This window comes from Psychrosphaera sp. (assembly GCF_982872775.1).
In genome coordinates this window covers 1-57,671 of sequence record NZ_CEYNSH010000018.1, presented here as the reverse complement: position 1 = coordinate 57,671, position 57,671 = coordinate 1, and the positions used below count along the sequence as shown (strand labels likewise).

Genomic DNA, 57,671 nt, shown 5'->3' with positions numbered 1-57,671 from the left:
TCCACCAACCGCTTCTAGGGATGGCTCACTGTATGTTATTCACTACCAGGAAAACGTATATTTGATGGACCGTTACACAGGCGAAAAACGAAAAGTTGAATTTCCGTCAGATCACTTCGTAAACAACGCTGTGATCGGTCCAGATAACAGGAAATTATTCGCTGTAATTACGGTTGAAAAACGAGTTCAGCTTTGGCAATACGATTTAATCACTGGTACGTACGAAAAAATTGAGTCAAAAGAGCCTCGCCAGTTATTAACCGCGCCTGATGGCCATGTCTATTACACTTCATTCAACTCATTAGTAGGAGTAACTAAGCCACTCACTATCGAACTGCCGATAAGCTTAAATATTTATCAAAATATGATGAGTATCACTAATGAACATTTCTATGTGTATTTTTCATCAACCAATACTGTATATCGTATTAATTTAAATGATAGTGAGATGACGGAAATTGAAGTACCAATGAAGTTATCGGGAATCTCAGTCAGTGCTGATGACACAAAGATTGCCGCGACCACCGCAATCGATCACAACACACAAGTTAAGCGAACGCAGTGGCAAGAGGTCAGTGCGATTCCAGCCAATAATTAACCCAAAAAAAAGCTTTCGTAGCGAAATACGAAAGCTTTTTATTTTAAGTTGGGCGTAATCTTGGGAAAAGGCCTGCCCTTCAGCTAAATTAGGAGTTTTCTTGCGTTTTATAGCTTGTTATAAGCTTTGTGACCAAAGCCTACTAACTTGCCGTTTTTGAAGATTAATGGCGTACACTCATCTTTTGTCGTTTGGCTGTCAGAATGCACGTGCTTTGTGCGATAAAACAATACTTGAACCGTTTCACCATTGTCTTCAAACGCTTCGTTTAAGTCAGGTGTGCCCATCGTATTTTTAACACTGTTATAGCTATCACCTAGTTCAAGTGTGGCAATCTTTTCTTTATTGATTCGTTGCTCTTTTTTCCAGTCGCTTGATGAAGACCAGTTATCAGGATCAACTTCATCGCTGTTGACGATGATGCAGCCCGTTAGAGAAAAAGATAGTGGGATAATTAATAGAGCAGCTTTTAAAGTTGATTTCATTGTTAGTTTCCTTTTAATTCCATGTTTTCGTACAGGGTATTTGTTATTATCAGTAAAATACTGAACTGCCTTGTACTATACAAATATAGTTCCAACTTTTAAACCATTGATTTTTAAAGAGATTTAAAAACATTGTTATTCATTCATTAGCGGTTGAGACTAATCAATTAGTAAAATTCGCTAACACCTTAGTCAATATAACCACTGAGACAGTTTGGAAATTATAAAGAAATTCAGATAATTGGAGTATCCGCGATGAACACAAATGAGATTTTAATCATTTGTAGAACACTCGAACTAGAGGGTAAAACACCCAGCGTGGCACTAGTGAAAGCCCGCATGCAAGGACCTAAAATACTGCCAGTCATTGTCAGTGGTATTAAGCAGTATCAAAGCATGCCTGCTGAAGCTAAAACGCGTTTGGATGAACACGCGTCTAGTGATACCTGCAGCAAAGCCCTTAAAACACCGCTAGCCGACTCAGATACGCAAACCTTAATGGAAGAAGTCACCCAATTAAAAACAGAAACAAAAGCGTTGAAAGCTGAGCTCAGCGACGTCAAAGCCGAGCTCAAATCGATTAGAGAAGAGCTGAAGGTGCTTCACAGTTTTCTTAAAGAAGATTGATTATTGAGCCTCTGCCGGCTTGGCTGAGCGAATAAATTCACTTAGGCTGTTGGCAATCACTTCGTGAGGTTCTTTACCGACATACTCTAAACAGACATTACCTGTTTCATTGTCGACGACTAAATTAAGATCGTCTTCGTCAGTGACCGCAAAGAACAGTGTTGGTGATTGTTTTAATTTATCTTTCATCAATAAATGACCAATTAAATTTTGTTGTAAGCGGTCAAAGTCGTCTTCTGACCATGCCTGCAAAAACTGAAACGGTCCTTTGTCGTGAATAGCATTGACACCATCAGCAAAGTACATAGAAAAATATTCGGTATATTCTTTATTTAATTGAACCCCTAGCGCCTCTTCTACGTTATCAAAAGCAAACGTTTTATCGCTGTGTTCGTTTATCAACACTGGCTTCCAGTATACTTTTCCGGCCACCTCAAATTCGCACGGTGAAGGCCAGTCTGAGTCAGGTTCAATTTTTGGATAACCCGTTTTTTCTGCGGTTTCTAACCAGCTATTAATAAATTGAGTCCAAGCGGCATGTAAATCAGTGTTTTTCGACATTAACGTTTCACTTTTAATCGTTGCCAATTACAATATACGGCAATTAGTTAGTAAGAATCTAAATAAAGAATCTCAAGAATGACTGCAAATTATAACGACTCTGGTGCACTCGACAACCTAACCTTAGGAAAAACCACTGAGTACGCCACACAATATCAACCCGAATTACTACAAGCGGTGCCTCGTAGCCTAAACCGCGATGATTTAAATTTAGGCGAGACACTCCCGTTTAAGGGGACTGACTTATGGACAGGTTATGAAGTAAGTTGGCTCAACGCCAAAGGAAAGCCTGTCGTGGCTATCGCCGAATTTCGTATTCCTGTTACTAGCCCTAATTTGGTTGAAAGCAAATCGTTTAAGTTATACTTAAACAGCTTCAACCAAACGCGATTTAACGACTGGCAAGAAGTATCTCATGCCATGACCACTGACTTGAGCGAATGTGCAGGAGAAACTGTTACCGTCGACTTATTTAAAGTAACTGAAGTCGAACACTTTCAAGTAACCTCTTTACCTGGAACAAATATTGACGATATCGATATCGACGTTGATCACTACGACTTTGACGCGTCTTTATTAAAGTCAATTGATGACGGAAAAGTAACAACAGAGACTCTTAACAGTCATTTGTTAAAGTCGAACTGCTTAATCACTAATCAGCCAGACTGGGCCAGTGTTGTTATTGAATATGAAGGTAAGGCAATCGATCACGAATCGTTACTTCGTTACCTTATTTCATTTAGAATGCACAACGAGTTTCATGAGCAATGTGTAGAGCGTATTTTTACTGACATCATGAAGGTATGCCAGCCGACAAAGTTAAGTGTCTACGCTCGATACACACGACGTGGCGGCTTAGACATAAATCCATACCGTTCGACTCACCACGACACAATCCCGTATCAAATGCGGTTAAACAGACAATAGGAAAAATATGACATTCCCAAATGATGAAACGGGTCAGATTTTAAAGGAAATGGCCGAAGCCGGTTTTGATTTTGAACCAGAATATGTCGTCGACTTTTACGCCCTTTTCCATAGTGAAGACGACGCTGATACCGTGGCAAAAATTTTCATGGCTCGAATCGATAATGATGAGCCTTTTGTTAAAGTTGAAACTCGTAACTACGACCACGGTGGCGAGGCCGCTGATGCCATTGAACTGCAAGTATCAAAAGTCATGAAGGTTGAGTATCAAGCTATTGTAGACTTTGAACTTGAATACAAACGCATTGCCGAGAAGCACAAAGGTTATTCTGATGGCTGGGGTGTGTTTATGGGTGATGATGACGCGCCAGAGGAAGAAGATACCTACATCGAATAGCCAACCGCTATCGATTTAGGTGCAGGCCTTAACACACGAAAAATCACAAGCCAAAACACAAACGAAAAGACCGCTAATTAGCGGTCTTTTTTATACTCAAAGCTCACTGCTCCTGCATTAGAACAATAAGTTAACTCCGAAGAATTTCATCGCCACTGTGTTAACGAAAATGATCGCTAAGATAATCGGAATGAAGGTTGATAACGCAAAGTCAGCATACTTGAGTAACCACTGGTGTTTACCCGGCGCTGCACCTTCTAGTAATTCATTTTTGAAGTTCGCCTTTTTCCAACGCGTAATGACAAATACACAAATCAGTAAACCATTTAGCGGTAGAATTGTGTCGTAGAAAACGTCATAAATAACATCAAATAGTGACTTATCAGCGCCCGCATAACTGACAAACTTGGTAAAGAAGTCAGACATACCAAATGACATTGACGCAAAGACACTTAGTAATAAAACCATCACTGCTAGTGTTGATAGTGACTTTTTACGAGAAACCCCTTTTGCACCCATAATCGCTGAGTTTGGTACTTCAATAATCGATACCAACGACGTGATTGCCGCAAAAAATACTAATAAGAAAAATAGCGACGCTACTGCACTTGCACCGGCATATCCAATGTCAGCTTGTAACGATAGGAAAATCTTAGGTAACAAGACAAAAATCAATGAAACTGACGAGTCAGACAGGTTAGCGGTATCAACATTAGGGTCGAAGCTAAATATAGCCGGAAGGATTAATAAGCCTGCCACAAATGCTACACCAGTATCTGTTAATGCAACCAGTTTAGACGAGTCAGGAATGTCTTGCTTACTGCTCATATACGAGCCATAAGTAACAAGGATACCCATACCCAAACTTAATGAGAAAAAGGCCTGTGATAAAGCACCACTAATAACACTTGCGGTGATCTTACTCATGTCTGGCAATACGTAGAACGAGACACCTGCCATTGCGTTGTCTAGCGTCAATACATAAATAACAAGTAGGACAAGTAACACAAACAGCGAAGGCATTAAAACCTTAGCAGCCTTTTCTATACCTTCTTTTACGCCACTCATTAAGATGAAGCCGGTAATCGCTGCAACGATAGCCATATAGACAAATAATGATTTGCCAGTGATAAATTCACCAAAGGTATTTGGATCAGCTAGCAACTCGAGGTCACCTGTCACGGCCCCAAATAAATAACCAAAAATCCAAACCGTGATAACTAGATAAAAGACACCAATCATAAATGGTGTGATAACGCCGATCCAACCGGCTAACTTCCATTTACCGTCGTTGTCAGACAGCTTTGTGTATGCGCCTAACGGGTCTTTTTTGGTGTGTCGACCGACGGCCATTTCAGCCATCATGACAGGAAGACAAATAATGATGACAAATAAGGCATAAATTAATAAAAACGCCCCACCGCCATTTTTAGCTGCTGCTACTGGAAAGCCAACTAAATTCCCTATACCGACAGCCGAACCAGCCGCTGCCAAAATAAATCCAAGTTTTGAAGAAAAATGCTCTCTATCAGCACTCATACCAACTACCTTTATTATAATTATTTTTGTTTTGACGGCTCATGCTATCAAGTAATTTATAAACTGTCTTCCCATTCGACTTGATTTTTATGTCAATTAAAGCAGAATCCGCAAAAAACAATTGCGGCTTCATAAACTACAATTAGATGAAGGCGTTGTAATTAACCACAACGAGATCCCAATATGTATTACATGATCTATTCGGAAGACAAACCTAATTCACTAGAAACACGTTTAGCGACACGTGAAAAACATCTAGCGAGGTTGCAGGAATTAAAACAAAAAGGACGCTTGTTAGTGGCCGGACCTCTCCCTGCAATCGACTCTGAAAATCCTGGTGAAGCAGGTTTTACAGGCTCGTTGGTCATTGCAGAGTTTGAGTCTTTGGAAGAAGCAAAACATTGGGCAAATAAAGACCCATACATCGAAGCTGGTGTTTATGAGCGCTCAACGGTTAAACCGTACAAAAAAGTTTTACCTTAAGCGTATTAATCCGTTAATTTTGAGGAATCGTTTTGAAGCGATATTTTATACAAACATTGACTTTTTCGTTTGTCACAATGCTTGCCCTGGTGGCGTTACCAAGTCAGGCGGATTTCTTTTACAACTCAAAAGAAATTACTGACTGTAAACAAAAACATCAAAACCCGATGGATTATACCTTGTGTTTAGACGCTGCTTTTGTCCAAGTTGAGCGCGAGCTAATGACCTGGGAAACCAATGTTCAAATCAAACTCGAGGAAAACTCGAAAAACGGCAACACTGACTCTTTACGCTTGTTTAAATCAGCGCAAAAGCATTTTGAAAGGTACAAGAAGGCCACTTGCCAATGGCAATATTTGGCAACGTTACCAGATATGACGTCTGCGGTGATTATGGCAAAAGAGTGTCAAATTTATATGATTAAAGACCGTATCGTAAAACTTCAAGAGATCAGTGAGCTAAAGTTTTAATTGGTTTGACACCGAGGTGGTGTAACGACATTGAGCCCGAACAAGCCAAGAAAACGAATCAAACTTAATAAAAACGAAGGCCTAGCCTTCGTTTTTTTTATTTAAGTCCAACATGACGTCTGCTTCAGAACGCAGTTTCTCTTTACTTCTTATATTCGCAAAAGGGTCTGAGCCTTTACTTCTAGATCTATCTAAGTCATCGGACTGTGCTGATGGTCCAGTTTGCGATTGTGTGCTGGTCTTAGTTGGTTGATCTTGTCCTTGCTCATAACCGCTAAAGGCCGATTGGGTGCTCGCGCCATTTTTATTCTTAGAAGCGTTTCTAAACTTAGCCAGAAAACCTAAACCTTTGTGTCCGGTATTCCGCTGAGTTTTATTTGAGAAACCAGTAAATATCAAATAGAAGCAAACGGTCAGGGTAATATAGGCAAGCCACTTAAGTCCAAAGGATAGCCCAACATTCGCTCTGCCCTCACCTGACGCGGTTAAATACTCAAGATAGTCTTGATGGACGAGTGATACCAACAACAAACTCACCAAGTAACCAATTGTGGTTAATAGCTGCCCTTTGTATTTTTTCCATATTGTGATGATAAATGTCCATCGCACCACTTGTTGAAACATGATAATTCTCCGAAATTCCTAAAAGCGACTAACTCCAAAGTGATAAACCAAGTAACGAGGCCAACACTAAAAGCCCTTTTTCCTTATAGCTGCTAAAAATTTTGTCCTCTTCTTCTTTCACCAAAACCTCGAGCTGCACTTCATTAAAGTCTTCTGGAGTTTTCCCTGCCAACATTATTCGTGACTCAGCACGTTTAATCGCCTTTTCACGAACCTTTTTAGCAATTTTCTTTTTTAAATTTAACTCTTTTTTAACGTCCATCTTTATTCCAAACCAAACTCATCAAGCAGCACTGCCTTCAATGAGGCCGGCACACCTTTTATCGTTAATTGATCATTATTCGGATCGTAGTTCACTCTATCACCTAATAAAATACGGTCAAATGAGACAGAAACACCACCACCGCTACCAGACAGCTTAACTAGTTTACGAACGGTCGACTTATCTAACGTAACATTGTCATCAAATGAGTAGTCTTGTTGGCTGATAAAGTCTTTAAACTCGTTATCCGCAGACATGCTTAGCGTATCATTTAGTTCTTCTAAGCGGGCATCCTCTCCAGCGGCCATTTTTTCATTACAATACTCAAATACCTTTTCACGTGTCTCAGCTTTTTCACTGGCGTCGAGTGTTTCTGCCGACATGAATTCATCAATAGCGCCAATTAACTCTTTAGATTGAGTCTTAGCATTGATGGTCTCAGTACAGCCAAGTAAGTCCATAAAAAAGTCATTGACCTGACGACCCGCTCTGCCCTTGATGAATGAAATTGTTTTTAGGTCTTCACTCGAATGCAATAACGAACTAACGTCAATTCTTGCTGCTAATTGAATCTTATTAATGTCCAAATGACGTTCACGCTTGATACCAAACTCTGAATCAACAGAGAAATGTTCAGAAAGATTTACCACTCCGACCATGAAGTAGCGCGTCGCGACGTATTCGTAGTCAATTAATAACAAATAGCCTGTCTCTTCAAACTCGTATTTTTCCAATTCGGCTTGAAACAATCCTAAAGTGTCTTTTGACAGGTGGTCAAACGGGATCTCTTGGTTTAAATAAGTGTGAAGTCGCTGTGAAAATGCCGTGTTTTTTTCTTCGTTAAAAGCTGCGTAGCTTTTACTTGGTTTGGCGTTGTATACATTGTGCAGTTGTTCAACGAACGATTCTGCTTTTGCCAAACTATCGTCCGTCATCACCGCCCACTTTGTTGAAAACTCGGTGTCGGCTTGTTTTTCATAAAATGCGATTGAAAATTGATTTACGGCTAAAGACATGATTTTTCCTGGTTACTTATTATGGTAGTATTGGCACACAGAACCAATTTCAAGAATTACTTATGCCAATCATATCAAAATACTCAAACGAAGAGATTAATAATTTAGTCGAACAACTACTTGATGTCGTCGAAAATAATAAAGTATCAGTTGACCTTGCACTTATTGCCCTAGGAAATACTGTTAGTAATATTATTGACGGCAACGTGAAACCTGAGGTAAAACAACAAATAGCTCAAAGCTTTGCGGATGCATTATTAAATTCAGTCAAAGACGCAAAACACTAAAAGTCGCCTAAAAGGATTAAAACAATAATAAATGGTTATTAAGCTAAAGAGTCAATGGGAAACGGAGCAACCGTTTAATCTATTGTCGTGGGGACACTGGTTTACTTTTGCAAACCTAATCCTGGCGTTATTGTTTTCTTCTTTTTATTTGGTCGATTATTCCATGCCTGATTCCTTATCGGGCTGGTTTTATCTTGCAGTGACTTGGATTGGTCACTTTGCCTTTTTATCTCTCAGTTGTTTTATACTGACTATTTTTCCGGTCATCGTGTTGTTTCCTTACAAACGGCATATTCGTGGTGTGTCGGCCGTGATGGCCTCTATATTTCAACTGTATTTATTTCTAGACGTGTTAGCCTATCGCGGTTTGGGTTATCACTTGTCATCAAGTAGCTTCAAGCAGTTGCGAGAAGTTGAAGATGTGTACTTAGCCATGATGGGCGACTCATACTTCGTCATGGTACTAGGTGTATTCATCTTTATTCTGGCTTATCAGTTTTTGGTCAGTAATCTCACATGGAAGCGCATCCACCAGCTACAGGCTTTTAAGTACAAAAAGGTGTTATCTAGTAGCTTAATTGGTGCATTTTTCTTAAGTCATTTTTTGCATATATGGGGTGATGCGACACTTAATCCGGACATTGCAAAACAAGCATCTATGTTCCCAGCGCATTACCCGTTAACCGCTAAAACACTATTGGCGCGTTACGAGCTTATTGACCTGCAAGAATATCAAGAAAGCAAAGACAAACAGGCGTTTGTCGGTGGCAGCGACTACCAACTCGTGCCCACTAAAGCGGCACAATGTGATCTGACAAACAAGCCCAAACTAAGCGTTATCATTTTGCCAGTAGAAAGTGAGCTTTTAGCCGTTGAATGGTTATCCAAAAACAATGTGCAATTTGAATCATCAAATCAGTTAAATATTCCATCGGACATTAGCTCTTTGTTGTTTAACTTTAAGTCTGGATTACCAGGGCTTTATCAACCGTACTCTGAGCTGGTTTTGATTAATTCGTTTTTTGCAGAGCCACTTGTTAAGGTTCAAATGTTAACGGCTGGCTTTGAAGAACAAATGCTCATCGCTCAGCCGAGTAACAAAAAGGTTTTAGTTTTTGTTGACGAAGCCGTCGAAAACGAGAAAGTGTTTTATAAAACGTCAGCTTTGTTTGTTGGATTTGACAATATTCCTGAGACGGCCTATTCGCCGCAAAATATAGTTGCGACCTATTTATCTGAAGGTATTGGCTGTGACGAATACACGAATGATAATTTGATAGATAAGCCTTTTGATCAAATTGACTCATCCCATATCACAACACACTTTGTAGATGGCTATTTTCAATTTGTTTATAAAGACAACGCACTTTTATTCAAAAACGGTAAACTTGTGAGTAACACGACTTACTCTACCAACAAAACCGTCGATGCTACGGTGGATATTAGTCTAATTGAGGATGCGGTAAGTAACTTAACCAAGCGACGTATTAAGGTATCGAAGTAGAGACGGTGCCGCTCGGTTAACAAAAATCTAGACTGGTAAAACGTCATACCGGCTAATAGATGAATATAGTGAGATAGCAGTCGTTGTCCTCTTCATATTCAATCAGTTTTTTGATGGCCGCTTCAGTAAGCTCTGTGTCTTTTGTTAACATGATGCCACCTTTATTTGTCAACACATCTGCTGACACAATCATTCCTGGCTCTAATTTATTGGTGGCTACACAATAGTCAGCTTCTAATTCATCGATTTCAGGCAAACGCTCTAGAAGAGACAAATAACAGTCAACAATCTTGTAATCATACTGTTTTCCACGTTCTTCTTTCAGGTAAAATTGTGCTCTATCTGGCGATAACTTTTGTTTATGTTTGTGACCGAGTAGCAAATAATCATAATCACTTACGACCTTCAAAATCCGAGCGCCAAACGGGATGTCTTCCTTTTTTAAATTGTCCGGAAATCCAGAGCCGTCGTAGTTTTCATATTGGTGTCGGATGTTTTGGGCAACACTGTGTAAACTTGGTAGCTTTTCTAATATTTTCGCTCCCTCTACCGCATGGCTTTTAAACGCCAGATTTTCTTCGTTGTTTCTTTCTACCTCTATCGTTGCTAACAACTGATCACTAATCGAGACTTTGCCAACCTCGTGTAAAAGCCCCGTCAAATAAATATTTATTGCTTCTGCTCTGCTTAGGCCTAGTTCTTCTGCTAATACCTTACTGTGAGCTGCAACTCGTTTACTATGGCCGTTTTCATGCCCTGCCCTGTCTTCTATAATCAGGCCTATCATATCGAGCAATTGTCTGAAGAACTTTCGTTGTTTGAGGGTCGATTGTTTTAGCCGTGCGGTTTGTTTATTAAGTGCCGCGGTTCGAGCCGCAATTCGCTCCTCTAACTTTGCGTTAGCTTCCGTTAATTTAGTGTTAGCAGCGACTAACTTCCCTGATAATTCTTCATTCTTCCTAATTAATTTAAACCTCGCTAGCGCATTTTTTACTAATACCTTTAGTTCTTCGTTGTCCCACGGCTTACTGACATAACTGAATATTTCACCCTCATTGATAGCGCGTATCGTACTTTCCATATCGGCGTAGCCTGTCAATAAGATTCGGCTTGAGTCCGGCGCAATATCTTTTGCTTGAGCTAAAAACGCAGCACCGTCTAATTGAGGCATTCTCATATCAGATAAAATAATGGCGTACTCTTTCTCTTTGATTGCATCCAATGCGGCCTGACCTTCGGTGAAGAGATCAACGTCATATTCTTTGCGAAACAGGCGTTTCAATGCATTAAGTATTTCTTTTTCATCATCGAGTAACAACATCGCAGGCTTATCAGACATTTCCATCCTCAATTGAGATCTATTTCTTTACATCTATACGTATATATTTGAACTATAGTCTATTTTATAAACACTACTAACAGACAAATTCAATTAAATGACAGCTGAGAGCACCATCGACGCCGAAAACAAAATCAAGGCATTGGAAAAAGCGTTAGAACGTGAGAAAGCCGCCCGCAAAATGGCAGAAGAGCTTTTAGAGCAGCGCTCACGCGAAATTTATGAATCGAACCAATCTTTGCAAACCCAAATGAATGAGGCAAAACTGCAACAGCTACAGTTATCCTTTTTAACAGGTTTGTCAGCCGATATTTGGAATGCAGATTCGGTCAATAGCATAGTACAAGTCTACTTGCGCAGAAGTAGTGAGTTTTTAAATAACGCTCAATGTATGTTTTTCCAATTAAAAAATACAAAAAAAAGCTGGCGACTATCTTCCATTATGGAGTTAGAAAACAAATACCTAAACCCAATCGAGAAAAGCGAAGAAGATATTAAAGCGTTGGTAAAGTCGTTTAATATTAAATTGTTAATGGAAGCCATAGAGGAGGCTGGAGGCGAAAGTTGCCTGCAACCAGTGATTGCCATTACCGATAAGAAAAGTGCCTTTCAGTATATTTATATTGTGCCCATTTTTGATATTAACGAAAATAAAGGTTTTGCGAGCTATCTATACACAGACCACACCCAGATTGACGTTTTAAAGCTACAGACGGTAGAGTCATCACGGTCAATGCTCGCGGTGGCCATTCAGCGTCAATTAGCAACCGTTAACTTAAACAATCGCTTTAAAGAATTGAATAAAACCTATCAAAAGTTGGACGAGGCGCAGAAACAACTCGTTCAATCTGAGCGCATGGCGTCCATAGGTCAACTAGCGGCTGGCGTGGCACACGAAATCAACAACCCGATAGGGTTTATTTTAAGTAATTATCAAACATTGGCCGAATATGTCGAGGTGCTTAATAATATTCTTGAACTCTATCCCAACCTTACCGAACAGGACACTCAGAACAAGCTTAATAAGCTATGGGAAGAAGAGGATGTTGACTACATCAAAGAAGATCTAAAAGAGCTCCTAGACGCCTCTAAAGGCGGATTAAAGCGAGTCCAAGAAATTGTCGCCGGCCTCAAGTCATTTTCACACAGTAACGAGATGACAGAAAAAACTAAATTTAATATCAATGACTGTATAGAGGACTCTATAGCATTGGTTTGGAATGAGCTCAAATACAACTGTGAAATAGAAAAAAGTCTAACGGAAGTACGGCCAATAGAAGGCAACGCAGGTCAAATACAACAAGTTATCGTCAACATGCTGATAAACGCAAAACAAGCAATGCCCGATGGTGGAACCATTACCGTCTCGACAAAACAGCAAGAACAAAAACTTGAGTTACAAATTAGTGACGCTGGCTGCGGGATTTCGGAAGAGAACATAGAGAAGCTGTTTACTCCGTTTTTCACAACCAAGGCCGTCGGTGTTGGAACCGGCCTTGGTTTGTCTATTTCCTATGGTATTTTGCAAGACCACAATGCCGAAATCGACGTTAAGAGTGAATTGGGAAAAGGCACCACTTTTACGATGCACTTTCCAACATGTTCCGAATAACATAAGACAATATGCCACCGTGAGCAAAGTAATCAAACTCATTGGCCGTATCTATCCTTATATCCATTTCGATCTCTTTTTCTTCACCAGACTCTAACCCTTTAACTTTCATGATAAGGCTTTTTTGACCCGCCTTGATTGCCGGAATTGAAAACGTCTCACGGCCTGTGAGGTTATGCACTGCGGCACTTTCACCTGATTTGAACTGTAGCGGCAAAATTCCCATGCCGATTAAATTAGACCGGTGAATGCGCTCATAGCTTTCAGCCATTACCGCTTTTACACCTAACAACGATGGGCCTTTTGCTGCCCAATCTCGACTTGAGCCCGTCCCATATTCTTTACCGGCAATAACCACAGTCGGCGTCCCTTCATCGCGATATTTCATTGCTGCATCAAAGATCGACATAGGCTCTTGCGTCGGCTGATATTGAGTATGACTTCCTTGGGTTCCGGGTGCCAGTTCGTTTTTAAGGCGAACATTTGCAAACGTACCGCGCATCATGACTTCGTGATTTCCGCGTCTTGAGCCATAGGAGTTGAAGTCCTTAACTTGAACCCCCTCAGCTTGCAAATAAGCCGCTGCTGGACTGTCCTCTGCAATAGACCCCGCTGGTGAAATATGGTCAGTGGTAATACTGTCTCCTACCTTTACGAGGCATCGTGCCTCATCAATGGACTCAATTGCATTGGCTCTGGCTGCCATCTCCTCAAAAAACGGTGGATGTTTAATGTAAGTGGACTCTGGCCATTCATAGATTGCTTGCTGTTCGGTCGATAGTGCATTCCATGTTTCGTCACCATTAAAGACATCGGAGTATTTCTCAGTAAATATTTGACGAGAAATAGACTTACCAACCACCTCTTTAATCTCATCTTCACTGGGCCACAAATCTTTTAAGAAAACGTCGTCACCTTTATTATCAACACCTATAGGATCTTTACTGATATCAATATTCATATTTCCAGCCAATGCATAAGCCACAACGAGTGGAGGTGAGGCTAAATAGTTAGCGGCAATGTCTGCGTGGATACGACCTTCAAAGTTTCGGTTACCCGATAGCACCGACGTTACCGAAAGGTTGCCCTCTTTAATTGCGGCTCCGATAGGGTCCGGTAGTGGTCCTGAGTTACCGATACATGTTGTGCACCCATAGCCCACTAAATTAAAGCCAAGTGCTTCCAGGTCATCCATTAATCCAGCATTTTCTAAATATTGTGTCACCACTTGTGAGCCTGGAGCCAATGAAGTTTTAACCCAAGGCTTTGTCACCAACCCGCGTTGAACCGCATTTCTAGCCAATAGTCCGGCTGCCACTAAGACATGAGGGTTAGAGGTATTAGTACAACTTGTGATGGCGGCGATAACAACAGCACCGTCTTTGAGGTTAAATGTCTGATCTTTAAAGTTTGTATTGACGCCTTCTTTTACTGTCGAAGCACCATTGAGAGAAAGGAAGTCACTGTATGCACTGGCCGCATTAGAAAGTGCAATACGGTCCTGTGGACGCTTTGGTCCTGCAATGCTCGGTTCGACCGAACTTAAATCAAATTCGATATTTTCATGATAAACCGCGTCTTTGGTATTTTCGTCATGCCAAATACCAAGGTGCTTAGCGTACTCCTCTACCCTTACGATATCTTCCTTGTCACGACCTGTAAGCTCTAGGTAGTTAGTTGTTTCTTTATCTAATGGAAAAATACCACAGGTCGCACCATATTCTGGCGCCATATTGGCGATTGTCGCTCTATCGGCAAGGGTAAGGTGGGCAAGTCCCGGACCATAAAACTCAACGAACTTGCCAACAACACCGTGTTCGCGTAATCGCTCTGTAATTGTTAATACCAGGTCAGTTGCCGTAACGCCTGGCTTTAACTCGCCTTCTAGCTTAAACCCAACCACCCGAGGAATAAGCATAGTTACAGGCTGACCTAACATGGCAGCTTCTGCTTCGATGCCGCCGACACCCCAACCCAAAATACCTAAGCCATTAATCATTGTTGTGTGTGAGTCGGTCCCTACCAACGTATCTGGATAAGCCCACTGTTCGCCATCAAATTCTGCACCGAACACACACCGAGCTAAATATTCCAAGTTGACTTGATGGACAATACCGCGGCCTGGAGGTACGACTTTAAAGTTATCAAAAGCCGACTGGCCCCATTTTAAAAACTGATAACGTTCTTTGTTTCGCTCCACTTCAATATCGGTGTTTTTCTTGAAAGCATCATCAGTAGCAAAATAATCAACCATTACCGAGTGATCGATAACTAGCTCAACGGGATTAAACGGATTGATTTTATTTGCATCACCACCTAACCGAGACATGGCGTCTCGCATTGCAGCTAAGTCAACGATGGCTGGAACTCCAGTAAAGTCTTGAAGTACCACGCGAGCAGGAACAAATGAAATTTCATGCTCAGTGCCGTCATCGACGTCCCACTTTGCTAAGGCAAGAATGTCTTGTTCATCAACAAAAGATCTGTCTTCGTGGCGAAGGAGGTTTTCTAACAGGATTTTACTTGCGTAAGGAAGCCGTGATAAGTCGCGCTCTTTGGCTAACTTATCAAAACTAATTGCTTGGTAGGTTTGTTTGCCCAGTTGCAGTTTAGAAACTGACTTCCACTGTGTAGACATAGTTCACTCCTGTAAATATATGAAATTTCAAGATTTGACTTGATACATACCTAAGGATAGAAGTGAACTAATTCAAGCTCAAGATTAAATTATGTTTATTCCGCTGGCTCTATTAAGTCCCATTTATTGCCATATAAATCTTCAAAAACAGCGACCGTTCCATAAACTTCATGGCGTGGCGTTTCATTAAACTTTACGCCTTGAGCCAACATATATTCATAATCCCTTTGAAAGTTGTCTGTCTCCAAAAACAACCATACGCGCCCACCAGCTTGGTTTCCGACCGCCTGTTCTTGTTCCTCTGATGAAGCTTGAGCAAGCAGTAGGCTTGTGCCAGTTGAGTTCTGTGGCGCAACCCGTACCCAACGCTTTCCTTCTGGCATTGCTAAGTCTTCTAATAACTCAAACTGACATTTGTTGACATAAAAGTCGATTGCATCGTCATAGTCTGACACGACAAGAGATATTGCACCGATGTTTTGTTTTATCATTAATTCTACTTTTTAATGTTAAGTTTAAAAGTTGCCTACATGGTGTAGGTCAAATCTGGTGAATTCATCATCCCACCAATAAGCTTTTCGATTTTAACTTGCAGTTTATTTTCTTTGTTATTTAACAAGACACCAACACCAGGAGGGTGGACATTTTGTGCGCCTTGAGGGTTAACCCAAATCACTTCACTATCAAACATTTCCGGCTCTAAGGCATCCGGTAAAGTAAGAATGACACTAACCGTCTCTCCTAGTTTTAATGGCATGTTTGACTTAATAAACAAGCCGCCACCATGAACAAAAGGCATGTAACATCTAAATAATTCTTTAACGTCTTCTATTTCCACATTAAGCCGGTTCATCTAACGATTCCCTCTAAATTTTGTAAAAATGCATTTAGCGCCAAGTTTTTATTGTGCCCCTTAACCTGGCGTCGAGCAAAAATAAATTCGCTAATACAATGTTGTGCAGTCCGCGCCGCTTGGGCGTGCCTTTTTAATAATATCTGTCTGGTCCGGCGCTCGATTAGATAGATAAAAAAGTCAATTAACTCATCGTCCTTAAGCGTATTCATCAAGTCTGAACTACTGCACTGACGTTTTAGCCACAAAATAAACCTTTGATAACAATCGTTAAAGACTTCAAGTCTCTCTGAAACAGCCAACGTCGCCAAAAAACTCTCGTTTTGGTCGGCAAACCCTATCAAATAATCGGGTAATTCGGGGTAGGCATCTTTTAACGATGCTTTACTTAGTAGGGGTTGGGTAATTTGCTGACAACGACTTAAAATCGTTGGCATTAATTTCACATAACCTGCGGTGACAAGAATTAGAAAACAGTTATTACTCGGCTCTTCTAACGTTTTTAGCAAAGCATTTGCGGCATTCTCAGTCATGTTTTGTGCGTTTTCAATAACGACAATTTGAACCTGAGCTAATTGTGACTTTTTTGTAAGTTTGTTGCTCACCAGCCTAATTTCATCTATACCAATTGAGCCATTCACATCGGTAATTGTGCTCAAGTCTGGATGCGAGCCGGCTTGGACCAACTGACAATGTTTACAGGTTCCGCACCCTACACCATTGATATAGTCTGGTTGTGAGCACAGCATAAACCGAGTCATTTCGGTTAACTGATGCTGGGTCTTGGTAAAATCCAGCGTTTGAATAACCAGAGCATGGGCTAACTTTTGATCCCGATAGCTGGCTGCAATGAGTTGCCCTAAAGTTTGCAATGACAAGTGTATATCCCTTAATCAAGCCATTTTGATAACAGTTCATCGATTTGCTGTTGGACTTGCTCTAATGATTGTCCGGCATCGACAACTTTAATTTTTTCGTTTTCATTTGCGTGAGACAAATAAACAGAACGAGTACGTTCAAAAAAAGCCAATTCCATCTTTTCTATACGGTCAAGTTCTCCACGTTGTGCGGCTCTTGCGAGTCCGACTTTGGGGTCGATGTCCATTAAGACCGTTAAATCTGGCTCAAATCCTTGAAGAACTGCATTGCGAATCGGCATCAAAAGGCTATTGGGTAACTGACGACCACCACCTTGATACGCTAAAGAAGATAAGTCATGTCGATCACCAATAACCCAGGTTCCTGTCCCTAATGCCGGCTTAATGACGTTTTCAATTAACTGAGCTCGCGCCGCATACATTAATAATAGCTCTGCCTCAGTGGTCAACGGCTCATCCGTCTCAGACTTTACAATCGCACGCATTTTCTCGGCTAATGGCGTTCCACCTGGTTCTCTAGTCGTAATAAAATCAACGCCCCTTGAACGGAGTATTTCTGATATTTGTGCTATCGCTGTCGATTTTCCCGCACCTTCAAGGCCTTCTACGACAATAAACTTACCTAGATTCATTACTTTCCTACTATTTTTTCTTTTGTGCTTTTTGCCACGCTAAATATTTTTTTAGCGCCTTATTGTGCTCGGCTAATGTTTTGCTAAAGGTGTGACCACCTGTGCCTGACGCAACAAAGTACAAAAAGTCTGTTTGTTCTGGCGAAGCGACCGCTTGTAATGAAGCCAAACTAGGGTTGGCTATTGGTGTGGGCGGCAAGCCTTTCATTTTGTATGTATTGTACGGTGTTTTCGTCTTTAAATGCACTCGTTTTATGTCACCATGGTATTCGTGCCAAACTCCATAAATGACCGTAGGGTCTGTTTGTAAACGCATGCGCCTGTCAAACCGATTAAAAAACACCGATGCAATGGTGGCGCGCTCCTCGTGTAAACTGGACTCTTTTTCGACAATAGAAGCCAAAATTAACATTTCATATGGCGTTGTTAAGTGTTTGGTGTATTGACGTGACTTCCAAACTTCGTCTAAACGTTCTGTCTGGATTTTGATCGCTCGGCGCAGTATGTCAGAAGCCTTTGCCCCAGCATTAAAATAATAAGTATCCGGGGCCAATAAGCCTTCAATACTTTGGGTTTCGATATTAAGAAATTGGGCGGCTCTTGTTAAATCGCCAGGGTTGTTTTCTAGCGCTGGTAAATCATAAGTAATCTGCGGATGGTCCTGCAAAGCCGCTAACACTTGATAGGCATTCTGGCCCTCAATTAACGTAAAGCCAAACTGTGCTTCTTTACCTGACTTGAACAGTTCGAAAGATGATTGCAAGGTCATATCAGGCGCTAGCCAATAAGTACCTGATTTGATATCACTAAAGTCGTTCGTTAGCTTGTTGTATGCCTTGATAGAATAGCAATCACTTATCCAGCCTTTAGCTTCAAAATCCTGACAGACGTGACTCAATGATTGCCCTTTTTTAACGGTATAAAGCTGTTTCTCTGCTAAACCAATAGGTTGTTTTAGGCCGTTCTGAACATAAACGACGACACTCAGTATTAGCAGTGTTGTAATAACTAAACAAAGGCTTAGCGCAGCCTTTATGGTAAATCCTTTAATTTTCATTTTGTCCCATTTAATTCACTAAAATGAACTTGGCTTAAAAACATTTTTACTGGTTCAACTTTCAATAATTTGTGATTGATTACAGGGTACTCGTCACTGCCTTCATTAAATGATTTATCTTCTACGTGACTTTTTGGATTTGAGTTGGCGTCTTTACTATCACTACCGTAACTATAAATAGCTTTAATTGGTACTGCACCTGTTATTGCATTTGTTATAAACATCGCTTCACAACAGGCAATTACCTCTTTTATCGACTTTGTAACAATGTTGATTTCTGGTTTTTGTTTTAACAACCATTGCCTAAATACCCCATCAACACCTGATGAAGTTAATACAGGTGTGTACCACTGATCGTTTTCGCACCAGAATACATTTCCTTTGCTAGACTCAATCAAATTACCATTGATATCACCGACAATACCTTCTTGTTGGGGATAGTTGTTCAATTCTAGCTGGATAAGTGACTGCTCAATTCGGTTCGAATGTTTTAATCCTGCTAGCTGCGGGTTGAGACCTAATTTCGTTTGAACTTGTGCTATCTCGATTGCGTCATTCAACGTCGATAGTATTGGCAAGTCAATTTCATTTGCGGTGACAAAAATACTCGGGGCCATTTCACTATTAACACTATAACCGCGAACACTTTCACCACGACTTATTTGAATTTTTATATACCCTGATTGAATTGGCTTACTCATGGTTTGGCATACATAACTTAACTGTTGCCACTCAATGTCAGTAATTTGTAGGCGTTGGTTAGCATTTTTAAGTCGTTGTAAGTGAAGCGACCACCAGACGATTTGACCTCGCTCTATCTTTGCCGTGGTAAAGTGACCGTCGCCAAATTGAAACGCCCGTTGCCTGAACCAAGACTCTGAGACATCTATGGGTTCTAGTTGATGGTTAAAGCAGCAAAATGTCATAAAAAAAGCCCAATCGATTGATTGAGCTTTTGTATCAAATTTTACGGTTAAATTCATCTAAAGACTGAGTTTTTAATTAACTCTTCACAAGATGTGTCTCAAAATGAATCAGGGTAGCTAACCGCTTTTACTTATATCTTTTTGAACAGCAACGTACCGTTCGTACCACCAAAACCAAACGAATTACACAATGCATATTCAAGGTCAACGCTTCGAGCTCCTTCAGCTACGTAATCAAGATCACAACCTTCACTTGGGTTTTCAAGATTAATTGTTGGGTGAACCTTTTGGTCAACCAAGCTCATTACCGTAATTATCGACTCAACCGCACCTGCGGCACCTAATAAGTGCCCTATCATCGACTTGGATGAAGATACAAGTACTGATTGTGCCGCATCTTTAAATACCGTTTTAACCGCTTGTGTTTCGGCTTTGTCACCCGCTGGCGTTGATGTGCCATGAGCATTGATATAACCCACTTCTGAAGGTGAAATACCAGCGTCGTCAAGCGCATTTTGCATTGAACGCGCTGCGCCATTACCATCTTCAGGAGGTGAAGTCATATGATACGCGTCACCACTCATACCAAAACCAACGAGCTCAGCATATATTTTTGCACCGCGAGCTTTGGCGTGTTCGTACTCTTCAACAACCATCATGCCGGCGCCATCACCTAACATAAAGCCATCTCTATCTGCATCCCAAGGACGGCTCGCTTTGCTTGGGTCATCATTTCGTGTTGAGAGTGCACGTGCTGCGCCAAAGCCACCAATGCCTAATTCGGTTGATGCTTTTTCAGCACCACCGGCAACCATCACGTCCGCATCACCATAAGCAATCATACGTGCAGCATGACCAATATTGTGGACACCGGAAGTACAAGCTGTAGTAATTGAAATATTAGGGCCTTTGAGACCATACATAATCGACAAGTGGCCTGCGACCATATTGATAATCGTAGAAGGAACAAAAAACGGAGAGATTTTACGTGGACCTGATGCGACAAGCTTGCCGTGATTTTCTTCAATTAACCCTAAACCGCCAATGCCCGAACCAATCGCGGCACCGATTCGATGTGCGTTTTCTTCGTTTATTTCTAAGTTTGCGTCTTTAATCGCCTGTATCGCAGCTGCGATACCATACTGAATGAACAAGTCCATTTTCTTGGCGTCTTTTTTTGGAATGTATTCAGACAAGTCCAAATCTTTAACCATGGCCGCAAACTTAGTGCCGTAATTGCTTGTGTCAAAATGCGTAATCAGCTCTGCACCGCTTTTCCCAGCTAATAAATTACTCCACGTACTGGTAACATCGTTCCCTAAAGGCGACAACATCCCCATGCCCGTTACAACAACCCTACGTTTTGTCACTTCTTATCTCCGATTAACTAAATACCATCAAGTTAGCTTTTATACCCAATTGAATGCCAATGTGGGGGCTCAACAATATCTTGTACGAATAAAAAAGGGCAGCTAATGCTGCCCGTCTTTATTATTTGGTTCTTATTCAGCGTGAGCTTTGATGTAATCAACCGCTGATTGAACTGTTGTGATCTTTTCAGCTTCTTCATCTGGAATTTCTGTGTCAAACTCTTCTTCAAGAGCCATAACTAACTCAACAGTGTCAAGAGAATCTGCACCAAGATCATCTACGAAAGAAGCTTCTGATTTTACTTCTTCTTCTTTTACGCCTAGTTGTTCAACAACGATCTTAGCTACGCGATCTTCTATGCTCATGTTTTTTTCCTTTTCATTTATAAGTAATTTTTATCTTGTGACGTAGTGTAAATTCAGACTACGACGGGTTCAAGTTATTATTTGCAATCTGGCTGTGGTCGAACCTCAGTTCGATTTTCGAGCCAAATGGCAACAAATTAAATACGATTTCGGTGTTTATACGGTATACATGCCGCCATTTACGTGAATCGTTTCGCCAGTGATATAACTGGCTTCTTTACTCGCTAAAAACGCCACTGTTGAGGCAATTTCATCTGGCTCACCAAGACGTTCTGCAGGAACTTGATCCGCGATCGCTTTGCGCTGGTTATCGTCCAATGCTTTGGTCATGTCTGTATCGATAAAGCCTGGCGCAACAACATTTACGGTAATACCACGAGAAGCGATCTCTTTTGCAAGTGACTTAGAAAAACCAATAACACCTGCTTTTGCTGCCGCGTAATTCGCTTGACCTGGATTACCCATAGTGCCAACCACTGAGCCGATGTTGATAATTCGACCGTAACGTTTTTTCATCATAGGTCGCATTACGGCTTTACTCAACTTAAAAATAGAACTTAAGTTAGTATCAATGATATCTTGCCATTCGTCATCTTTCATGCGCATTAGGAGATTATCACGTGTAATACCTGCATTATTGACTAAGATGTCAACATCACCAAAATCCTCTTTAATAGACTTTAATGTTGCTGTAATTGAATCAGTGTCAGTAACATTAAGTGCATAACCTTTACCGCTTTCACCTAAATATTCACTGATGTTACCAGCGCCATTTTCAGAGGTTGCGGTACCCGCAACCGTTGCTCCTAGAGCCACCATTTTTTCTGCAATTGCTTTACCGATGCCACGTGAAGCACCAGTAACCAAAACGACTTTGCCCTCTAAACTGAACAGAGACATATCAGTTCCTTTTTTATTTTTGTAATGTTGCAGACAACGACTCAACGTCATTTGCTGCACTGTATGAAATGGATTTATCGATTCTTTTACCTAGACCAGTTAATACTTTGCCAGGACCACATTCGATAACTTCTGTAACACCTAATTTTGCAAATTCCATAATTGTCTCTGTCCAACGAACAGGACTATACAATTGCTTAACGAGTGCTTCTTTAATACTTTCTGGTGCCTGAGGTTGAGCGACATCAACATTATTAACAACCGCTATTACAGGAGTGTTAAATGTCAAAGAGGCTAAATCTGCAGCTAGCTTGTCTGCTGCAGGCTTCATTAATGCACAATGCGAAGGTACTGAAACTGGTAGTGGCAATGCGCGCTTAGCACCCGCCTCTTTGGCCAAGACCATCGCGCGTTCTACTGCGGCCTTCTCACCAGCAATAACGATTTGACCTGGTGAATTAAAATTAACTGGAGAAACAACAGCACCCTCTGCCGCGTCATCACAAGCTTTTTTAACAAGTTCATCGTCTAAACCAATAATAGCAGCCATCGCACCCGTACCGGCTGGTACCGCTTCTTGCATATATTGACCGCGTTTTTGAACCAGCTGAACACCATCAGCCAATGACATAACTTCAGCACAAACTAATGCAGAATATTCACCAAGGCTGTGGCCAGCTAACATAGATGGACGTTCGCCTCCTTTAGCTAGATATTCACGCCATATCGCTACTGAAGCAGTAAGGAGTGCTGGTTGTGTGTATTCTGTTTGGTTAAGCTTACCTTCAGAGTCTTCTGAAACTAATGCCCACATATCGTAACCTAACGCGTCAGACGCCTCAGAAAATGTGTTTTTAACGACTTCTGAAGATTCATATAGATCGGCAACCATGCCTACAGCTTGTGAGCCCTGACCAGGGAAAACAATTGCTCTTGTCATTTTATATTCTCAACGTTTTTGAATAATTAATTAGATATTAATACTTTATCAGTGCAGAAGACCATGTAAAGCCCGCACCAAAAGCATTAAACAATAGGGTTTGACCTCGTTGAATACGACCATCTCTTATGCCTTCATCTAATGCCGTCGGCACCGTTGCAGCAGATGTGTTACCGTATTTGTCTAGGTTGATAATCACTTGGTCTAAGCTCATATCGAGTTTTTTAGCGACCGCAGAAATGATTCTTAGGTTGGCTTGATGAGGAATCAGCCAGTCAATATCTGATTTTTCGACTTGATTGTGACGTAACGTTGTTTCGACTACTTCAGATAACTTAGTTACGGCTACTTTAAAGACTTGATTACCTTCCATGTGTCCCCATGCTTCATATACTGACGCTTCGTTGCCACGCACTGGCATTTCGGCCTTCAGTAATTCAGACGCATTGCCATCAGCATGAATATGGGTTGATAAAATACCCGGCTCTTCACTAGCTTCTATAATTACAGCCCCAGCGCCATCACCGAATAAAACGATGGTTTTACGATCTTGTGGGTCCATTAAGTGTGATAAACAGTCGGCACCAATAACCAGCGCACGCTTTGCTGACCCAGCTTTGATATAGGTATCAGCAATACTCAATGCATAACAAAACCCAGAACACGCCGCCGCAACGTCAAATGCCGGTACACCACTTGGAATACCTAAATCACGTTGGACTTCACAGCCTGCACTCGGAAAAGCGCGAGCGTGACTCGTTGTACCCACAATCACCAAGTCAATGTCGGTTGCGTCAATACCAGCAGCCTCTAACGCTTTCTGGGCTGCTTTGGTCGACATACTCGACACGGTATCAGAGCTATCCATAATGCGACGCTCTTTAATACCCGTACGTTCAGTGATCCACTCATCACTCGTCTCAACCATTTTTTCTAAATCTTTGTTGGTTCGTACCTGCGACGGGAAATAACTACCAGTACCGATAATTCTTGAAAACATGCAACCTCTCTGTGAGTCTCAATGACTAAAAATCCATTAGTCGTCATCATTTAGCATTGCTTCAACTTTGTCCTTTATTTTTTCTGGAACTTTGCGTTGCGACTCTTTCATCGCTTCTTTTATAGCACTATAAAACGCGTTAGCTGAGGCATTGCCATGACTTTTGACAACAATTCCGCGCAATCCTACCAGACTCGCGCCGTTGTAGTGGTCGGGGTTCATCTTAGAAAATAGTTTTTTGATACCTGGCAAGAGGATGCTAATCATGATTTTGCTCAAAAATGAGTTTTCACTCATCGCTCGCAATTTTGAAATGATAAGTTTTGCTACACCTTCAATGGTTTTTAATGCAACGTTTCCAACAAAGCCGTCACAAACGATAACATCTGCTTTTCCTGCAAATATGTCGTTACCTTCAGCAAATCCTACATAATTGATGTGTTCACAACGCATTAACTTTTCAGCGGTGTGTTTTAAATGTTCTGCACCTTTTATATCTTCTTCACCCACATTGAGAAGTGCCACGCGAGGCTCTTCAATGCCCTCTACTTCTTTTGCCATTACCGCGCCCATTACTGCAAACTGGAATAAGGTATCAGAACAATGATGAATATTGGCCCCTAAATCCAACAACAATACTTTGTCGTCTTCATAGGTCGGCAAGCTAGAAATCAAAGCGGGACGTTTAATAGCCGGTAACGTTTTTAGAACATAACGCGCCATTGCTAGTAGTGCTCCGGTATTACCTGCGGAGACACAAGCATCGGCTTTTTTGTCTTTAACTAGCTCAAGTGCTTTGCGCATTGAAGATTGCGGCTTTCTGCGCAATGCGAGATCAGGACGTTCGTCTTGATTTACCACTTGTTCAGAGTGAACAACATGCAGCCTCGGGTGCCCTAATGCGTTTTGCTTTTTAAGAGATGTATGGATACTTTGTGAATGACCACAAAGATAAAGGTGTAGATAGGGGAAGTTTTCCACAGCTTTTATCGCTGCAGGAATAGTAGATCGGGGGCCATAATCGCCCCCCATCATATCAAGCGCGATGTGGATATCACGCATAATTAAGTAATAGCCTTAAAGCTTACTTAATCTTACGGCCTTTGTAGAAGCCGTCTGCAGTCATGTGGTGACGACGGTGAGTTTCACCAGTCGTTTGATCTACAGATAAATTTTCGATAGTTAATGCATCATGTGAACGACGCATGCCACGTCTAGCACGTGACTTCTTACTTTTTTGAACTGCCATTGCCGTCTCCTAGGTTTTAAGTTTTTTTAATACATCGAACGGATTAGGTTTTTCCTGCTCCGTTGCTTCTGGCGCTAACTCACCAAAGGTCATGTCTTTTTCGGTTAAAGAACAATCTTCTGGTTCATGCATCGCTACAATAGGCAGCGCCAACATTAATTCGTCTTCAACTAAATGAACTAAGTTTATCTCACCAAATTCATTTAATTCAATCTCTTCATATGCTTCAGGTATAGGTTCTTCACTTTCCTCGGCAGCGTCACGAATTGGGGTATAGATGAATTCAGATTTAATATCTTGCTTCAAACCATTCCCACAGCGCTGACAAGTTAGCTCCAAACTAGCTGTTGCAGTGCCCTGAATTACAACTAAATTCTGTGAATCAACGCCACATTCAATAGATACATTCACATGATCATTTAACAACTCTGCCACTTCATTGAGACGTGACAACTCACCATTGACGATAACACCGTCATAGGTCATTCGTTTTAACGCAGCTTTCGCTGGCGCGATCGAGAGAGGAATTTTTACCTTTTGCATAGGGCGCGCATAATATAGGGAAGGTCACTTTTAGTCAAAAGAAAATCGGTAATATCCTTTAAATTTTGTAAATTAAAGCGATAAAATAGCGCTTCACAACAAAAGTTGTAGGCATTTTAACCAATTCTTGATCTTTTCGTGATCTTTTTATCAATATTTAAAACAGGTACTTAGTGGCAATATGGAAAATTACAAAGACAACCGAACCCTTGTACTTGGTTCAACTTCGCCCTTTCGCAAAGCGATACTAGAAAAACTAGGCATTGATTTCATTACAGATAAACCTGAGGTCGATGAAACTCCATTGCCAAATGAGGAACCTGAAGCATTAGTTGCACGTTTAGCTGAAGACAAAGCCAAAGCAGTTGCCAAGCGCCACTCTTCTTCATTAATAATTGGTTCTGACCAGGTGGCCGTTTTTGATGGACAAATATTAGGAAAACCACACACCCACGAAAATGCGGTTGCACAACTTACAGCGTTCTCAGGTCAAACAGTAACGTTTTTAACTGGTTTAAGTGTGATTGATACACATTCTGACCAAACGCACACTTTAGTCGAACCGTTCAAGGTAAAGTTTAAGACTCTCAGTCAATCAGACATCGAAAACTACTTATTAGCGGAAAAACCTTACAATTGCGCAGGTAGCTTTAAAAGTGAAGCTTTAGGTATTTGCCTGTTTGAAAAACTAGAAGGTGACGATCCAAACACTCTCATTGGGTTACCATTGATTAAACTCGTGTCTATCTTAGATAAACTTGGCTATTCCGTGTTAGAGCAACAAGGTGGTTAAAGAGCACGACGTGATTAAACTGCAACAACGTGATTAATTAATTTAAATACACGACTTATACTAATTTTGGCAGGGCATGTGCTCTGTCAGTGTTTCCATTGCCAAATTCCTGAATATGGTCTGTTGCTCTGGTGACGCTTGCAAGCCACTTTGTGTTTTTAATGAGTCCAACGGCTGTCCTGTAATGACTGGATAAAAGACCATCGCTGTCAGTTCCATTCCTACGCTGTTTGCATGATTGCCATCCGCACTGTGTAATTTTATCTCAGGATGATTGCTTATTACTTTGTCCCAAGTAAGCCCGACTGGAGCTAAGCAACTGCTTTGTAGAGACACGATTTCTTCGTGCAACTGATGAATGTAGCGCCCTTCTTGGTTGTTATTCTTTTGAGGGTGCTCTGGAAATAGAATTGGAGTTATACCTAATTGTTTTGCTTTCGCAATCCACTGCTGAGTATGTCTAGTTGGATAAATAACGGTTCCTGATTGAGAGTACTTTTGGCCCTGCAGGATAACGTGAGTCCAGTTTTGCTTTAAGAGTTCTTTATCTCTATTGTCTTTGCTTTTAGGGTTGTCTAAAAACCCACCTCCAAATGTATGTGCAACGACATCCACATTTGGGTCACTATTTGATATTAATTGCTGCAGCACAGTATCAAGACCTGCAACGTGACTATTACCAAAAAGTAATATCCGGTATTGTTTTTTATTTTGATTATCAGGAATAGCGAGGTTTTGACTTAAATCGGCCTGCAATGACACCGGAGGTGCAGCTTGTTCAGATTGTGATGTGCCTTCACTCGAACACCCGGTCATCACTGTCGTTAGGGCTAGTAGCAGGCATACTTCCCAAATTTTCTTTTGTATACTAGTCATCATCGCCAACCCTTCTTTCTATCCCTATGATTATAAAGTGATGTAAAAATACACAATATAATCATAGGCATATCTACAAGCTTTGACTTGGTTATTCAGCGGCGTTAATCGCCTGTTCACCTAGTTTTTGAAGACACGACTCTAGCTCAGGTTGTAATGGCGCTTCAAAACGCATCGTCGTTTCCGATAGCGGATGGAAAAACGAGATCTCTCTTGCGTGCAAAAACAGACGATTTAGCCCGGTATGCTTTAGCGTCTTATCGAACTCACGGTCACCGTATTTGTCATCAAATGCGATTCCGTGTCCCTGACAAGCAGTATGAACCCTAATTTGGTGAGTACGTCCGGTCTGCGGGCGCGCTTCCACTAAGCTACACCCTTCAAAGTTGGATAATACCGAAAACAGGGTACATGACTTTTTACCTTCGTCTCGATCTACGATTACTATACGCTCGCCTGACTTAGTGTTTATCTTTTTAAGCGGCTCTTGAACGGACTTTTGTTTTTCTGACCAATGCCCTTTTACCAATGCCCAATAAACTTTATTCATGGTTTTAATTCTTAATTGCTCATGCAAAGACACCAAAACAGAACGCTTCTTGGCAATTAATAGAATACCTGAGGTATCGCGATCTAGACGGTGAACCAACTCCAACATTTTTTCGCGAGGCCTTAATGCTCTTAACCCTTCGATAACGCCAAAGCTCACGCCACTGCCGCCATGTACGGCAATCCCAGATGGCTTGTTCATGACAATGAGAGATTTATCTTCAAAAATTATCGCTTCTTCCAGTTTTTGAACAGAGGCAAGTTTGGCGGATACGCCCTCACTTTCTTCTTTCACTCGAACAGGTGGAACACGAACGACATCACCTAATTGCAACTTATAGGTTTGTTTTATACGACCTTTGTTAACTCGAACCTCACCTTTTCGAAGAATTTTGTAGATGACACTTTTCGGGCAGCCTTTTAAAAGGGTAATCAGAAAATTGTCTATGCGTTGTCCCGCGTGGACATCATCAATTTCTACCATTTGAACTTTTGGGAAGTTGATCGCTTTTTCAGTCATAAATTTGGTTTCACCGGTAAATTTAAAATATTTAAAGAAATATTCATTAATTCAGTTGCTATAATCCTATTTCAAGCCGATAATAGCGGCGCTAATAAAGCAACTGATTGAACTGCCTCACGTAATGAACGTAAGAGTCATGTAACGGAGCAGGGTTTGAGGCCGCGATGATATCAGAATTAAGCGAGCATGTTTATCTTTCATTTACACAAACATGCCGACTAAAAAAGACTAGACCTCAAACCTCCACGCCACTTAAGTAAGGTAATGCGAGTAACATATTACCCTCTTCTTTAACCGTTCAGACCCGTCAAATCGAGGCGTTAATTTAACCAGTGCCACCATTTCCGTTATTGATAACCGACATGGCACAGACAGAATTCTAAAATTTGGAATTGAAAGACCTATAGTTACAGTCGAGATGATTGCAATGCGACAGACAACTAGTTGAGAAACTACACAGTGTCGAGGTGTATTCAAAGTGCATCGCAAACATAATGGAATGTGGCCTACTAAAAAAGAAGAGCTACATACATGAAACGCATGTTAATTAATGCCACGCAACAAGAAGAAATGCGTGTCGCGTTGGTTGATGGTCAGCGTTTGTATGATCTGGACATAGAAAGCCCAGGTCACGAACAAAAGAAGGCCAACATCTACAAAGGGACAATTACTCGAGTCGAACCAAGCTTAGAAGCAGCTTTTGTCGACTATGGTGCAGACCGCCACGGATTCTTACCATTAAAAGAAATTGCCCGAAATTACTTTCCAGAAGACTACAAATTCAGTGGTCGCCCAAACATCAAAGAAGTTGTTAAAGAAGGCCAAGAGGTCATCGTTCAAATCGACAAAGAAGAACGTGGTCAAAAAGGCGCTGCATTAACCACCTTTATCAGTGTTGCGGGTAGCTACTTAGTCTTAATGCCAAATAACCCTCGCGCTGGCGGCATTTCGCGCCGTATCGAAGGTGAGGAGCGCACTCAGCTAAAAGCCGCACTTAACAAGCTAGAATTGCCAAAAGGCATGGGCCTTATCGTCCGTACAGCGGGTGTAGGCAAATCTTATGAAGAGCTTGAGTACGACTTACGAGCATTGTTATTACACTGGGATGCGATTCAGCAAGCCGCTGATAGCCGCCCTGCGCCTTTCTTGATTCACCAAGAAAGTAACGTCGTATTCCGTGCTATTCGTGACTACCTTAAGCGTGACGTTGGTGAAATCATCATCGATAACGACAAGGTATTTGCTGAAGCTAAGAGCCACATTGAGTTGTTCCGCCCTGACTTTTTAGAGCGTGTAAAACTTTACCAAGGCGATGTGCCACTATTTACGCACTACCAAATTGAGTCGCAAATCGAATCAGCCTTCCAACGTGAAGTGCGTCTTCCGTCTGGTGGTTCGATAGTAATCGACCCAACGGAAGCGTTAGTGTCAATCGACATCAACTCTTCAAAAGCAACCAAAGGTGGCGACATTGAAGAGACGGCACTTAACACTAACTTAGAAGCGGCGGAAGAAATTGCTCGTCAATTGCGTCTACGTGACTTAGGTGGTTTGTTAGTTATCGACTTTATCGATATGACACCTCCTAAGCATCAGCGTGACGTTGAAAACCGCATGAAAGAAAGCGTTAAGCAGGACCGAGCACGTGTTCAAATTGGTAAGATCAGTCGATTTGGCCTACTTGAAATGTCGCGTCAGCGTTTGCGCCCTTCTCTTGGTGATGCAAGCCAACACACTTGTCCTCGCTGTGACGGTCAAGGCACAATCCGTTCAAACGAGTCTCTTGCATTATCTATTTTGCGTCTTATTGAAGAAGAAGCAATCAAAGAGAATACCGCTCAAATTCAAGCACAAGTACCAGTACCAGTATCTTCGTACTTGTTAAATGAAAAGCGCGAAGCGATTGGTAACATTGAACGCGGCAACAAAGTTAGCGTTGTTATCATTCCAAATATTCATTTAGATACACCTCACTACGAAGTGACGCGTATTCGTATCGATGAAGACTTAGCCGATACCAGCTTTAAAATGGTAAAAGAGCCAGAGCAAAGCGAATTCATCAAAGATGTCGTTGTACCTAAGAAAGAAGTAGAAGAGCCTGTACTTAAAGGCTTTGCTATGCCACCTGCCCCGGCACCTGCAGCTCCTGCACCAGAAGCTAAAAAAGAAGAGCAAAAAGAGTCTAAACCAGGACTGTTCTCTAAAGTAGCTGCGTTTATTTCTAGCTTGTTCTCTTCTGAGGAAGAAAGCAAAGAGCCTGCTAAGCCTAAAGGGCGTAAAGGTAATGACCGTGGCGATCGTAACAATCGTCGCGGTAACGGCAATAAAAATCGCAATCGCAACCGTAATCGCAATCAAGATAATCGCGATAACAAACACGATAAAAAGCGCGAAGACAATCGTAAAGACCGCAATGAGCGCGTAGACAACGACGAGCAAAATAAAGACTCACGCAACGAAAACCGTCGCAGTAAGCCGAAAAACCCTCGTAATCAAAACCGCAACAAAGCGAAGTCTCAAGACCAAGCGAATGAACAAACTTCTGTTGCTAAAGAGGAAAAAGTTCAGGAGCGTCGCAAACGTCGTAACAACCGTAAGAAAGTTCGTATTGAAAAAGCTGAAGTAGCAACGGAAGCGGTAGATACCGAAGTAACTGAAGTGGCGACCAACGAAGCAGTTGTTGAGTCTCAAGCTACGGAGTCCAAAAATGAGTCGGGTAACGAAAACAAGCGTTCTCGAAACAGACGTGGTCCTCGTGGTCGCAACAACAAAGGTCGCCGTTCACAGTCGAACAAAAACGACAATGCAGCTAAGTCAAAACTAAAAGCACCACACAAAAAGTCGTGGAGCCAAAGTTCTGTAATCAACACAGCTCGACGCGCAGCTATTAAAGCGATGGTAGCGCCAAGTGTTGCAGAAGCTACGTCGTTTGTTGAGGAAGTTAAAGTAGACACTCCTGTTGTTGATGAAACACTAGTTTCAAATCAGCCACAAGTGGAAACTGAACTAACAGCAAATGAGAATGCAACTCAACCAACTGCTGAAACAGTTTCATCTGAGGCTGTGGTTGAAGAAACTGTCGCAGAGCAAACTGAGTTACAAGCGCCTGAAGCTCAAGCCGAAGTTGTTGAAACTAAATCAGCAGAGTCTGAAGAAGTCATCGCCGATAAGACTGAAAGTGAAGAAGTTCAAGCAGAAGAAAAATCGGTTGAGCCAGTCGCACAAGACGAAGAAGTCGAAAGCCGTTATCCAAATAACGACGACGAATTCGAAGAGACTCACGTAAAACCTGAGCCTGTAGCCGAAACCATCGAGCAAGTGTTACACGAGCCGACTGAGCGCGAATTAAGCTCACCTGGTTTTGCGAGTGCACCTATGGCGAAGCCGCAGCCTGCGACAATGACTGAAGGCCCTACTCCAACGATCATGAACCAAGAAGATCGTACAGTAGTGACTAAGTCAGGTCGTTCTGCAGGTGCAGCAAGTGCGACAAACTCGGCAACAGCCGGCGCACAAAAAACAGTATAAGGAAAGAACATGAGTGAGTTTAGTCGTGAGCACAATCGTATTGTCTGGACCGACGTGCCTGTAAAGGATCTCACTCGTGCCATCGACTTTTACCAAACGGTTTTGGCGATTAAGGTACACAAAGAGTCTTACGGTGACATCGATTTTGCTGTATTGGACCACTCTGAGGGCAACGGTGGTTGCTTAGTGGTTGAACCTCAAAACGTCACCGATAAAGGCGCGTTAAATTACTTTAACGTCCATGGCCGTTTAGAGGACGCTGTCGCGCAAGTCACGGTAAAAGGCGGCGAGGTATTGCTACCGCCTCATGCTATCGGTCCTTATGGTCAGCGTGCTATTGTGCTGGACTCAGAAGGCAACCGTATCGCATTGCATACAGAGTCAACTGAGAACAGCTAAGTCGGTCTTTTCACAACGCATTAAAAAAGGAGCCATTGGCTCCTTTTTGTTACTTCTGTTGTTATAACGTATTAACGGATATCAACCTTAATCGTCTTTTTGAAGACCATCAACCGTCACACCTTGTAAGAAACCAGAACCAGTTTGCTCATTGTTTCTTAGCTTGATCATCAAGCGTAAATCGTTTGGTGAGTCAGCGTGGTGAAGTGCATCCGCATAACTTATCTTTGAGTTTTGATACAAGTCAAATAAGGCTTGGTCAAAGGTCTGCATCCCCATCTCTTTAGACTTAGCCATAATTTCTTTAATACCAGAAATATCACCTTTCTTGATGAGCTCACCAATCATTGGAGAGTTAAGTAACACTTCAATGGCTGCAACTCGGCCCATACCATCACTGGTCTGAATAAGCTGCTGTGCAACGATTGCTCTAAGGTTCAACGCTAAGTCGTATTTAAGCTTCTCGTGCTTCTCTTTTGGAACTAAGTGCATGATACGGTCGATAGCTTGGTTAGCGTTATTGGCGTGCAACGTTGCAACACACAAGTGACCCGTTTCTGCAAACGACAAGGCGTATTCCATGATCTCTTGAGAACGAATCTCACCAATCAAAATGACATCCGGTGCCTGACGCAGAGAGCTTTTAAGTGCTGACTCAAAAGATGGAGTATCGATACCCACCTCACGTTGAGTAACCATACAGCGTTTGTGATCGTGAACAAATTCAATTGGGTCTTCAATCGTAAGAATGTGCCCTTTTGAGTTTCGATTGCGGTAGCCCAATAACGCCGCTAAGCTGGTTGATTTACCTGTACCTGTACCACCAACAAAGAGTAATAGACCACGTTTGGCCATAATCACATCTTTCAGTGCCGGCGGTAGACCCAAATCATCGACATCTGGAATTTGAGTTACGATGCGTCTAACCACCATACCGACATTATCGCGTTGCCAAAACGCTGAAACACGAAAACGGCCATGATCATTGGCGACCGCAAAATTACACTCTTTAGAACTGTCAAACTCAGCTTGCTGTTTGTCCGTCATACAACTGCGAACTAATCGCTCAGCTTCCATTTCATCTAGGACTTCATTGGCGAGCGGTGTTAGTTCGCCATTAATTTTGGCACTGATTGGAAGACCAGCCGTAATAAATAGATCTGAGGCTTTTTCAAAAACCATCTTCTCAAAGACTTGTTGAATATTTTCCATGGTTACTCCTAGAAACCTGAACCGCCACCAAACCCTTGGCTAAATACATTTTTATCATGTGCTTTTGCAATAGCTTGGTCACGGCTAATTAAGCCTTTGTTCATCAGGTTTAATAAACATTGATCCATGGTTTGCATGCCGTGAGCGGCCCCCGTTTGAACTGCCGAATACATTTGAGCAATTTTATCTTCACGGATTAGGTTACGAATGGCTGGAATGCCAACCATGATTTCGTGGGCTGCGACTCGACCACCGCCAGTTTTCTTACAAAGTGTTTGTGAAATAACCGCACGTAAAGATTCAGATAACATTGAGCGAACCATGTCTTTTTCATCACCCGGGAAAACGTCGACAATACGGTCAATGGTTTTTGGTGCTGAGGTAGTATGCAAAGTACCAAATACAAGGTGACCAGTTTCCGCGGCCGTCATTGCTAAACGAATAGTTTCAAGGTCACGTAATTCACCAACAAGAATAACATCCGGATCTTCACGCAGCGCCGAGCGCAATGCCGCTTCAAAGCTCAAGGTATCTCGATGAACTTCACGTTGACTAATCAAGCTGTTTTTATTTTGGTGAACAAATTCGATTGGATCTTCAATGGTAAGAATGTGATCGTGACGTTGTGAATTAATATAATCAATCATCGCCGCTAGCGTTGTTGATTTACCAGAACCAGTAGGACCTGTAACTAATACAAGACCACGAGGGTTTTCTGAAATTTCTCTAAAGATATCAGGTGCACCAATATCTTCTAAACTAAGCACTTCTGAAGGGATAGTACGGAACACAGCGGCCGCACCACGGTCCATATTGAAAGCGTTAACACGAAAGCGCGCCAAATCTGGCACCGCGAAGGAAAAATCCGTTTCTAAGTTTTCTTCGTATTCTTTGCGTTGTTTATCGTTCATAATGTCATAAATCAATGACTGAACTTCTTTTGCATCCAATGCAGGAATGTTCACTCGACGAACATCGCCATCAACGCGTATCATTGGCGGTGTGCCTGCAGAAAGGTGTAAATCTGATGCATTATGTTGCACACTAAAAGCAAGTAATTCTGTAATATCCATATGGCTAACCCATTAGTTATAAAAGACAAAAAAGCATGTCAGAAAAAGAACTTACCAATACAATAGCAAAACGTCTAGTCACAGCACACGAGAAAATAGCCACTGCGGCCCAAAAAGCGCAGCGTCTCGATAAAAGCGTTCAACTCATGGCGGTAAGTAAAACCAAATCTATTGATTATATTGTAGCCGCCTATGAACAAGGTCAGCGGGTTTTTGGTGAAAATTATGCGCAAGAATTACAAGAAAAGGTTAACGAACTAAGTCATCTTGTTGATATTGAATGGCATTACATTGGGCCAATCCAAAGTAACAAAACAGCCATTATTGCGCAAAGCGCGACTTGGGTTGATAGTTTGGACAGAATTAAAATAGCCAAAAGACTTAATAATCACTGCCTCGAACACAACAAATTCCTGAACGTTTTAATTCAAGTAAATATTTCCAAGTCTGAATCAAAAGGCGGAGTTCCACTAGAACAGGTGGAAGAATTTGCAAGACAAGTTGACGGCTTTTCACAACTTAATTTACGTGGTTTGATGGCAATTCCTGACCAATATGATGATAATGACTTATTAATTAAAGAATTTACATCGATGGAGTCTTGTTTTTTGCGGTTGCAACAACAATATTCATCGATAGATACTTTGTCACTTGGCATGTCTGATGACTTAGAACAGGCCATTGCTTGTGGCAGTACCATGGTTCGTTTGGGGACGGCTATATTTGGTCCCCGTGAGCCTTAAGACAAAACAACAAACGGGATTTTAATGACACAAGAGAATAAACTTACATACGCATTTATCGGCGCAGGCAACATGTCAGGCGCTATCATCGGTGGCATGGTTCAAAGTGGCGTCAACCCACAACACATTATTGCGACAAACCGTACAGCAGAGAAACAAGCAAAACTAAAAGAAAAGTTTGGCATTGTGACTGACTTAGGCAACTTAGACGCCATCGCTCGTGCCGACGTGGTTATTCTGGGTGTTAAGCCACAAATGATGGCCGATGTATTAACCCAACTCGTCGAAGACGGCGCTGACTTTTCAGAAAAGCTGGTTGTCACTGTCGCAGCGGGTTTATTAGTTAAACGCTATACCGATATTATTGGCGATGTAAGATTTATTCGTTGTATGCCTAACACCCCTTCCCTAGTCGGTCATGGTATCTCTGGTTTGTATACAGGCACAGACCAAGAGAAATTTGACCAAAGTGTGTTAGAGACTGATAAGAAAACGGCTACGGAATTATTTGAACACGTTGGTAACGTTGTTTGGCTACCAAAAGAGTCTGACATAGACCAGCTAGCAGCAGTGTCAGGTTCGGGTCCAGCCTATTTCTTTGCCTTCATGGAAGCCATGGCAAATAAAGCCAAAGCATTTGGGTTCAGTGAAGATGTGGCGAACTTGATGGTACAACAAACTGCCATTGGTGCGGCCAAAATGACGTTTGATAAAGAAAACAGTTTTGCCCAATTACGTCAAAACGTAACATCACCGGGTGGCTCAACGGCCGCCGCATTGAATGTATTTAACGAAAAACAACTACAAGCCATTGTTGACGAAGCATTAGACGCAGCTGTCACAAGAGCACAAGAGATGAGTAAATTCTAAATGCAAGCAACTCAATTTTTAGTATCCACACTTTTTGATTTATACCTTATGGTTGCCGTACTTCGTGTATGGATGCAGTTAGTAAGAGCTGACTTCTACAACCCCGTAAGTCAATTTGTTGTTAAAGCGACAAACCCAGTATTAGTGCCTATGCGCAAAGTAATACCTGGGTTAGGTGGTTTAGACTTGGCTGGTTTCCTTTTAGTCTTTCTGGTAGCGATTTTAAAAGTTGCCGCCTTATATATGATTTTTGGTCAGGCTATTGTCGTAAAAGAATTGTTAATTGGTGGCTTATTTACCGTTGTCGGTGAAGTCTTCACGTTAGTGTTCTGGGTAACCGTCATCCGAGCAATTCTTAGCTGGATTAGTCAGGGCTACAACCCAATAGAAGCTTTATTGCACCAGCTCACTGAACCACTTTTAGCACCAATTCGTAAAGTTATACCACCTATTGGCGGTTTAGACTTGAGTCTTTTGGTGTTTTTAATTGCCCTGCAATTTGTCCAATACGGCGTAAGTGACCTGTTAGGTATGTTGCGCTAATACCGTGCATCATGCCTTTTATTAAATTTAACTTTTGTGAGAGTCAAAATGAAAAACAGTTCAGTTAATAACTTGTTTTTGCAAAAAGTTACGGCGTCTTTAAAGAATGTCTCTGGTTTTATACTAGCGTTGTTAGTAATGACTGCGTTTAGTGCCAATGCAGAGCAAAAGTTCACTAAAGGCAACTGGGATATCCACTATATTGCGTTCCCAAGCACCTTTGTAAAACCTGAAACTGCCAAGCAATATAATTTACAGCGCAGTCGTTACACAGCCGTTGTGAATATTTCGGTTTTGGATACCAAAACTCAAGAAGCACAATTTGTTAATGTAAGCGGAAGCGCTAAGAATTTGCTAGGACAAACCAAACCGTTGTCTTTTACACGAGTGACAGAAGGCGAGGCAGTGTATTATTTAGCGCAAGTTGGTTATAGAAACGAAGAAATTTTAAACTTTACCATCGATGTACAACAAGGTAATCGTACAGAGACTATCAAGTTTAAAAACAAGTTTTATGCGGACTAATACGCACACTCAAACTAATCAAAAGGTGAGCCTCAATGCTCACCTTTTTTAATGTGTTTTAATCAACACTGATGTTTAGTTAGGTTTGAAAACGAGCCGAACTTATTTTCTCAGCATCGCATCGAGTTGATCGACAACTTCACACCATTCTGCGTCATTTTCTATTGAGTCCCGCAAAAAAGAGCGCTGTGAATCATTCCAAAATGACGCTTCATCAATCGTCATGTCATCAGGGATGCGATGCTCTTTGACAAAATGGTAAATCCCCGAGCGCGTTCCATCCAAGCCTAATTGTTCAAATAACGTATTCATATTATGTGTTGACGTGTCCATTTGGCCTCCTTAGCGACTTACAAATTGAACCACTTTTATAAAAGTAGTAGTGATCACTACTAAGCTCAAAGAATTTTAGATTGATTTTTTGTGTTGATATTTTTTAAACAATTGGTACTTTGGTTAAAATTGATACAAAAAAGTGGATTGGAAATGGACGTAACTGAAAAACTTACAACAGAACATGACGTTAAAGCAGTTTTGTTATCAGCAGAAGACATAAACTTGGCAGCATCATTACTCTATGTTGCGTATCACGATGATCCCATTTTTAAAGATATATTCAGAGCGGAAGAAGAAGAGTATGAAAAGCGCTTAAGACACGCTATACGCGAAGAACTCGCCGCATTTTGGCAAACTCGCCAACCAATGATTGGTTTGTTTGCAGGTGAACATTTGTTAGGCGTGGCGTGCCTTATCGAACCCGAAAAAGGCTTAGAGCCCGAACGATTTTGGCATTGGCGACTCAAAATGATGTTGCACGCTGGCTTTCTCAGCACCAAAAACATGATTGAGAAAGAGCGCAAGGTCGCCGAGTCTATTCCGCATTTACATTATCACCTATTAACCTTTATTGCGGTTCACCCTGATCATCAACATCACGGTTTAGGCCACTATATGATTAAAGCAGTAGATAGCATCGTTGATGAAAATCCACTATCTGAAGGCGTTGCTGTATTTGTAACCAAAGAACAAAACCAACACTTATTCAATGACGATAATTATAAAGTGATTACAAACATTCAAATTGGCGCGGTTTCTGGTACATTAATGTTTCGCGAAAAACAAGTAAAATAGGCTTTCAACGACATGTCGACTGAAAAACAGTATCAAACATTTAACGAATTCTATCCGTTTTATTTAAGTGAACACCAAAACAAAACCTGTCGTGCCTTACATTACATAGGTAGTTCACTTGTACTAATCGTTTTGGCTTACGCCCTTTTTTCTCAACAATATGTACTGTTGTGGGCACTGCCTATCATTGGTTATGGCTTCGCTTGGGTAGGCCACTTTTTTATTGAAAAAAACCGCCCTGCTACCTTCACTTACCCGCTTTATAGCTTGGTTGCCGACTGGGTCATGCTCAAAGACTTTGTCACTGGTCAACTAGACGAAAAATTAGCAAAGCATAATTTAAAGTAATACTCGCGAGTTTATGCGTTTGTTTCTGTACTCATTGTACGTCTAGCGTTACAATTACCAGTTCGAATTGACAATAAAGAGTTATTAGAGCCTTGGCTGACACACAACAAACCGCAACACAAAATAAAGAAATTTTAGACTTCGTTTTAGATAAGATTGACGATCTTAAAGCTCGTGACGTACAGACGTTTGACGTTAGAGCGACATCTTCGATCACTGACTACATGGTTATCTGTTCTGGTACGTCTAAAAAGCACGTCCAATCAATTGCTGACAACGTTTTATCCGAAGCCAAACACTCAGAGAACCCAGCATTAGGTTCTGAAGGCATGACTGAAGGCGAATGGGTTTTGGTTGATATGGGTCCTGTTGTCTTGCACGTAATGCAAGAAACGACTCGCGATTTCTACCAGTTAGAAAAACTTTGGCAAGAGTCAAACAACGCTTAATTATTTATACCAGCGAGTAAAAACAAGGACATTTTAACGTAATGAAGATTCAATTGGTTGCGGTTGGTAATAAAATGCCTAGCTGGATCACCACAGGTTTTGAAGAGTATCAAAGGCGCTTTCCAAAGGACTGTGCTTTTGAGCTTATCGAAATTACTCCCGGAAAAAGGGGCAAAAACGCCGACATAAAACGCATTCTTGAGCAAGAAGGCGAAAAGATGTTAGCCGCCGTACCAAAATCCAACCGCATAGTTACTCTTGAGGTAACTGGAAAACCGTGGACTACTCATGACTTATCAAAGCAATTGAGCGCTTGGCAAATGGATGGACGAGACGTCAGCCTGTTGGTAGGTGGCCCTGAGGGTTTGGCACCTGCTTGTATAAAAGCATCAGAGCAAAAATGGTCGCTATCGGCTTTGACACTTCCGCACCCATTAGTCCGTGTAGTCGTCGCAGAAAGCCTTTACCGAGCCTGGAGTCTCAATAATAATCACCCTTATCACCGTGAATAACGGGTGATGACGCAAAGAGTTCAACATTAGCGTTATAGAGTATTGGCAAATAAAATAATAACATAGCTTTACAGGTCATAACGAAGTCAAATGCGCAGACAAAAGCACCATATTCAAAATCATTCCGCAGAAGCAAACCTATTTGCTCGGCGAGCTATTGTTGCGCTTGTTGTGGTGTTTGGCTTGATGTTCGTTTTGATTGCCAATATGTTTTATCTGCAAATAGAGCGATATCAAACCTACCAAACTCGCTCCAACGACAATCGAATTAAGGTTCAACCGATTGCCCCAAATCGCGGTGTCATTCGCGATATTAACGGTAAAATATTGGCAGCCAACGAACCAACGTTTTCCTTAGAGGTCGTCCCTGAAGCGGTTGATGACATGGATGCAACCCTTGATTCTTTGCAAACCATTATTGACATCACAGACGATCAGATAGAGCAATTTAAAGAAGTCATCAAGTATCAACGTCGTTTTAAAAGCATCCCGTTAAAAACCAAGCTAACTCAACAAGAAGTCGCCACTTTCTCAGTGCAACAACATCGCTTTCCTGGTGTGGGTATTGAAGCTCGTCTTACCCGTACCTACCCTTATGCCGATATTATGACTCACGTTATCGGCTATGTCGGTAAGATTAACAAACGTGACCTCAACCGCTTAGAACAAAACGACAAACTTAGTAATTATGCGGCGACTCGCAGTATAGGTAAAATCGGCATTGAACGGTTTTACGAAGATGAGTTACACGGTACAACGGGTAACGAAGAAGTAGAGGTTAATCACCGCAGTCGTGTATTACGACAACTAGATATCGAACCACCACAGCCTGGAACAGACTTACACCTAGCTATTTCCGTTGAGATGCAGGAGTTAGCAAAGAAAGCGCTTGGCAAAAACCGAGGTGCAATAGTCGCTATGGACCCTCGTGATGGCGCCATACTAACCATGTATTCTAATCCAAGTTACGATCCAAACTTGTTTGTCAGTGGCATTTCACAAAAAGATTACAGCGCGATTACCGGTTCGAAAGACAAACCCATGCTCAATCGAGCCACCCAAGGTCAGTACCCTCCGGCATCCACTGTCAAACCGCAAATTGCTTTGCTTGGCCTGGAAAAAAACTTAGTAACACCAACGACGACCGTTTGGGATCCAGGATATTGGAAGTTTCCAAATGTTGAAACTCAACGTGCCTTTCGAGACTGGAAGCCGAGCGGTCATGGTTGGGTCGATTTAAAACACTCTCTTGTTCAGTCCTGTGATATCTATTATTACGATTTGGCGTACCGCTTGGGTATTGACGAGATAAGTCCATTTGGTAAAAAATTTGGTTTTGGCGAATATACGGGTGTAGATATTCACGAAGAAAGTCGAGCCATCATGCCAAGTCGAGAATGGAAAAAAGAGCGAACCCGAAACCCGTGGTATCAAGGAGACACTATTTCGATTGGAATCGGTCAAGGCTACTGGACCGCAACGCCGACACAACTAGCAATGGCGACATCCGTATTGGTCAATCGGGGCGAAGTCATCGAGCCTAAGATCGTAACCGGTAAAACCGTAAACGGCGAATATGTTAATACTCCAATCAAAAAGCGTGAACCGATAAAGCTTTCTAAGTCCTCTCATTGGGACGTCATTTTGGATGCCATGTACGCGACAGTAAATTCACCTGAAGGTACTGCACGAACCGCCTTTGCTGATGCCGTTTATACCAGCGCTGGAAAAACAGGTACGGCTCAGTTATTCAGTTTGGGTGAAGATGAAGAGTACGAAGAAGAAAAAGTCGCGGAAAGAAAACGTGATAACGCTATGTACGTTGGTTTTGCGCCTTACGAAAACCCAACCATTGTTATCGTTGTCGCGGTAGAGAATGCCGGCGGTGGTAGCTCAAATGCAGCACCAATCGCACGTAAAATGATGGACCTGTATTTTGGTTTAGGGCTTGCAGATTTAAGACAAATATCTGATGAAGTTATCGACTTAGCCGAACCAGGACTGTCTGCAGCAGAAACCGCTATTATCAGCTCTGAGCCAATCGGTAAGTCAGTTAAGCCATTGACAACTACCACCAATGCAATAACATACCAACATTAAGGCTAACAAAGGTAATGAACAAAACACTCAACGAGCATCGCAGAAGTTCACTATTCTTTCGATTTCATATCGATATGCCCTTAATGCTCGGCATTTTAACCTTAATGAGTTTGAGCTTGTTTGTCGTCTATAGTGCCGGTGGTCAAAATTTCGATATGGTCATTCGCCAAATGGTTCGAATGGGAATTGGGCTTGGTGTCATGTTAATGGTGGCACAAATATCCCCCTTTACGTTTCAAAAATGGGCGCCACACATCTTTGCAGTTGGTGTCATTTTATTAGTGGCGGTACTGTTAGTCGGTGATATGGGTAAAGGTGCTCAACGATGGTTAAACCTTGGCTTTATGCGCTTTCAGCCCTCTGAAATAATGAAGCTATCATTACCTATGATGGTGGCGTGGTTTTTAAGTAAATATACTTTACCGCCTAATTTAAAGAATACGTTAATTGGCTTTGTTCTCATCGCAATTCCCACATTACTGATTGCTCGACAACCTGATTTAGGTACTTCCCTACTCGTCGCAAGTAGTGGCTTTTTTGTCATCTTCCTGGGCGGATTAAGTATCAAGTTCTTACTCTTTTTAGCTGGAGCTGTTGGGGCCTTCTTACCAATACTTTGGTTTTATTTAATGCATGGTTACCAAAAGCAAAGGGTTTTGACGTTTTTAAATCCTGAGAGCGATCCTCTAGGTTCAGGCTATCACATCATTCAATCCAAAATTGCCATTGGTTCTGGTGGCATTGAGGGTAAAGGTTGGCTGCAAGGAACTCAATCACAACTAGAGTTTTTGCCAGAACGTCATACTGATTTTATCTTCTCGGTTTTCAGTGAAGAGTTTGGTTTTGTTGGCGTACTTTTATTACTCGCCGTTTACGCGTTTATTATTATTCGAGGGCTTATTATTGCTGTTCGAGCACAAGAAGCGTTTACCAAACTATTGGCCGGCAGCTTAACCCTGACATTTTTTGTTTACTTGTTTGTTAATATCGGCATGGTTTCGGGCTTGTTACCGGTAGTGGGCGTTCCCCTACCATTAATGAGTTATGGCGGCACCTCAATCGTGACCTTGATGGCGAGTTTTGGTATGTTAATGGCGATTGCAACCAATAAGCGCTTGTTGGCTAGCAGTTAATATTTCAAAGGTTAAAAACTATTTCCGTTTAAATAAACGTTTAGTTTTGGTTTCTCAGTTTAAGTTATTAATAATAAAGCTAATAAAAATGACATTACGCAATTTTACTTTTGGTTCGGAATTAAGACTCCCTTTTTATCGCTCTGCGGTGTTGGTTAGCACATTGTTTTTAACTGCCTGTATAAGTAATGGGCGTTATGCTGACAAATACGACAGTGCGCCTGTGCGTCCACCGACGATGACAGAACAACAAGACCCAGAAGTTACCTTAGACCCGATAGGCCGCGGCAATATGCCGTATAAAGTTTTTGGTAAAAGTTATACACCGATGACAGAACGCAAGCCTTTCAAACAAAGAGGGACAGCGTCATGGTACGGTAAAAAGTTTCATGGCCACCACACCTCAAATGGCGAAATTTACAATATGTTTGGCATGTCGGCGGCTCATAAAACACTTCCACTACCAAGTTATATCAAAGTAACCAACCTAAAAAACAACAAGTCCGCGATTGTTCGAGTTAATGACCGCGGCCCCTTTCACGGTGATCGAATATTAGACCTGTCCTACTCTGCTGCATATAAACTTGGCGTGTATGACTCGGGAACTGCGGAAGTCGAAATTGAATTAATTATTCCTGAAGTGGAACCATATCAACCTGAAAGTAGTCTATATCAGGTCACTTTAAAGGGCTTTGAAGATGAAACCAGTGCTAACGAGTCGTTAAAAGGCTTATCACTGATGCTTCATCAACAAGCCAAAGTGTTGTTAAAAGAAAAACAGCACCAGCTCGTATTTGGTCCATTTGAAGAAAAAACAGAAGCCGATGACTTACTCCAAAAAATTAAGGAGTTTGGCTTTCAAACTGTCGATGTAGAACGTGTTTTGGCTCCATAAACTGGACACTTAGTGTTCCTATATGGATAATACGCGCTCAAAAATTTTTAAACCAGTAACCTTAAAATGAATGGAATAAAATGAAAAAATTTCTTATCTCTTTGGTCAGCATTGCGTCCCTCACTCTTTCATTGGTAGCTGAAGCAAAGGTTCTCGTCCCAAACCCGCCTTCAATCAATGCAAAAGCGTATATCCTAATTGATGCTGATACAGGTAAAGTCATTGCCGAAAGTAATGCCGATGAGCAGTTAAACCCGGCAAGTTTAACAAAAATGATGACAAGCTATGTTATTGGTCAAGAAATTGCGAAAGGTAACATTGCATTAACTGACATGGTTACGGTTAGCCGTAATGCATGGGCGAAGAACTTCCCTGAGTCATCTAAAATGTTCATTGAAGTTGGTAAAGAAGTATCTGTTGCCGACCTAAACCGCGGTATCATAATCCAATCAGGTAATGACGCTTGTGTTGCGATGGCCGAGCACATTGCCGGAAGTGAAGAGCAGTTTGCTCAGTTAATGAACCTATACGGCGACGAAATTGGCTTACAAAACACTCATTTTGTAAACAGTCACGGCTTAACTGCAGAGGGTCACCTATCTACCGCTCGTGATATGGCGCTTTTGGGCCAAGCGCTGATTAATGACGTACCTGAAGAGTACGCCATTTACAAAGAAAAAGACTTTACTTACAACAACATCTCGCAAATTAATCGCAACTCTTTACTTTGGGACAAAAGCTTAAATGTTGACGGAATAAAAACCGGACACACACAAGCTGCCGGGTATTCACTAGTAGCATCTGCCGTAGAAGGCGACATGCGTTTGATTTCAGTTGTAATGGGTGCAAGCAGCCAACGAGCTCGTAAAGTCGAGAGTAAAAAGCTACTTAGCTATGGTTTCCGTTTCTTCGAGACATTGACTGCATATGAAGCAGGTACTGAATTTGCCAAACAACGTATCTACATGGGTGACAAAGACCAAGTCCGCCTGGGCATCAACCAAAGCTCTGCAATCACGATTCCTCGTGGTTACCGTGAAAAATTAAAAGCGTCTTTCACGCTTGATAAACCGCTTGAAGCCCCAATCAACAAAGGTGAAGTCGTAGGTACTTTAACTATAAAGATTGAAGATGACGTAGTGACAACTTACCCTCTTGTTGCCCTTGATCAGGTAAATGAAGGGAGCTTATTTAAGCGCTTGTCGGACTACGTTCGTAAAAAGTTTGAGTTATAATTTAACAATTGCAGTACAAGTCTAGGGAAGACTTTCAAAAAGGGTAAAAAATGACAGTAAAAGACACTAAATTTGATGAATTGTTAGACTTCCCATGTCGCCAAACATTCAAAGTGATGGGGTTGGCGCAAGAAGACTTGACGACCAAAATCGTAGAAGTGTTGCAAGAAATTGCACCAGGCGATTTCGCCCCAAAAGTTAAACCTAGCGCCAAGGGTAACTATCACTCTGTTTCTATCGCTGTTACCGTAACGAGTAAAGAGCACATGGAGTTGGTATACAACGAACTTGGCGCGATTGATATTGTTCGAGTTGTCCTTTAAGGCATGAGCGACATTAACCACCAAATTATCATCCGAGACATCGACTCGGGTGACTACCAAACCATTTGGCAAGCGATGCAGAACTTTACCGATCTGCGTGACGAAAACGTGGTTGATGAATTATGGGTCGTAGAGCACGACCCAGTTTTCACTCAAGGCCAAGCTGGTAAAGAAGAACACCTCCTAAACCCAGGCGACATTCCCATTGTCAAAGTCGACCGTGGTGGTCAAGTTACCTACCACGGACCAGGCCAACTCGTTATTTACCTGCTTATTAATCTACGCCGCAAAAAAATCGGGGTTCGAGACCTCGTTACGCTAATAGAAGAAAGCATTGTCGAAATGCTCAATGCCTTTGGTATCAATGCCTATGCAAAAAAAGACGCCCCGGGTGTCTACATCGACGAAAAGAAAGTTGCATCCCTAGGCTTAAGAGTAAGACGTGGGTGCAGTTTCCATGGATTAGCCTTGAATGTGGATATGGACTTAGCGCCTTTCTTGCGAATTAACCCATGTGGCTATGCGGGTTTGGAGATGGTTCAAACCAGTCAAATAAATGGCCCTCAAACTATTGAAGCCGCAGCCAAGCCGTTAACTCGCATTCTTGCTGATAAATTATCAGCCACCGAAATTGAATATAAAAGCGGTCTACCAACACCGTTTTTAAACGAAAAGAGAGCATAATGACTACAGTTAAGACGTCAAAATTAGAAGCCGGTGTCAAACTTCGTGACGCTGAAAAAATGGCCCTCATCCCAGTTAAAATCATGCCTTCTGAACGTGACACTATGTTGCGTAAACCAGATTGGTTAAAGATCCGATTACCTAAGTCGAGTGAAAAAATCGACAACATCAAAAAAGCAATGCGTAGCCAAGGTCTGAGCTCAGTTTGTGAAGAGGCGTCATGCCCTAATCTTCCTGAATGTTTCAACCACGGTACAGCAACCTTTATGATTTTGGGTGATATTTGTACCCGTCGTTGTCCTTTCTGTGACGTTGCGCACGGGCGCCCTTTACCGCCTAACGCTCAAGAACCAGAAAAACTAGCCCTTACCATCAAAGAAATGGGCTTAAAATACGTGGTAATTACGTCGGTTGACCGTGATGATTTGAGAGATGGTGGTGCACAACACTTTGCTGACTGTGTAAAAGCAATTCGCGAACACAACCCAGGCATTAAAGTTGAAATCCTAGTTCCTGATTTCCGTGGTCGTATGGACAAAGCCCTGGAGATTCTATCAACAGCGCCACCAGATGTGTTTAACCACAACTTAGAAACCGCACCACGCATGTACCGTTTGGCTCGCCCTGGTGCTAACTACAAATGGTCACTTGAGTTACTTAAAAAGTTCAAGCAGATGCACCCTGAAGTAGATACTAAGTCTGGTTTGATGGTAGGTCTTGGCGAAAACAATGATGAAATTATTGAAGTTCTAAAAGACTTACGTGAACACGACGTTGACATGTTAACCATTGGTCAATATTTACAGCCAAGCAAACACCACCTGCCAGTTGAGCGTTATGTGCCACCAGCTGAGTTTGACTTGTTCAAAGCTGAGGCCGACAAATTAGGCTTCAAACACGCGGCATCAGGACCGTTTGTTCGCTCAAGTTATCACGCCGACAAACAAGCAGCAGGTGAAGAAGTTAAATAACTTCGAATGCTTAATAACGAATAGCAACAAGGACTGAAAACAATGACAGAACAAGCTTATCCAATCGGCACTCCTGGCAAAAAATGGGGTGATGAAGAAAAGCAGCAATGGTTAGCGAAGCAACGTGTACAACGCTCTTATCAAGAGGAAGTCGTTGCAAAGTTAGCAAAACTTCCTGCTCATTTTGAAACGGAACAATACGGCCAACTCAACTACGCTGACTTACCATTTGTCATTGATGCAGATAATTATCCGCTTTTTGTTATTAAGTCAGTTCAATGGGATGACACTCGCCCAACAGTTGTCATCACAGGCGGTGTTCATGGCTATGAAACCAGTGGTGTACAAGGTGCACTTCAGTTTGCCTTAAATGACGCCGCTGATTATCTACAAGATTTTAATTTTATTATTGCACCTTGTGTGAGTCCTTGGGGTTACGAAACGATCAATCGTTGGAACCCCTTAGCCATCGACCCTAATCGTTCATTTTTTGACGGTTCTGGCGCTAAAGAGTCAACTCAACTACTTGATTATCTCAAGGCCAAAAACATTAAACCTGTTTGCCACGTTGATTTACATGAGACAACGGACACTGATAATTCAGAATTTAGACCAGCGCTAGCCGCTCGTGATGCTATTGAGCAAAAAAACTGGAATATCCCTGACGGTTTTTACCTTGTTGCGGATGCTCAATCACCTGAATTCGACTTTCAAAAAGCAATTATCGAGTCTGTTGAAAAGATCACTCATATTGCCCCTGCTGACGCGGATGGCAAACTTATCGGCGTGCCACTGCAACAAGAAGGTGTCATTGAATATGATGCCAAGCCACTAGGTTTGTGTATGGGCTTAACAGACGCTCAATACAAAACAACGACAGAAGTTTACCCTGATAGCCCTAAGGTAGACGCGCAAAACTGTAATGACGCGCAAGTAGCAGCGATTACAGGGGCATTAAACTTTATTAAATCACAGTAACACTGTTGCTTCAGCTTAAAGCCTTAATGCGTTTTGCTGTAAGCCCACTCGTTTTTTTAGCAGCTGTAATTAGTTACTAATGTTGATCTAAAAATAGCAGTAGAGTTTAGGCGTGATAGTAAAAAAAACAGCTTCAATTGAAGCTGTTTTTTTGTGTGTGACTAAAACTATAACTTTAATCAAAGCGCCTTATTTCGGCGCTTCATAATTGCGCATGTTTAAGTCTTAACCAGCCAATTTTGGGGTCATTAAGTTTACGTTAAGCACTAACGCGCTTGTATGGACGGTACTCTGGGTTCCAGTAGTTGCGCTCAATACGCTCAGCTAACTCTTCATCACTAATCGTCAAGGCGTGGCCTTGTTCCATTGCGACTTTTGCAACGTTAAAGGCAATTTTTCGACTGAGAGAAGGTAGGTCAACCAAATCAGGCAATAATGCCCCTTGCCCTTTGTTTACTAACGGTGAGTTTTCCGCGAGCGTTTCACTCGACGCCATGATCATTTCATCAGAAATAACTCTAGCGCCTACTGCTACTACACCTAAGCCGATACCTGGGAAAATATACGCGTTATTACATTGCGCAATATCATAAGTTTGGCCATTGAAGGTGATTTCGCCAAATGGACTACCTGTCGCAACAATTGCATCGCCATTTGTCCATTCAATCACCTGCTCTGGACGAGCTTCAATTTGTTTAATTGGGTTACTCAATGGGAAAACAATTGGTTGATTGTCAGCATTGTACATAGCGGTAATTGCGTCTTTGGTGAATAAGCCTGGGACACCCGAAACACCGATTAAAATACCAGGTTTAGCATTCTCAATCGTTTCTTGTAACGTTGCATATTCACCTGAGATTGACCAGTCCGATAACTCTGATGGTGAATGTGCTAAGGCTTGTTGGAAATCTCTCAGACCTGACATGCCATCTGTTACTAAGCCATGACGGTCAATCATGAAGACTTTTGCTCGCGCTTCTTCATCAGACAAACCTTCGGCACGCATTTGCATAATGATCTGTTCAGCGATACCACAACCTGCTGAACCAGCACCGACAAAAGTGACGTTTTGTTCTGAAAGCTTTTTACCTTTTTTACGACAGGCCGCTAAAAGCGTACCTACAGTCACCGCTGCTGTACCTTGGATATCATCATTAAAACAACAAACGCGGTCGCGATAGCGTTTTAATAATGGCATCGCATTAGGCTGGGCAAAGTCTTCAAACTGAATCATCACACCAGGCCAACGTTTTTGCGCAGCAACAATAAAGCGTTCAACAAACTTGTCGTATTCTTCTTGGCCAATTCGCTTGTGACGCTCACCCATATACATAGGGTCGTTCAGTAACTTCTCGTTGTTTGTACCTACATCTAGAGTAATAGGCATAGTGTAAGCTGGACTAATACCGCCACACGCGGTGTACAGCGATAACTTACCAATTGGAATACCCATACCACCAATACCTTGGTCACCTAAACCTAGAATACGCTCGCCGTCTGTCACAACAATCACTTTAACTTTGTGTTTTGTGGCGTTGCGCAAGATCTCATCCATTTGATCACGCTCGGTGTACGAAATAAACAAGCCACGGTTGCTGCGATAAATATCTGAGAACTTCTCACACGCATCACCTACCGTCGGTGTGTAAATGATTGGCATCATTTCGGCTATATGTTGATTAACCAACTTAAAGAACAACGTCTCGTTGCTATCTTGAATCGCACGTAGGTAAATGTGTTTATTGATCGGCTCTTGGAAGCTCGAGTACTGCATATAAGCACGTTCAACCTGCTCATCAATGGTCTCGTAACGAGGCGGTAGTAGCCCCATTAAGTTAAAGTTGGTACGTTCTTCTTTAGAGAAAGCAGTACCTTTGTTGAGCAGTGGCGTCTCGATAAGCGCCGGGCCAGCGTAATGAATATAAAGCGGACTTTTTAGTGATTCTTGGCTCATAGTGATCCCGATATGAAGGTGGGTCGGATGTTTTTGATTTGTCCCACATTTTACGTTTAAAAACCGTCAATGTGAAAGCATAGTAGAGGATTAAACAAAAGTTAAATCACTGGTAATACCTGTTAGGACAATCAGTTACAAAAAAAGCGCAGAATTTCTGCGCTTTTCGTTTAATGTAACACCACTGGTCTTACATGATGGGTTTTACCTTACTGACTTTACTTTAGAATGACCAAGCTCAGAGGCGGTAACGTAACCTCAAATTGAGCAATAGAAATTGTGTCAGAGACGGCATTTGCATCATATAGTCCATTGTCTGTATCTGCATAAACAACCGATAAATCGGTTGCTGGTGCAGTAAACGTCATGTCCATTGACGATGATGAGTTATATACAACGAAATAACGCTCACCCGACTCAAGCGTACGGCTAATAGCAAAGATTCCAGGCTTCTCATCTGCAAACAATACTTCTTGTTTACCCTTTCTCAGCGCTTCATGTGCATGATATACCTCAGCATATTCCGCTAGTTTTAGGTAAATTGGGTGCGTTTGATCAAAGTTGTTATCGGCGGTCGTTTTGTCAGTACCATATAAGTTGTTGTCGTTATATTCTGGTGTCACAGACGGCATCATGTCTTCACGTGCACCACGGTCACCACCGTCACCGGTAAAGCCTTGCTCGTCACCGTAATAAACCACTGGAATACCGCGTCCAAAATACATTAGAGAATTTGATAACAATGCACGACGAATTTTTTCTTCTTCGCTCGCTTCAGGCATTGCTTGGTCTAATGTATAACCAAGACGGCCTACATCGTGGTTACTAACAAAGTTCATTAGGTAGTCAGCCGAGCTATTATGATCGTTATAAAGAACGTCGTTACTGAATAGGTCTGCTAGGTTGTCAGTCCCTTTACCATAGGCAAACACATCTTTAGTGCGGTATTGGAATGCAAAATCCAGTACCGAAGGGATATCACCTGTCGTCGTAAATGAGCTTAACTCTTTAGGGTCGCCAGAATATACTTCACCAAATACAAAGAAGTTTGGAATGCCTTGCTCTTTAGCAAAGTCGATGATCGCCGGCGTAAACTCTTGCCAAAACTCGATGTTGACGTGTTTAACCGTATCGATTCTGAAGCCATCTGGCTTAAACTCTTTGATGATATTGTTGAAGATATCAATCATACCTTTGACGACTTCTGGGTTGTCTGTATCGATATCATCAAGACCCATGAAGTCGCCGTAGATTGAGTTTTCACCCTGCCACGTACTGTCACCTTGGTTGTGGTAATACTTAGGATCATTCAACCAAGCAGGTGTTTTAAGATTTTCATGGCCCTCAGGAATAAATGGTGTATAGCCTTTTCCTGCTGCTTTATCTGCAAGGCTCACGTACTTACAAAGCTGGCTGTCAGTACTAAACTGAGGTTTACCTTCACCGTGACACTCTTCATATTTGATGACGTCGGCCGTGTGATTAGTAATGATGTCAAAAAAGACTTTGATGTTTTTGGCGTGCGCCGCATCAATAAATTCTTTTAAGTCGGCGTTTGTGCCTAAATGCGGGTCAATTTCGGTAAAGTCTAGTGGCCAGTAACCGTGATAACCAGATGAGTCACCTTGTACCGCTTGGTTGCGCAAAATCGGTGTTAACCAAATCGCAGAAATGCCCATGTCCTTAAGATAATCTAGATTTTTAGTTAGACCTTTAATATCACCACCGTGGTAGTGACCCGTACTTGTTGGATCAAACCCACCAGAGCTTTCTTTAATCGTTTTAGAGCCCAAATCATTGCTCGGATCACCATTATCAAAACGGTCCGGCATAACGAAATAAAACACATCGTCTCTTACGTCACGTTTCAAATAATGCTCACTGAATTGAGCGGCATTTTTTGCCGATGTTTTAACAGCTGCGACTTCCGATGTTGGTACTGCAGACGATGTCGTCGTTTCATTACCGCCACAAGCGACAAGTACCGATAAAGCAGCACCGGTCATGGCGACTTTTAATGAAGTCATAGAAGGTAAAAGATTTCGCGAAACTTTCATTGTTATTGTTATCCTGTTGTCAAACATGAAGGATTATTCATTCTTGTTAATTATTGCTAACATAACCAATGAAGCAGGCTTTTTAAATCAATTCTGGTCTGGAAACCTATGACTACGTATGCACCTTTAGTTCACCGCGTCAGTCTTACAACCAAACTTGACACAACTAGAGTCTTCACTCTACATTACGGCCCTATTTTATAGGTTTAAACCTTCATAATTAATCAGTACAAAAAAGAGAACGCCCTATGTTAGCCAAGCGCATAATTCCTTGTTTAGATGTCAAAGACGGTAAAGTGGTAAAAGGTGTGCAGTTTAGAAACCATGAAACCATAGGTGATATCGTTCCTTTAGCCGAGCGTTATGCGCAAGAAGGCGCTGACGAGCTGGTTTTTTATGATATTACTGCATCAAGTGACACACGTGTTGTTGATAAAAGCTGGGTGAGCCGAATCGCACAAGTTATCGATATTCCGTTTTGTGTAGCAGGCGGAATAAAAACCGTTGAACAGGCGGGGGAAATCCTAGCCATGGGTGCAGACAAAATTTCAATCAACAGCCCTGCACTGATGGACCCAGAACTTATCACTAAATTACACGATACTTATGGCCAGCAATGTGTGGTTGTGGGTATTGACTCATACTTCAACAAAGAAACCGGCGAATACGAAGTGTATCAATTCACTGGTGATGAATCTCGTACCTTAAACTCTGGTCGCAAAACAGCGGACTGGGTAAAAGAAGTTCAAGAGCGCGGTGCTGGTGAGATTGTTTTAAACTGTATGAACCAAGACGGTGTACGTCAAGGCTATGACTTAGAGCAATTAAAGCTAATTAGAGACGTCTGTAAGGTCCCTCTCATTGCATCAGGTGGTGCGGGTGAAATGGTCCACTTTAGAGACGCATACCAACAAGCTGGTGTCGATGGTGCCTTGGCCGCATCGGTCTTCCACAAAAACATTATTGATATTCAAGACCTAAAAACATACTTAATTGGTGAAGGCGTTTCGATTCGTCGTTAAGCTGCAAGGAAAAAGCCTGAAGTTTTGGCCCGGAAAAGGCTAGCGCAAAGGTCACGTAAAGTGGCCTCCACATCAAATGATGAACATAAAAAAAAGAGAGCTGAGCTCTCTTTTTTAGTTTTTAAATACCAATTATTTACTGATACGAATCAATTTGCCGCTGTCAGTAACAATCAATAGTTGACCTTCATCCGACTCAACGATGTCGCGTAGACGTTCTTTTTGATCTTTAAAGAATGTCCATTGATTCACTGGCATCCAAGCGCCCTTTGCGTAATCCTGGCTGTCTTTGTCTGCTTTTGTCGCTGCTGTTTTCATTAGTTCAACAACGCGAATTTCCTGAAACTTTAACGACGTGTTGACGACTTTGCCTTTTAGTTCTGGGAACAAGTCACCTTCATAAACCAACATTGAAGATGGCGCAATTGACGGCGTCCAGTTCACTAACGGTTGCTGCATACCTGGTAATGCTGTGTGCTCAGTAATTTCACTTCCTGAGTAATCAATACCGTAGGTGATTTTTGGCCAACCGTAGTTTAAATCAGGGTGAATAATATTAATCTCATCACCGCCTTTTGGTCCGTGTTCGTTTGACAATAACAATCCCGTGTTCTTGTCATAGTACATCCCTTGTGGGTTGCGATGGCCATAAGAATAAATTTCTGGCTTGATTGACGAGTCTGACTTAGCAGCCTTCACATAAGGATTGTCACTTGGTACAGAGCCGTCATCATTAATACGAACAACTTTACCAAAATGGTTGTCTAACGTTTGTGCCTTGTCCATATGGGTATAACCATCGCCGACACCAAACACTAGAGTACCATCAGGCATAAAGACCAATCGACCCGCAAAATGATAACCAGCGGCTTTAAACGGTTGGGCCGTGAAAATGTCTTTTTTGTTCTCTAACGAAAACTCGGTAATTTTACCGTTACCATCACGTTTGACTGTTACTTCAGCAGTAGATAGACGCGTTGCATTTTTTAATCGGTGACCAGCAGCATAAGTAAAGTAAACTCGATTATTTTCACTAAAATTAGGGTGCGCCAACACATCCAACATACCGCCTTGTCCTGACTCAAAAACAAAGTCAGTGAACATCGTATCAGCGTCTGTCATTGTATTGTTTTTGTTGTCCCAAATACGGACCTTACCGTCGCGCTCAGTAATAACAAAAAGGTCATTCGGTAACTTTGCGATTCCCCAAGGCTTGTGTAGACCGTCATTCAATACTGTCGAGCTAAATGTCCAATTAAGAGGAGCCGCCGCTTTAGCTTCAGAGGCGACTACTTTAGTTGGAGTAAACGCCATTATTGATGCGCAAACTGCCGCGCTCGTTATAAGTTTAGTAACTAAGTTTTGCATAAGGGTCTCCGTATTTACGCAAGTTCTTTCTAGTTTTAAAGGCATTGTTATTAGAAATAGCGCTAGCGCTTAGGTCTAAAGTAATCTGTATTATTGTAGTAGTTTCTATCTTCATTATCTGTATGCCACTTCGGTACACCTAATAATGGTAACGGTGACATCTTCGAATTATCGTTTAACAATCCGTTATCCAATAAAGCATTGAGCTTTTGGTCAATTAAGCGGTACTGAACATTTTTAGGTAAACCAAGTATCTCCGCACTTGAGTCAATCACCACCCACTTGCCAGTAAGTCCAACAAAAGGCTTTGTCAGCATTTCATAGTTAGCATGACCAAACTGATAAACCGCGACACCTTCGCTGCTTGCTTGATGCCACAACTCTCGATTTTGCCAAAACGCCTCGTCCCATTGATGGTTTCGAAGCTGCTCTAACAGTTGTTGGTTTTTAGTAACAATGACCACTCCACACTCATCAAATAACGTGAGCGCATTTCGTAGCTTTGAGCGTTCTTGTGCTCCGTTACTACGAATATCTTTGACGTGAAGTTCATTAATTTTGGCTTTGGAAAGTGGAAACATGCTCCAAACGAGTGCGCCAAAAATATCGTGCCATGACTCTTTTCTTGTTGGAACTTGGCCTGTGTCGAAAATCTGAGTTTCGTAATCTACCGCGGAGTAGTCTTTGTTTGGGTCTTGTTCTACGAACTGGATGGCTTTGTCGTTATTATTCATAACGTCATAAGGCAATAGAGAATCGAGGGCGGCACAGCTTGGCCATTGTTGCCACTCATCAAATGCAGTCATGTGATTGATATCATCAAAACAACCTTGCTCGGCAAATTCGGTTGTCCAATGAGTAAAACTTGAAAACTTTTTCATCTAACCTCTAAAAATTGTGAATAGATTCGTCAGTTGGCCACGTTCGCTCTCGAAATCGAACCAAACTTAGAATATAGTCAGAGTGTTACCGGTTATCATACCGCACCAAGAGCAATCTTTTAAATTTAAAAGGGAAAGAATAATGATAAAAAGAATCGCGGCCCTTACATTGTTGGCAACCGCACCAGTAATGTCGGCCGACAAAGATTTTGATAAAGCTTATCAATCAATAACCGAGGCTGATTTAAGCGCTCATGTTAAAGAAATTGCAGACGATAAGTATATGGGTCGTTTACCAACAGGCCCAGGCGAAAAATTATTGTTGGACTACCTAACAAAACAATTCAAGAGCTATGGTTTTAAGCCTGGTAATGGCGACAGTTTTTTACAGCCTGTTGATTTGTTAGAAATCACCGCATCTGAAGACCAAGTGCTAGAAATTGGCGGCAACAAATATAAATACCGTGAACAAATGGTCATGGGCACCAGCCGAAGCAGTGAGCTAGAACAACTGAAAGACTCAGAACTAGTTTTTGTTGGCTATGGCATCAACGCACCAGAGTACGGCTGGAATGACTACGAAGGCATCGACATGAAAGGCAAAACAGCCGTTATTCTTGTTAATGATCCGGGTTATGAGTCTGGCGACGAATCAAAATTCCAAGGCACAACCATGACCTACTACGGTCGTTGGACCTACAAATATGAAGAAGCCAGCCGTCAAGGTGCGGCCGGTGCCATTATCGTTCACGAAACTGCACCAGCATCATATCCATGGACAGTGGTAGAAAACTCATGGACTGGTCCTCAATACGGCCTATTCAAAGCCGATGGGAACAAAGACAGAGTCAACGTCGAAGGTTGGATTCAACGTGACGTTGCCCTTGAGTTATTCAAACAAGCCGGACTTGATTTTGATGCACTTAAGAAAAAAGCCATGGCAGCACCATTTAATGCGGACCTTGGTGACTTAACCGCTTCGGTAACCGTTAAATCTAAAGTGAAGAAGTCAACCAGTTACAACTTCATCGCAACTCTTCCTGGTTCTGAGCGCCCTGATGAGCACATCATCTATTCGGCACACTGGGACCACATCGGTGTTGATGAGTCTAAAAAAGGTGACCAAATTTATAACGGTGCCCACGATAACGCGACAGGTATCGGTGGAATGTTAGAGATTGCTCAAGCCTTCTCAAAGCTAGATAAAGCACCAGAGCGTAGCGTGACTATGCTTGCGGTTACAGCTGAAGAACAAGGTTTATTAGGCTCTAAATACTACGCACAAAACCCAGTTATCCCACTTAAAAATACAGTGGCTAACATCAACATGGATAGCTTAAACGTGTTGGGCCGTGTAAAAGAGGTCAACGTACAAGGTCTGGGTAAATCAGACATGGACGAGTACTTAGCCAATGCAGCTAAAAAGCAAAACCGTACGTTAGCAGTTGGTGAGAACCCATCAGCAGGTTATTACTACCGCTCAGATCACTTTAACTTTGCAAAAGTCGGTGTACCTGCTCTTTATGCCGGTGGTGGTGTAACACCAATCGATGAGGCAACAGCGAACTACCGCAAAAAAATGCAACTAATTGTTCGTGGTTGTTACCACCAGCCGTGTGACAAATACCGTGAGAGCTGGGACTTAAGCGGTGCGGTTCAAGACGTTCAGTTGTTCTTTGATGTTGGTGAGCAAGTAGCAAACAGCCCAGTATGGCCTCAATGGTCAAAAACAGCTGAGTTCAAACGTCAGAAATAATTTCTGAGTTAGCGAACTAGCCTGTTAAACCATCTATAAAAATTAAAGCCCGTTGCAGTGTGATTGTTGCAACGGGCTTTTTAATGTCAGAGCTTCCTTTAGCTAACACATTACAATTCAGAACGTCAGCTTAATCCATTTGCTTTAATGTTTTATA

General features: G+C 41.9%; 61 protein-coding genes (1 of these 61 running past the window's edge). 30 read left to right on the top strand and 31 right to left on the bottom strand.

Going from position 1 to position 57,671, the window contains the following annotated elements:
- The coding region annotated (locus AC4E96_RS07290) for a TolB family protein (RefSeq protein WP_490255362.1) crosses the window boundary (this coding region is incomplete at its 5' end): on the top strand, nt 1–598 show 598 of its 1,693 nt. 1,095 nt of the annotated region lie to the left of the window's left edge.
- Between the two features lie 107 nt (nt 599–705).
- Here the strand turns inward: AC4E96_RS07290 and AC4E96_RS07285 are convergent.
- Entirely contained in the window at nt 706–1,083 is a 378-nt protein-coding gene (locus AC4E96_RS07285) for a DUF3192 domain-containing protein (RefSeq protein ID WP_488032799.1), read from the bottom strand.
- 255 nt (nt 1,084–1,338) lie between these two features.
- Between AC4E96_RS07285 and AC4E96_RS07280 the strand changes: the two genes are divergently transcribed.
- Nucleotides 1,339–1,710, top strand: a complete 372-nt coding sequence (locus AC4E96_RS07280) for a hypothetical protein (protein WP_490255361.1) — start codon at nt 1,339–1,341, stop codon at nt 1,708–1,710.
- Here the strand turns inward: AC4E96_RS07280 and syd are convergent, their stop codons facing one another.
- Nucleotides 1,711–2,271, bottom strand: a complete 561-nt coding sequence (syd, locus tag AC4E96_RS07275) for a SecY-interacting protein (RefSeq protein WP_490255360.1) — start codon at nt 2,269–2,271, stop codon at nt 1,711–1,713.
- Between the two features lie 78 nt (nt 2,272–2,349).
- Here syd and queF point away from each other — a divergent pair, with 78 nt between their 5' ends.
- Nucleotides 2,350–3,198, top strand: a complete 849-nt coding sequence (gene queF / locus AC4E96_RS07270) for an NADPH-dependent 7-cyano-7-deazaguanine reductase QueF (RefSeq protein WP_490255359.1) — start codon at nt 2,350–2,352, stop codon at nt 3,196–3,198.
- A 7-nt stretch (nt 3,199–3,205) separates the two neighbouring features.
- Nucleotides 3,206–3,595: a ribonuclease E inhibitor RraB gene (locus tag AC4E96_RS07265; protein WP_490255358.1), complete on the top strand. Its 390-nt coding sequence runs from the start codon at nt 3,206–3,208 to the stop codon at nt 3,593–3,595.
- A 117-nt stretch (nt 3,596–3,712) separates the two neighbouring features.
- On the opposite strand, the gene AC4E96_RS07260 is transcribed toward AC4E96_RS07265, so the two are convergent.
- The gene (locus tag AC4E96_RS07260) at nt 3,713–5,134 is read right to left on the bottom strand and encodes a sodium-dependent transporter (protein ID WP_490255357.1); all 1,422 of its coding nucleotides are present in this window, start codon (nt 5,132–5,134) and stop codon (nt 3,713–3,715) included.
- 183 nt (nt 5,135–5,317) lie between these two features.
- Between AC4E96_RS07260 and AC4E96_RS07255 the strand changes: the two genes are divergently transcribed.
- Nucleotides 5,318–5,617, top strand: coding sequence for a YciI family protein (locus tag AC4E96_RS07255; RefSeq protein WP_488032793.1), 300 nt, complete (start codon nt 5,318–5,320; stop codon nt 5,615–5,617).
- A gap of 32 nt (nt 5,618–5,649) precedes the next feature.
- Nucleotides 5,650–6,087 (top strand): lysozyme inhibitor LprI family protein, encoded by a 438-nt coding sequence (locus AC4E96_RS07250; protein WP_490255356.1) that lies wholly within the window; start codon nt 5,650–5,652, stop codon nt 6,085–6,087.
- Between the two features lie 81 nt (nt 6,088–6,168).
- Here AC4E96_RS07250 and AC4E96_RS07245 read toward each other — a convergent pair whose 3' ends face one another.
- The 3 genes from AC4E96_RS07245 to AC4E96_RS07235 are packed head-to-tail and all read right to left on the bottom strand — an operon-like array spanning nt 6,169 to nt 7,989.
- A complete protein-coding gene (locus tag AC4E96_RS07245; protein ID WP_490255355.1) occupies nt 6,169–6,711 on the bottom strand; it encodes a hypothetical protein in 543 nt (180 codons plus the stop codon).
- Between the two features lie 28 nt (nt 6,712–6,739).
- A complete protein-coding gene (locus tag AC4E96_RS07240; RefSeq protein WP_488032790.1) occupies nt 6,740–6,973 on the bottom strand; it encodes a hypothetical protein in 234 nt (77 codons plus the stop codon).
- Nucleotides 6,974–6,975: 2 nt separating this feature from the next.
- Complete coding sequence (locus tag AC4E96_RS07235; RefSeq protein WP_488032789.1) at nt 6,976–7,989, bottom strand: nucleoid-associated protein; 1,014 nt, start codon at nt 7,987–7,989, stop codon at nt 6,976–6,978.
- A gap of 62 nt (nt 7,990–8,051) precedes the next feature.
- Between AC4E96_RS07235 and AC4E96_RS07230 the strand changes: the two genes are divergently transcribed.
- Complete coding sequence (locus AC4E96_RS07230; RefSeq protein ID WP_488032788.1) at nt 8,052–8,276, top strand: DUF1414 domain-containing protein; 225 nt, start codon at nt 8,052–8,054, stop codon at nt 8,274–8,276.
- A gap of 31 nt (nt 8,277–8,307) precedes the next feature.
- Entirely contained in the window at nt 8,308–9,780 is a 1,473-nt protein-coding gene (locus AC4E96_RS07225; RefSeq protein ID WP_490255354.1) for a DUF3413 domain-containing protein, read from the top strand.
- 52 nt (nt 9,781–9,832) lie between these two features.
- On the opposite strand, the gene nosR is transcribed toward AC4E96_RS07225, so the two are convergent.
- Nucleotides 9,833–11,119 (bottom strand): response regulator c-di-GMP phosphodiesterase, NosR family, encoded by a 1,287-nt coding sequence (gene nosR, locus AC4E96_RS07220; protein WP_490255353.1) that lies wholly within the window; start codon nt 11,117–11,119, stop codon nt 9,833–9,835.
- 97 nt (nt 11,120–11,216) lie between these two features.
- Between nosR and AC4E96_RS07215 the strand changes: the two genes are divergently transcribed.
- Nucleotides 11,217–12,731: a sensor histidine kinase gene (locus AC4E96_RS07215; RefSeq protein WP_490255352.1), complete on the top strand. Its 1,515-nt coding sequence runs from the start codon at nt 11,217–11,219 to the stop codon at nt 12,729–12,731.
- On the opposite strand, the gene acnA is transcribed toward AC4E96_RS07215, so the two are convergent.
- The 15 genes from acnA to yceD all read right to left on the bottom strand — a co-directional run bounded on the left by acnA (nt 12,700) and on the right by yceD (nt 26,083).
- On the bottom strand, nt 12,700–15,369 hold the full coding sequence (acnA, locus tag AC4E96_RS07210) for an aconitate hydratase AcnA (RefSeq protein WP_490255351.1): 2,670 nt from the start codon (nt 15,367–15,369) through the stop codon (nt 12,700–12,702). The two genes, AC4E96_RS07215 and acnA, sit on opposite strands and share 32 nt — an antisense overlap.
- A 95-nt stretch (nt 15,370–15,464) precedes the next feature.
- Nucleotides 15,465–15,857, bottom strand: a complete 393-nt coding sequence (locus tag AC4E96_RS07205) for a VOC family protein (protein ID WP_488032830.1) — start codon at nt 15,855–15,857, stop codon at nt 15,465–15,467.
- A 38-nt stretch (nt 15,858–15,895) separates the two neighbouring features.
- On the bottom strand, nt 15,896–16,222 hold the full coding sequence (locus tag AC4E96_RS07200; RefSeq protein ID WP_488032783.1) for a PilZ domain-containing protein: 327 nt from the start codon (nt 16,220–16,222) through the stop codon (nt 15,896–15,898).
- Nucleotides 16,219–17,100, bottom strand: a complete 882-nt coding sequence (locus tag AC4E96_RS07195) for a hypothetical protein (protein ID WP_490255350.1) — start codon at nt 17,098–17,100, stop codon at nt 16,219–16,221. Before AC4E96_RS07195 ends, AC4E96_RS07200 begins: the two co-directional genes overlap by 4 nt.
- A gap of 11 nt (nt 17,101–17,111) precedes the next feature.
- Nucleotides 17,112–17,732 (bottom strand): dTMP kinase, encoded by a 621-nt coding sequence (tmk, locus tag AC4E96_RS07190; RefSeq protein ID WP_488032781.1) that lies wholly within the window; start codon nt 17,730–17,732, stop codon nt 17,112–17,114.
- 10 nt (nt 17,733–17,742) lie between these two features.
- Nucleotides 17,743–18,789 carry an endolytic transglycosylase MltG gene (mltG, locus tag AC4E96_RS07185; protein ID WP_490255349.1) on the bottom strand — a complete coding sequence of 349 codons (1,047 nt, stop codon included), beginning with the start codon at nt 18,787–18,789 and terminating at the stop codon, nt 17,743–17,745.
- Nucleotides 18,786–19,715: an aminodeoxychorismate lyase gene (gene pabC, locus AC4E96_RS07180; protein WP_490255348.1), complete on the bottom strand. Its 930-nt coding sequence runs from the start codon at nt 19,713–19,715 to the stop codon at nt 18,786–18,788. The genes mltG and pabC overlap by 4 nt, the downstream gene beginning before the upstream one ends.
- 131 nt (nt 19,716–19,846) lie before the next feature.
- Nucleotides 19,847–21,085, bottom strand: coding sequence for a beta-ketoacyl-ACP synthase II (gene fabF, locus AC4E96_RS07175; protein WP_490255347.1), 1,239 nt, complete (start codon nt 21,083–21,085; stop codon nt 19,847–19,849).
- Between the two features lie 132 nt (nt 21,086–21,217).
- Nucleotides 21,218–21,451, bottom strand: a complete 234-nt coding sequence (gene acpP, locus AC4E96_RS07170) for an acyl carrier protein (RefSeq protein WP_488032777.1) — start codon at nt 21,449–21,451, stop codon at nt 21,218–21,220.
- 156 nt (nt 21,452–21,607) lie between these two features.
- Nucleotides 21,608–22,351: a 3-oxoacyl-ACP reductase FabG gene (gene fabG / locus AC4E96_RS07165; protein WP_490255346.1), complete on the bottom strand. Its 744-nt coding sequence runs from the start codon at nt 22,349–22,351 to the stop codon at nt 21,608–21,610.
- Between the two features lie 13 nt (nt 22,352–22,364).
- Nucleotides 22,365–23,291, bottom strand: a complete 927-nt coding sequence (gene fabD / locus AC4E96_RS07160) for an ACP S-malonyltransferase (RefSeq protein WP_490255345.1) — start codon at nt 23,289–23,291, stop codon at nt 22,365–22,367.
- A gap of 37 nt (nt 23,292–23,328) precedes the next feature.
- Nucleotides 23,329–24,291, bottom strand: a complete 963-nt coding sequence (locus AC4E96_RS07155; RefSeq protein WP_488032774.1) for a beta-ketoacyl-ACP synthase III — start codon at nt 24,289–24,291, stop codon at nt 23,329–23,331.
- 36 nt (nt 24,292–24,327) lie between these two features.
- A complete protein-coding gene (gene plsX, locus AC4E96_RS07150) occupies nt 24,328–25,353 on the bottom strand; it encodes a phosphate acyltransferase PlsX (protein WP_490255344.1) in 1,026 nt (341 codons plus the stop codon).
- A gap of 22 nt (nt 25,354–25,375) precedes the next feature.
- Entirely contained in the window at nt 25,376–25,540 is a 165-nt protein-coding gene (gene rpmF, locus AC4E96_RS07145) for a 50S ribosomal protein L32 (RefSeq protein WP_488032773.1), read from the bottom strand.
- 9 nt (nt 25,541–25,549) lie between these two features.
- The gene (gene yceD / locus AC4E96_RS07140) at nt 25,550–26,083 is read right to left on the bottom strand and encodes a 23S rRNA accumulation protein YceD (protein ID WP_488032772.1); all 534 of its coding nucleotides are present in this window, start codon (nt 26,081–26,083) and stop codon (nt 25,550–25,552) included.
- A 181-nt stretch (nt 26,084–26,264) separates the two neighbouring features.
- Between yceD and AC4E96_RS07135 the strand changes: the two genes are divergently transcribed.
- On the top strand, nt 26,265–26,876 hold the full coding sequence (locus AC4E96_RS07135; RefSeq protein WP_490255343.1) for a Maf family protein: 612 nt from the start codon (nt 26,265–26,267) through the stop codon (nt 26,874–26,876).
- A 60-nt stretch (nt 26,877–26,936) separates the two neighbouring features.
- Here AC4E96_RS07135 and AC4E96_RS07130 read toward each other — a convergent pair whose 3' ends face one another.
- Together AC4E96_RS07130 and rluC are read right to left on the bottom strand one after the other, a co-directional pair.
- Complete coding sequence (locus AC4E96_RS07130) at nt 26,937–27,755, bottom strand: hypothetical protein (RefSeq protein WP_490255342.1); 819 nt, start codon at nt 27,753–27,755, stop codon at nt 26,937–26,939.
- Nucleotides 27,756–27,843: 88 nt separating this feature from the next.
- A complete protein-coding gene (gene rluC / locus AC4E96_RS07125; protein WP_488032769.1) occupies nt 27,844–28,821 on the bottom strand; it encodes a 23S rRNA pseudouridine(955/2504/2580) synthase RluC in 978 nt (325 codons plus the stop codon).
- 534 nt (nt 28,822–29,355) lie between these two features.
- Between rluC and rne the strand changes: the two genes are divergently transcribed.
- Both rne and AC4E96_RS07115 read left to right on the top strand, forming a co-directional pair.
- Nucleotides 29,356–32,352, top strand: a complete 2,997-nt coding sequence (rne, locus tag AC4E96_RS07120) for a ribonuclease E (protein WP_490255341.1) — start codon at nt 29,356–29,358, stop codon at nt 32,350–32,352.
- A gap of 9 nt (nt 32,353–32,361) precedes the next feature.
- Entirely contained in the window at nt 32,362–32,751 is a 390-nt protein-coding gene (locus AC4E96_RS07115; RefSeq protein WP_490255340.1) for a VOC family protein, read from the top strand.
- 87 nt (nt 32,752–32,838) lie between these two features.
- On the opposite strand, the gene AC4E96_RS07110 is transcribed toward AC4E96_RS07115, so the two are convergent.
- Nucleotides 32,839–33,963 carry a PilT/PilU family type 4a pilus ATPase gene (locus AC4E96_RS07110; RefSeq protein WP_488032766.1) on the bottom strand — a complete coding sequence of 375 codons (1,125 nt, stop codon included), beginning with the start codon at nt 33,961–33,963 and terminating at the stop codon, nt 32,839–32,841.
- Nucleotides 33,964–33,971: 8 nt separating this feature from the next.
- Nucleotides 33,972–35,036, bottom strand: a complete 1,065-nt coding sequence (locus AC4E96_RS07105) for a type IV pilus twitching motility protein PilT (protein ID WP_488032765.1) — start codon at nt 35,034–35,036, stop codon at nt 33,972–33,974.
- 35 nt (nt 35,037–35,071) lie between these two features.
- Between AC4E96_RS07105 and AC4E96_RS07100 the strand changes: the two genes are divergently transcribed.
- Genes AC4E96_RS07100 through AC4E96_RS07085 form a run of 4 tightly spaced genes read left to right on the top strand, consistent with a single transcriptional unit; the run spans nt 35,072 to nt 37,717 of the window.
- On the top strand, nt 35,072–35,779 hold the full coding sequence (locus AC4E96_RS07100) for a YggS family pyridoxal phosphate-dependent enzyme (RefSeq protein WP_490255339.1): 708 nt from the start codon (nt 35,072–35,074) through the stop codon (nt 35,777–35,779).
- Between the two features lie 24 nt (nt 35,780–35,803).
- Nucleotides 35,804–36,649, top strand: coding sequence for a pyrroline-5-carboxylate reductase (gene proC, locus AC4E96_RS07095; RefSeq protein ID WP_488032763.1), 846 nt, complete (start codon nt 35,804–35,806; stop codon nt 36,647–36,649).
- Nucleotides 36,650–37,192 carry a YggT family protein gene (locus tag AC4E96_RS07090; RefSeq protein ID WP_488032762.1) on the top strand — a complete coding sequence of 181 codons (543 nt, stop codon included), beginning with the start codon at nt 36,650–36,652 and terminating at the stop codon, nt 37,190–37,192. It abuts the gene before it with no gap.
- A gap of 48 nt (nt 37,193–37,240) precedes the next feature.
- Complete coding sequence (locus AC4E96_RS07085; RefSeq protein ID WP_490255338.1) at nt 37,241–37,717, top strand: DUF4426 domain-containing protein; 477 nt, start codon at nt 37,241–37,243, stop codon at nt 37,715–37,717.
- 102 nt (nt 37,718–37,819) lie between these two features.
- Here AC4E96_RS07085 and AC4E96_RS07080 read toward each other — a convergent pair whose 3' ends face one another.
- Nucleotides 37,820–38,050 (bottom strand): DUF2789 domain-containing protein, encoded by a 231-nt coding sequence (locus AC4E96_RS07080; RefSeq protein WP_488032760.1) that lies wholly within the window; start codon nt 38,048–38,050, stop codon nt 37,820–37,822.
- A gap of 153 nt (nt 38,051–38,203) precedes the next feature.
- Here AC4E96_RS07080 and AC4E96_RS07075 point away from each other — a divergent pair, with 153 nt between their 5' ends.
- From AC4E96_RS07075 to AC4E96_RS07020, 12 genes are all read left to right on the top strand, one after another.
- Complete coding sequence (locus AC4E96_RS07075) at nt 38,204–38,848, top strand: GNAT family N-acetyltransferase (RefSeq protein WP_490255337.1); 645 nt, start codon at nt 38,204–38,206, stop codon at nt 38,846–38,848.
- Nucleotides 38,849–38,860: 12 nt separating this feature from the next.
- Entirely contained in the window at nt 38,861–39,196 is a 336-nt protein-coding gene (locus tag AC4E96_RS07070; RefSeq protein ID WP_490255336.1) for an Mpo1-like protein, read from the top strand.
- A 92-nt stretch (nt 39,197–39,288) separates the two neighbouring features.
- Nucleotides 39,289–39,645: a ribosome silencing factor gene (gene rsfS, locus AC4E96_RS07065; RefSeq protein ID WP_488032757.1), complete on the top strand. Its 357-nt coding sequence runs from the start codon at nt 39,289–39,291 to the stop codon at nt 39,643–39,645.
- Between the two features lie 41 nt (nt 39,646–39,686).
- Nucleotides 39,687–40,157: a 23S rRNA (pseudouridine(1915)-N(3))-methyltransferase RlmH gene (gene rlmH, locus AC4E96_RS07060; RefSeq protein WP_488032756.1), complete on the top strand. Its 471-nt coding sequence runs from the start codon at nt 39,687–39,689 to the stop codon at nt 40,155–40,157.
- 90 nt (nt 40,158–40,247) lie between these two features.
- Nucleotides 40,248–42,257 (top strand): penicillin-binding protein 2, encoded by a 2,010-nt coding sequence (mrdA, locus tag AC4E96_RS07055; RefSeq protein WP_490255335.1) that lies wholly within the window; start codon nt 40,248–40,250, stop codon nt 42,255–42,257.
- A 14-nt stretch (nt 42,258–42,271) separates the two neighbouring features.
- The gene (rodA, locus tag AC4E96_RS07050; protein WP_488032754.1) at nt 42,272–43,390 is read left to right on the top strand and encodes a rod shape-determining protein RodA; all 1,119 of its coding nucleotides are present in this window, start codon (nt 42,272–42,274) and stop codon (nt 43,388–43,390) included.
- Nucleotides 43,391–43,478: 88 nt separating this feature from the next.
- Nucleotides 43,479–44,285, top strand: coding sequence for a septal ring lytic transglycosylase RlpA family protein (locus AC4E96_RS07045; protein ID WP_490255334.1), 807 nt, complete (start codon nt 43,479–43,481; stop codon nt 44,283–44,285).
- Between the two features lie 80 nt (nt 44,286–44,365).
- Nucleotides 44,366–45,520 carry a serine hydrolase gene (locus AC4E96_RS07040; protein WP_488032752.1) on the top strand — a complete coding sequence of 385 codons (1,155 nt, stop codon included), beginning with the start codon at nt 44,366–44,368 and terminating at the stop codon, nt 45,518–45,520.
- 50 nt (nt 45,521–45,570) lie between these two features.
- Complete coding sequence (gene ybeD, locus AC4E96_RS07035) at nt 45,571–45,843, top strand: DUF493 family protein YbeD (protein WP_488032751.1); 273 nt, start codon at nt 45,571–45,573, stop codon at nt 45,841–45,843.
- Between the two features lie 3 nt (nt 45,844–45,846).
- Entirely contained in the window at nt 45,847–46,527 is a 681-nt protein-coding gene (gene lipB / locus AC4E96_RS07030) for a lipoyl(octanoyl) transferase LipB (protein WP_488032750.1), read from the top strand.
- Nucleotides 46,527–47,498 (top strand): lipoyl synthase, encoded by a 972-nt coding sequence (gene lipA / locus AC4E96_RS07025; RefSeq protein ID WP_488032749.1) that lies wholly within the window; start codon nt 46,527–46,529, stop codon nt 47,496–47,498. Before lipB ends, lipA begins: the two co-directional genes overlap by 1 nt.
- Nucleotides 47,499–47,540: 42 nt before the next feature.
- The gene (locus tag AC4E96_RS07020) at nt 47,541–48,476 is read left to right on the top strand and encodes a M14 family metallopeptidase (protein ID WP_490255333.1); all 936 of its coding nucleotides are present in this window, start codon (nt 47,541–47,543) and stop codon (nt 48,474–48,476) included.
- Nucleotides 48,477–48,735: 259 nt separating this feature from the next.
- On the opposite strand, the gene AC4E96_RS07015 is transcribed toward AC4E96_RS07020, so the two are convergent.
- Nucleotides 48,736–50,430 (bottom strand): NAD-dependent malic enzyme, encoded by a 1,695-nt coding sequence (locus AC4E96_RS07015; protein WP_488032747.1) that lies wholly within the window; start codon nt 50,428–50,430, stop codon nt 48,736–48,738.
- 218 nt (nt 50,431–50,648) lie between these two features.
- Complete coding sequence (locus AC4E96_RS07010; RefSeq protein WP_490255332.1) at nt 50,649–52,487, bottom strand: alpha-amylase family glycosyl hydrolase; 1,839 nt, start codon at nt 52,485–52,487, stop codon at nt 50,649–50,651.
- Nucleotides 52,488–52,735: 248 nt separating this feature from the next.
- Between AC4E96_RS07010 and hisF the strand changes: the two genes are divergently transcribed.
- The gene (hisF, locus tag AC4E96_RS07005) at nt 52,736–53,509 is read left to right on the top strand and encodes an imidazole glycerol phosphate synthase subunit HisF (RefSeq protein WP_490255331.1); all 774 of its coding nucleotides are present in this window, start codon (nt 52,736–52,738) and stop codon (nt 53,507–53,509) included.
- A gap of 132 nt (nt 53,510–53,641) precedes the next feature.
- Here the strand turns inward: hisF and AC4E96_RS07000 are convergent, their stop codons facing one another.
- Together AC4E96_RS07000 and AC4E96_RS06995 are read right to left on the bottom strand one after the other, a co-directional pair.
- Nucleotides 53,642–54,877: a PQQ-dependent sugar dehydrogenase gene (locus AC4E96_RS07000; protein ID WP_490255330.1), complete on the bottom strand. Its 1,236-nt coding sequence runs from the start codon at nt 54,875–54,877 to the stop codon at nt 53,642–53,644.
- A gap of 62 nt (nt 54,878–54,939) precedes the next feature.
- Nucleotides 54,940–55,758, bottom strand: coding sequence for a DUF3025 domain-containing protein (locus tag AC4E96_RS06995; protein WP_490255329.1), 819 nt, complete (start codon nt 55,756–55,758; stop codon nt 54,940–54,942).
- Between the two features lie 145 nt (nt 55,759–55,903).
- Here AC4E96_RS06995 and AC4E96_RS06990 point away from each other — a divergent pair, with 145 nt between their 5' ends.
- Nucleotides 55,904–57,514, top strand: a complete 1,611-nt coding sequence (locus AC4E96_RS06990; protein ID WP_488032828.1) for a M28 family metallopeptidase — start codon at nt 55,904–55,906, stop codon at nt 57,512–57,514.
- The last annotated feature ends 157 nt before the right edge of the window (nt 57,515–57,671 follow it).

Coding starts and splice junctions, on each gene's coding strand:
- AC4E96_RS07285 (WP_488032799.1), bottom strand. CDS start 1,083: ATGAAATCAACTTTAAAAGCTGCTCTATTAATTATCCCACTATCTTTT.
- AC4E96_RS07280 (WP_490255361.1), top strand. CDS start 1,339: ATGAACACAAATGAGATTTTAATCATTTGTAGAACACTCGAACTAGAG.
- syd (WP_490255360.1), bottom strand. CDS start 2,271: ATGTCGAAAAACACTGATTTACATGCCGCTTGGACTCAATTTATTAAT.
- queF (WP_490255359.1), top strand. CDS start 2,350: ATGACTGCAAATTATAACGACTCTGGTGCACTCGACAACCTAACCTTA.
- AC4E96_RS07265 (WP_490255358.1), top strand. CDS start 3,206: ATGACATTCCCAAATGATGAAACGGGTCAGATTTTAAAGGAAATGGCC.
- AC4E96_RS07260 (WP_490255357.1), bottom strand. CDS start 5,134: ATGAGTGCTGATAGAGAGCATTTTTCTTCAAAACTTGGATTTATTTTG.
- AC4E96_RS07255 (WP_488032793.1), top strand. CDS start 5,318: ATGTATTACATGATCTATTCGGAAGACAAACCTAATTCACTAGAAACA.
- AC4E96_RS07245 (WP_490255355.1), bottom strand. CDS start 6,711: ATGTTTCAACAAGTGGTGCGATGGACATTTATCATCACAATATGGAAA.
- AC4E96_RS07240 (WP_488032790.1), bottom strand. CDS start 6,973: ATGGACGTTAAAAAAGAGTTAAATTTAAAAAAGAAAATTGCTAAAAAG.
- AC4E96_RS07235 (WP_488032789.1), bottom strand. CDS start 7,989: ATGTCTTTAGCCGTAAATCAATTTTCAATCGCATTTTATGAAAAACAA.
- AC4E96_RS07230 (WP_488032788.1), top strand. CDS start 8,052: ATGCCAATCATATCAAAATACTCAAACGAAGAGATTAATAATTTAGTC.
- AC4E96_RS07225 (WP_490255354.1), top strand. CDS start 8,308: ATGGTTATTAAGCTAAAGAGTCAATGGGAAACGGAGCAACCGTTTAAT.
- nosR (WP_490255353.1), bottom strand. CDS start 11,119: ATGTCTGATAAGCCTGCGATGTTGTTACTCGATGATGAAAAAGAAATA.
- AC4E96_RS07215 (WP_490255352.1), top strand. CDS start 11,217: ATGACAGCTGAGAGCACCATCGACGCCGAAAACAAAATCAAGGCATTG.
- acnA (WP_490255351.1), bottom strand. CDS start 15,369: ATGTCTACACAGTGGAAGTCAGTTTCTAAACTGCAACTGGGCAAACAA.
- AC4E96_RS07200 (WP_488032783.1), bottom strand. CDS start 16,222: ATGAACCGGCTTAATGTGGAAATAGAAGACGTTAAAGAATTATTTAGA.
- tmk (WP_488032781.1), bottom strand. CDS start 17,732: ATGAATCTAGGTAAGTTTATTGTCGTAGAAGGCCTTGAAGGTGCGGGA.
- mltG (WP_490255349.1), bottom strand. CDS start 18,789: ATGAAAATTAAAGGATTTACCATAAAGGCTGCGCTAAGCCTTTGTTTA.
- pabC (WP_490255348.1), bottom strand. CDS start 19,715: ATGACATTTTGCTGCTTTAACCATCAACTAGAACCCATAGATGTCTCA.
- acpP (WP_488032777.1), bottom strand. CDS start 21,451: ATGAGCATAGAAGATCGCGTAGCTAAGATCGTTGTTGAACAACTAGGC.
- fabG (WP_490255346.1), bottom strand. CDS start 22,351: ATGTCTCTGTTCAGTTTAGAGGGCAAAGTCGTTTTGGTTACTGGTGCT.
- fabD (WP_490255345.1), bottom strand. CDS start 23,291: ATGACAAGAGCAATTGTTTTCCCTGGTCAGGGCTCACAAGCTGTAGGC.
- AC4E96_RS07155 (WP_488032774.1), bottom strand. CDS start 24,291: ATGTTTTCAAGAATTATCGGTACTGGTAGTTATTTCCCGTCGCAGGTA.
- plsX (WP_490255344.1), bottom strand. CDS start 25,353: ATGCGTGATATCCACATCGCGCTTGATATGATGGGGGGCGATTATGGC.
- rpmF (WP_488032773.1), bottom strand. CDS start 25,540: ATGGCAGTTCAAAAAAGTAAGAAGTCACGTGCTAGACGTGGCATGCGT.
- yceD (WP_488032772.1), bottom strand. CDS start 26,083: ATGCAAAAGGTAAAAATTCCTCTCTCGATCGCGCCAGCGAAAGCTGCG.
- AC4E96_RS07135 (WP_490255343.1), top strand. CDS start 26,265: ATGGAAAATTACAAAGACAACCGAACCCTTGTACTTGGTTCAACTTCG.
- AC4E96_RS07130 (WP_490255342.1), bottom strand. CDS start 27,755: ATGATGACTAGTATACAAAAGAAAATTTGGGAAGTATGCCTGCTACTA.
- rluC (WP_488032769.1), bottom strand. CDS start 28,821: ATGACTGAAAAAGCGATCAACTTCCCAAAAGTTCAAATGGTAGAAATT.
- rne (WP_490255341.1), top strand. CDS start 29,356: ATGAAACGCATGTTAATTAATGCCACGCAACAAGAAGAAATGCGTGTC.
- AC4E96_RS07115 (WP_490255340.1), top strand. CDS start 32,362: ATGAGTGAGTTTAGTCGTGAGCACAATCGTATTGTCTGGACCGACGTG.
- AC4E96_RS07110 (WP_488032766.1), bottom strand. CDS start 33,963: ATGGAAAATATTCAACAAGTCTTTGAGAAGATGGTTTTTGAAAAAGCC.
- AC4E96_RS07105 (WP_488032765.1), bottom strand. CDS start 35,036: ATGGATATTACAGAATTACTTGCTTTTAGTGTGCAACATAATGCATCA.
- AC4E96_RS07100 (WP_490255339.1), top strand. CDS start 35,072: ATGTCAGAAAAAGAACTTACCAATACAATAGCAAAACGTCTAGTCACA.
- proC (WP_488032763.1), top strand. CDS start 35,804: ATGACACAAGAGAATAAACTTACATACGCATTTATCGGCGCAGGCAAC.
- AC4E96_RS07090 (WP_488032762.1), top strand. CDS start 36,650: ATGCAAGCAACTCAATTTTTAGTATCCACACTTTTTGATTTATACCTT.
- AC4E96_RS07085 (WP_490255338.1), top strand. CDS start 37,241: ATGAAAAACAGTTCAGTTAATAACTTGTTTTTGCAAAAAGTTACGGCG.
- AC4E96_RS07080 (WP_488032760.1), bottom strand. CDS start 38,050: ATGGACACGTCAACACATAATATGAATACGTTATTTGAACAATTAGGC.
- AC4E96_RS07075 (WP_490255337.1), top strand. CDS start 38,204: ATGGACGTAACTGAAAAACTTACAACAGAACATGACGTTAAAGCAGTT.
- AC4E96_RS07070 (WP_490255336.1), top strand. CDS start 38,861: ATGTCGACTGAAAAACAGTATCAAACATTTAACGAATTCTATCCGTTT.
- rlmH (WP_488032756.1), top strand. CDS start 39,687: ATGAAGATTCAATTGGTTGCGGTTGGTAATAAAATGCCTAGCTGGATC.
- mrdA (WP_490255335.1), top strand. CDS start 40,248: ATGCGCAGACAAAAGCACCATATTCAAAATCATTCCGCAGAAGCAAAC.
- rodA (WP_488032754.1), top strand. CDS start 42,272: ATGAACAAAACACTCAACGAGCATCGCAGAAGTTCACTATTCTTTCGA.
- AC4E96_RS07045 (WP_490255334.1), top strand. CDS start 43,479: ATGACATTACGCAATTTTACTTTTGGTTCGGAATTAAGACTCCCTTTT.
- AC4E96_RS07040 (WP_488032752.1), top strand. CDS start 44,366: ATGAAAAAATTTCTTATCTCTTTGGTCAGCATTGCGTCCCTCACTCTT.
- ybeD (WP_488032751.1), top strand. CDS start 45,571: ATGACAGTAAAAGACACTAAATTTGATGAATTGTTAGACTTCCCATGT.
- lipB (WP_488032750.1), top strand. CDS start 45,847: ATGAGCGACATTAACCACCAAATTATCATCCGAGACATCGACTCGGGT.
- lipA (WP_488032749.1), top strand. CDS start 46,527: ATGACTACAGTTAAGACGTCAAAATTAGAAGCCGGTGTCAAACTTCGT.
- AC4E96_RS07020 (WP_490255333.1), top strand. CDS start 47,541: ATGACAGAACAAGCTTATCCAATCGGCACTCCTGGCAAAAAATGGGGT.
- AC4E96_RS07015 (WP_488032747.1), bottom strand. CDS start 50,430: ATGAGCCAAGAATCACTAAAAAGTCCGCTTTATATTCATTACGCTGGC.
- AC4E96_RS07010 (WP_490255332.1), bottom strand. CDS start 52,487: ATGAAAGTTTCGCGAAATCTTTTACCTTCTATGACTTCATTAAAAGTC.
- hisF (WP_490255331.1), top strand. CDS start 52,736: ATGTTAGCCAAGCGCATAATTCCTTGTTTAGATGTCAAAGACGGTAAA.
- AC4E96_RS07000 (WP_490255330.1), bottom strand. CDS start 54,877: ATGCAAAACTTAGTTACTAAACTTATAACGAGCGCGGCAGTTTGCGCA.
- AC4E96_RS06995 (WP_490255329.1), bottom strand. CDS start 55,758: ATGAAAAAGTTTTCAAGTTTTACTCATTGGACAACCGAATTTGCCGAG.